The sequence below is a fragment of the Priestia sp. Y58 genome (assembly GCF_029522095.1).
Lineage (GTDB): Bacteria > Bacillota > Bacilli > Bacillales > Bacillaceae_H > Priestia > Priestia megaterium_E.
This window is the reverse complement of record NZ_JAKWFL010000001.1, coordinates 1,034,535-1,090,656: the sequence shown is the minus strand read 5'-3', so window position 1 is coordinate 1,090,656 and position 56,122 is coordinate 1,034,535. Positions and strand designations below refer to the sequence as shown.

Annotated in this window: 63 protein-coding genes, 2 riboswitches and 1 other annotated feature (2 of these 66 only partly in view); of the genes, 42 read left to right on the top strand and 21 right to left on the bottom strand. The window is 38.5% G+C overall.

All coding sequences use genetic code 11. The annotated features are described in order from the left end of the window. The 4 genes from MMB68_RS05715 to MMB68_RS05700 all read left to right on the top strand — a co-directional run. Positions 1-53 carry the final stretch of an o-succinylbenzoate--CoA ligase gene (locus MMB68_RS05715; RefSeq protein WP_221784729.1) on the top strand. 1,411 nt of this gene lie to the left of the window's left edge, so the window shows 53 of its 1,464 coding nt (coding positions 1,412-1,464); its start codon lies beyond the left edge, outside the window; the stop codon is at positions 51-53. A gap of 3 nt (positions 54-56) precedes the next feature. Further along, complete coding sequence (gene menC, locus MMB68_RS05710) at positions 57-1,160, top strand: o-succinylbenzoate synthase (protein ID WP_221784728.1); 1,104 nt, start codon at positions 57-59, stop codon at positions 1,158-1,160. A gap of 279 nt (positions 1,161-1,439) precedes the next feature. Beyond that, positions 1,440-1,625, top strand: a riboswitch (cobalamin riboswitch). 134 nt (positions 1,626-1,759) lie between these two features. Then, complete coding sequence (locus tag MMB68_RS05705; protein ID WP_016765778.1) at positions 1,760-4,003, top strand: ribonucleoside-diphosphate reductase subunit alpha; 2,244 nt, start codon at positions 1,760-1,762, stop codon at positions 4,001-4,003. 16 nt (positions 4,004-4,019) lie between these two features. Continuing rightward, a complete protein-coding gene (locus MMB68_RS05700; RefSeq protein WP_013059560.1) occupies positions 4,020-5,063 on the top strand; it encodes a ribonucleotide-diphosphate reductase subunit beta in 1,044 nt (347 codons plus the stop codon). A gap of 29 nt (positions 5,064-5,092) precedes the next feature. Here the strand turns inward: MMB68_RS05700 and MMB68_RS05695 are convergent, their stop codons facing one another. Together MMB68_RS05695 and MMB68_RS05690 are read right to left on the bottom strand one after the other, a co-directional pair. Then, positions 5,093-5,296 (bottom strand): hypothetical protein, encoded by a 204-nt coding sequence (locus tag MMB68_RS05695; RefSeq protein ID WP_013059559.1) that lies wholly within the window; start codon positions 5,294-5,296, stop codon positions 5,093-5,095. Between the two features lie 66 nt (positions 5,297-5,362). Continuing rightward, positions 5,363-5,521 (bottom strand): DUF1540 domain-containing protein, encoded by a 159-nt coding sequence (locus MMB68_RS05690; protein ID WP_013059558.1) that lies wholly within the window; start codon positions 5,519-5,521, stop codon positions 5,363-5,365. A 207-nt stretch (positions 5,522-5,728) separates the two neighbouring features. On the opposite strand from MMB68_RS05690, the gene MMB68_RS05685 reads away from it, so the two are divergent. From MMB68_RS05685 to MMB68_RS05675, 3 genes are read left to right on the top strand one after another with little or no spacing between them, the layout of a single operon-like run. Next, positions 5,729-6,010, top strand: coding sequence for a DUF2325 domain-containing protein (locus MMB68_RS05685; protein WP_013059557.1), 282 nt, complete (start codon positions 5,729-5,731; stop codon positions 6,008-6,010). A 54-nt stretch (positions 6,011-6,064) separates the two neighbouring features. Then, complete coding sequence (locus MMB68_RS05680) at positions 6,065-6,820, top strand: hypothetical protein (protein WP_260506762.1); 756 nt, start codon at positions 6,065-6,067, stop codon at positions 6,818-6,820. 15 nt (positions 6,821-6,835) lie between these two features. Next, positions 6,836-7,294: a flavodoxin gene (locus MMB68_RS05675; protein WP_221784727.1), complete on the top strand. Its 459-nt coding sequence runs from the start codon at positions 6,836-6,838 to the stop codon at positions 7,292-7,294. 29 nt (positions 7,295-7,323) lie between these two features. Here the strand turns inward: MMB68_RS05675 and MMB68_RS05670 are convergent, their stop codons facing one another. Further along, entirely contained in the window at positions 7,324-8,361 is a 1,038-nt protein-coding gene (locus tag MMB68_RS05670) for a cytochrome d ubiquinol oxidase subunit II (RefSeq protein WP_217026759.1), read from the bottom strand. Positions 8,362-8,376: 15 nt separating this feature from the next. Further along, complete coding sequence (locus MMB68_RS05665) at positions 8,377-9,711, bottom strand: cytochrome ubiquinol oxidase subunit I (protein WP_221784726.1); 1,335 nt, start codon at positions 9,709-9,711, stop codon at positions 8,377-8,379. Positions 9,712-9,863: 152 nt separating this feature from the next. Here MMB68_RS05665 and MMB68_RS05660 point away from each other — a divergent pair, with 152 nt between their 5' ends. After that, complete coding sequence (locus tag MMB68_RS05660; protein WP_221784725.1) at positions 9,864-10,109, top strand: type B 50S ribosomal protein L31; 246 nt, start codon at positions 9,864-9,866, stop codon at positions 10,107-10,109. A 29-nt stretch (positions 10,110-10,138) separates the two neighbouring features. Here MMB68_RS05660 and MMB68_RS05655 read toward each other — a convergent pair whose 3' ends face one another. After that, positions 10,139-11,098 (bottom strand): metal ABC transporter substrate-binding protein, encoded by a 960-nt coding sequence (locus MMB68_RS05655; protein ID WP_221779468.1) that lies wholly within the window; start codon positions 11,096-11,098, stop codon positions 10,139-10,141. Between the two features lie 83 nt (positions 11,099-11,181). Next, the gene (locus MMB68_RS05650) at positions 11,182-12,369 is read right to left on the bottom strand and encodes a GTP-binding protein (RefSeq protein WP_221784724.1); all 1,188 of its coding nucleotides are present in this window, start codon (positions 12,367-12,369) and stop codon (positions 11,182-11,184) included. Positions 12,370-12,488: 119 nt separating this feature from the next. On the opposite strand from MMB68_RS05650, the gene MMB68_RS05645 reads away from it, so the two are divergent. Next, positions 12,489-13,061, top strand: a complete 573-nt coding sequence (locus MMB68_RS05645) for a beta-class carbonic anhydrase (RefSeq protein ID WP_221784723.1) — start codon at positions 12,489-12,491, stop codon at positions 13,059-13,061. Between the two features lie 3 nt (positions 13,062-13,064). Here MMB68_RS05645 and yidD read toward each other — a convergent pair whose 3' ends face one another. Then, positions 13,065-13,292 (bottom strand): membrane protein insertion efficiency factor YidD, encoded by a 228-nt coding sequence (gene yidD, locus MMB68_RS05640; protein ID WP_013059548.1) that lies wholly within the window; start codon positions 13,290-13,292, stop codon positions 13,065-13,067. Between the two features lie 150 nt (positions 13,293-13,442). Here yidD and MMB68_RS05635 point away from each other — a divergent pair, with 150 nt between their 5' ends. From MMB68_RS05635 to ytkD, 5 genes are all read left to right on the top strand, one after another. After that, positions 13,443-13,916: an S-ribosylhomocysteine lyase gene (locus MMB68_RS05635; RefSeq protein ID WP_013059547.1), complete on the top strand. Its 474-nt coding sequence runs from the start codon at positions 13,443-13,445 to the stop codon at positions 13,914-13,916. A gap of 163 nt (positions 13,917-14,079) precedes the next feature. Next, on the top strand, positions 14,080-14,520 hold the full coding sequence (locus MMB68_RS05630) for a Dps family protein (RefSeq protein ID WP_013059546.1): 441 nt from the start codon (positions 14,080-14,082) through the stop codon (positions 14,518-14,520). Positions 14,521-14,601: 81 nt separating this feature from the next. Next, positions 14,602-15,027 (top strand): phage holin family protein, encoded by a 426-nt coding sequence (locus MMB68_RS05625; RefSeq protein ID WP_014457957.1) that lies wholly within the window; start codon positions 14,602-14,604, stop codon positions 15,025-15,027. Positions 15,028-15,101: 74 nt separating this feature from the next. Further along, complete coding sequence (locus MMB68_RS05620) at positions 15,102-15,422, top strand: hypothetical protein (RefSeq protein WP_028410467.1); 321 nt, start codon at positions 15,102-15,104, stop codon at positions 15,420-15,422. Positions 15,423-15,526: 104 nt separating this feature from the next. Continuing rightward, positions 15,527-15,997 (top strand): RNA deprotection pyrophosphohydrolase, encoded by a 471-nt coding sequence (ytkD, locus tag MMB68_RS05615; protein WP_221784753.1) that lies wholly within the window; start codon positions 15,527-15,529, stop codon positions 15,995-15,997. 46 nt (positions 15,998-16,043) lie between these two features. On the opposite strand, the gene MMB68_RS05610 is transcribed toward ytkD, so the two are convergent. From MMB68_RS05610 to MMB68_RS05600, 3 genes are read right to left on the bottom strand one after another with little or no spacing between them, the layout of a single operon-like run. After that, positions 16,044-16,850, bottom strand: coding sequence for an ABC transporter permease (locus tag MMB68_RS05610; RefSeq protein WP_192995517.1), 807 nt, complete (start codon positions 16,848-16,850; stop codon positions 16,044-16,046). Beyond that, positions 16,837-17,607 carry an ABC transporter ATP-binding protein gene (locus tag MMB68_RS05605; protein WP_025750714.1) on the bottom strand — a complete coding sequence of 257 codons (771 nt, stop codon included), beginning with the start codon at positions 17,605-17,607 and terminating at the stop codon, positions 16,837-16,839. Before MMB68_RS05605 ends, MMB68_RS05610 begins: the two co-directional genes overlap by 14 nt. A 1-nt stretch (position 17,608) precedes the next feature. Further along, on the bottom strand, positions 17,609-18,607 hold the full coding sequence (locus MMB68_RS05600; RefSeq protein ID WP_221784721.1) for an ABC transporter substrate-binding protein: 999 nt from the start codon (positions 18,605-18,607) through the stop codon (positions 17,609-17,611). 172 nt (positions 18,608-18,779) lie between these two features. Here MMB68_RS05600 and MMB68_RS05595 point away from each other — a divergent pair, with 172 nt between their 5' ends. Together MMB68_RS05595 and MMB68_RS05590 are read left to right on the top strand one after the other, a co-directional pair. Continuing rightward, positions 18,780-19,562 (top strand): alpha/beta hydrolase family protein, encoded by a 783-nt coding sequence (locus MMB68_RS05595; protein WP_221784720.1) that lies wholly within the window; start codon positions 18,780-18,782, stop codon positions 19,560-19,562. A 54-nt stretch (positions 19,563-19,616) separates the two neighbouring features. Beyond that, positions 19,617-19,859, top strand: coding sequence for a DUF2584 domain-containing protein (locus tag MMB68_RS05590; protein WP_013085261.1), 243 nt, complete (start codon positions 19,617-19,619; stop codon positions 19,857-19,859). 34 nt (positions 19,860-19,893) lie between these two features. Here MMB68_RS05590 and pckA read toward each other — a convergent pair whose 3' ends face one another. Further along, positions 19,894-21,483, bottom strand: coding sequence for a phosphoenolpyruvate carboxykinase (ATP) (gene pckA, locus MMB68_RS05585; protein ID WP_221812661.1), 1,590 nt, complete (start codon positions 21,481-21,483; stop codon positions 19,894-19,896). 374 nt (positions 21,484-21,857) lie between these two features. Next, positions 21,858-21,975, top strand: a riboswitch (SAM riboswitch). Between the two features lie 132 nt (positions 21,976-22,107). Between pckA and metK the strand changes: the two genes are divergently transcribed. Next, entirely contained in the window at positions 22,108-23,310 is a 1,203-nt protein-coding gene (gene metK, locus MMB68_RS05580; RefSeq protein ID WP_013059536.1) for a methionine adenosyltransferase, read from the top strand. A 31-nt stretch (positions 23,311-23,341) separates the two neighbouring features. Here the strand turns inward: metK and MMB68_RS05575 are convergent, their stop codons facing one another. From MMB68_RS05575 to MMB68_RS05565, 3 genes are all read right to left on the bottom strand, one after another. Next, positions 23,342-24,487, bottom strand: coding sequence for a glycosyltransferase family 4 protein (locus tag MMB68_RS05575; protein ID WP_221784718.1), 1,146 nt, complete (start codon positions 24,485-24,487; stop codon positions 23,342-23,344). A 17-nt stretch (positions 24,488-24,504) separates the two neighbouring features. Then, complete coding sequence (locus MMB68_RS05570; protein WP_221784717.1) at positions 24,505-25,029, bottom strand: phosphatase PAP2 family protein; 525 nt, start codon at positions 25,027-25,029, stop codon at positions 24,505-24,507. Positions 25,030-25,220: 191 nt separating this feature from the next. Beyond that, positions 25,221-25,748, bottom strand: coding sequence for a gamma carbonic anhydrase (locus MMB68_RS05565; RefSeq protein WP_014457969.1), 528 nt, complete (start codon positions 25,746-25,748; stop codon positions 25,221-25,223). A gap of 107 nt (positions 25,749-25,855) precedes the next feature. Between MMB68_RS05565 and MMB68_RS05560 the strand changes: the two genes are divergently transcribed. Together MMB68_RS05560 and MMB68_RS05555 are read left to right on the top strand one after the other, a co-directional pair. Next, the gene (locus MMB68_RS05560) at positions 25,856-26,632 is read left to right on the top strand and encodes an alpha/beta fold hydrolase (RefSeq protein ID WP_013059532.1); all 777 of its coding nucleotides are present in this window, start codon (positions 25,856-25,858) and stop codon (positions 26,630-26,632) included. 31 nt (positions 26,633-26,663) lie between these two features. Next, positions 26,664-27,722 carry a tetraprenyl-beta-curcumene synthase family protein gene (locus MMB68_RS05555; RefSeq protein ID WP_057233135.1) on the top strand — a complete coding sequence of 353 codons (1,059 nt, stop codon included), beginning with the start codon at positions 26,664-26,666 and terminating at the stop codon, positions 27,720-27,722. 12 nt (positions 27,723-27,734) lie between these two features. On the opposite strand, the gene mnmM is transcribed toward MMB68_RS05555, so the two are convergent. Both mnmM and mnmL read right to left on the bottom strand, forming a co-directional pair. Further along, the gene (mnmM, locus tag MMB68_RS05550) at positions 27,735-28,304 is read right to left on the bottom strand and encodes a tRNA 5-(aminomethyl)-2-thiouridylate-methyltransferase MnmM (protein WP_221784716.1); all 570 of its coding nucleotides are present in this window, start codon (positions 28,302-28,304) and stop codon (positions 27,735-27,737) included. Further along, a complete protein-coding gene (gene mnmL / locus MMB68_RS05545; RefSeq protein ID WP_221784715.1) occupies positions 28,301-29,263 on the bottom strand; it encodes a tRNA modification radical SAM protein MnmL/YtqA in 963 nt (320 codons plus the stop codon). Before mnmL ends, mnmM begins: the two co-directional genes overlap by 4 nt. Positions 29,264-29,432: 169 nt before the next feature. On the opposite strand from mnmL, the gene MMB68_RS05540 reads away from it, so the two are divergent. From MMB68_RS05540 to MMB68_RS05505, 8 genes are all read left to right on the top strand, one after another. After that, positions 29,433-29,696 (top strand): YtzC family protein, encoded by a 264-nt coding sequence (locus MMB68_RS05540; protein WP_013059528.1) that lies wholly within the window; start codon positions 29,433-29,435, stop codon positions 29,694-29,696. Between the two features lie 12 nt (positions 29,697-29,708). Continuing rightward, the gene (locus tag MMB68_RS05535) at positions 29,709-29,864 is read left to right on the top strand and encodes a hypothetical protein (protein WP_013059527.1); all 156 of its coding nucleotides are present in this window, start codon (positions 29,709-29,711) and stop codon (positions 29,862-29,864) included. Positions 29,865-30,022: 158 nt separating this feature from the next. Beyond that, on the top strand, positions 30,023-31,210 hold the full coding sequence (locus MMB68_RS05530) for an MDR family MFS transporter (RefSeq protein ID WP_029319939.1): 1,188 nt from the start codon (positions 30,023-30,025) through the stop codon (positions 31,208-31,210). A 156-nt stretch (positions 31,211-31,366) separates the two neighbouring features. Next, positions 31,367-32,689 (top strand): GntP family permease, encoded by a 1,323-nt coding sequence (locus MMB68_RS05525; RefSeq protein WP_014457974.1) that lies wholly within the window; start codon positions 31,367-31,369, stop codon positions 32,687-32,689. Between the two features lie 64 nt (positions 32,690-32,753). Further along, complete coding sequence (locus MMB68_RS05520) at positions 32,754-32,945, top strand: hypothetical protein (RefSeq protein ID WP_221784756.1); 192 nt, start codon at positions 32,754-32,756, stop codon at positions 32,943-32,945. A 243-nt stretch (positions 32,946-33,188) separates the two neighbouring features. Beyond that, positions 33,189-33,407 (top strand) — a binding site (T-box leader). A 64-nt stretch (positions 33,408-33,471) separates the two neighbouring features. Then, the gene (gene leuS / locus MMB68_RS05515) at positions 33,472-35,886 is read left to right on the top strand and encodes a leucine--tRNA ligase (protein ID WP_221784714.1); all 2,415 of its coding nucleotides are present in this window, start codon (positions 33,472-33,474) and stop codon (positions 35,884-35,886) included. A gap of 239 nt (positions 35,887-36,125) precedes the next feature. Beyond that, positions 36,126-36,437, top strand: coding sequence for a rhodanese-like domain-containing protein (locus tag MMB68_RS05510; protein WP_014457977.1), 312 nt, complete (start codon positions 36,126-36,128; stop codon positions 36,435-36,437). Positions 36,438-36,648: 211 nt separating this feature from the next. Next, positions 36,649-36,828 carry a sporulation protein Cse60 gene (locus MMB68_RS05505; RefSeq protein ID WP_013059521.1) on the top strand — a complete coding sequence of 60 codons (180 nt, stop codon included), beginning with the start codon at positions 36,649-36,651 and terminating at the stop codon, positions 36,826-36,828. Between the two features lie 4 nt (positions 36,829-36,832). Here MMB68_RS05505 and MMB68_RS05500 read toward each other — a convergent pair whose 3' ends face one another. Continuing rightward, complete coding sequence (locus MMB68_RS05500) at positions 36,833-38,104, bottom strand: BaiN/RdsA family NAD(P)/FAD-dependent oxidoreductase (RefSeq protein WP_221784713.1); 1,272 nt, start codon at positions 38,102-38,104, stop codon at positions 36,833-36,835. 211 nt (positions 38,105-38,315) lie between these two features. Here MMB68_RS05500 and MMB68_RS05495 point away from each other — a divergent pair, with 211 nt between their 5' ends. Together MMB68_RS05495 and MMB68_RS05490 are read left to right on the top strand one after the other, a co-directional pair. Continuing rightward, positions 38,316-39,959, top strand: coding sequence for a putative polysaccharide biosynthesis protein (locus MMB68_RS05495; RefSeq protein ID WP_014457980.1), 1,644 nt, complete (start codon positions 38,316-38,318; stop codon positions 39,957-39,959). Positions 39,960-40,009: 50 nt separating this feature from the next. After that, complete coding sequence (locus MMB68_RS05490; protein WP_221784712.1) at positions 40,010-40,726, top strand: pseudouridine synthase; 717 nt, start codon at positions 40,010-40,012, stop codon at positions 40,724-40,726. 222 nt (positions 40,727-40,948) lie between these two features. Here MMB68_RS05490 and MMB68_RS05485 read toward each other — a convergent pair whose 3' ends face one another. Next, positions 40,949-41,170, bottom strand: a complete 222-nt coding sequence (locus tag MMB68_RS05485) for a DeoR family transcriptional regulator (protein ID WP_013059517.1) — start codon at positions 41,168-41,170, stop codon at positions 40,949-40,951. A 408-nt stretch (positions 41,171-41,578) separates the two neighbouring features. Between MMB68_RS05485 and pepV the strand changes: the two genes are divergently transcribed. Next, the gene (pepV, locus tag MMB68_RS05480; protein WP_221784711.1) at positions 41,579-42,982 is read left to right on the top strand and encodes a dipeptidase PepV; all 1,404 of its coding nucleotides are present in this window, start codon (positions 41,579-41,581) and stop codon (positions 42,980-42,982) included. A 31-nt stretch (positions 42,983-43,013) separates the two neighbouring features. Here pepV and cysK read toward each other — a convergent pair whose 3' ends face one another. Further along, entirely contained in the window at positions 43,014-43,946 is a 933-nt protein-coding gene (cysK, locus tag MMB68_RS05475; protein WP_221784710.1) for a cysteine synthase A, read from the bottom strand. Positions 43,947-44,136: 190 nt separating this feature from the next. Between cysK and thpR the strand changes: the two genes are divergently transcribed. The 4 genes from thpR (at position 44,137) to MMB68_RS05455 (ending at position 48,970) form a co-directional block, all read left to right on the top strand. Then, on the top strand, positions 44,137-44,691 hold the full coding sequence (gene thpR / locus MMB68_RS05470) for an RNA 2',3'-cyclic phosphodiesterase (RefSeq protein ID WP_221784709.1): 555 nt from the start codon (positions 44,137-44,139) through the stop codon (positions 44,689-44,691). Positions 44,692-44,826: 135 nt separating this feature from the next. Then, positions 44,827-45,750, top strand: a complete 924-nt coding sequence (locus MMB68_RS05465; protein ID WP_221784708.1) for a hypothetical protein — start codon at positions 44,827-44,829, stop codon at positions 45,748-45,750. Positions 45,751-45,842: 92 nt separating this feature from the next. Continuing rightward, positions 45,843-47,984 carry a type I pullulanase gene (gene pulA, locus MMB68_RS05460; RefSeq protein WP_221784707.1) on the top strand — a complete coding sequence of 714 codons (2,142 nt, stop codon included), beginning with the start codon at positions 45,843-45,845 and terminating at the stop codon, positions 47,982-47,984. A gap of 191 nt (positions 47,985-48,175) precedes the next feature. After that, positions 48,176-48,970 carry a phosphotransferase family protein gene (locus MMB68_RS05455; protein ID WP_028410490.1) on the top strand — a complete coding sequence of 265 codons (795 nt, stop codon included), beginning with the start codon at positions 48,176-48,178 and terminating at the stop codon, positions 48,968-48,970. A gap of 6 nt (positions 48,971-48,976) precedes the next feature. Here the strand turns inward: MMB68_RS05455 and MMB68_RS05450 are convergent, their stop codons facing one another. Next, complete coding sequence (locus MMB68_RS05450; protein ID WP_013059510.1) at positions 48,977-49,255, bottom strand: YtzH-like family protein; 279 nt, start codon at positions 49,253-49,255, stop codon at positions 48,977-48,979. Positions 49,256-49,382: 127 nt separating this feature from the next. Between MMB68_RS05450 and trmB the strand changes: the two genes are divergently transcribed. After that, positions 49,383-50,033, top strand: coding sequence for a tRNA (guanosine(46)-N7)-methyltransferase TrmB (gene trmB / locus MMB68_RS05445; RefSeq protein ID WP_221784706.1), 651 nt, complete (start codon positions 49,383-49,385; stop codon positions 50,031-50,033). A gap of 75 nt (positions 50,034-50,108) precedes the next feature. After that, a complete protein-coding gene (locus MMB68_RS05440; RefSeq protein WP_153253773.1) occupies positions 50,109-50,966 on the top strand; it encodes a YtnP family quorum-quenching lactonase in 858 nt (285 codons plus the stop codon). Here MMB68_RS05440 and MMB68_RS05435 read toward each other — a convergent pair. Further along, positions 50,935-51,246, bottom strand: coding sequence for a PepSY domain-containing protein (locus MMB68_RS05435; protein WP_221784705.1), 312 nt, complete (start codon positions 51,244-51,246; stop codon positions 50,935-50,937). The two genes, MMB68_RS05440 and MMB68_RS05435, sit on opposite strands and share 32 nt — an antisense overlap. 152 nt (positions 51,247-51,398) lie before the next feature. Between MMB68_RS05435 and MMB68_RS05430 the strand changes: the two genes are divergently transcribed. The 6 genes from MMB68_RS05430 to MMB68_RS05405 all read left to right on the top strand — a co-directional run. Next, positions 51,399-52,472, top strand: a complete 1,074-nt coding sequence (locus tag MMB68_RS05430; RefSeq protein ID WP_221784704.1) for a M42 family metallopeptidase — start codon at positions 51,399-51,401, stop codon at positions 52,470-52,472. Positions 52,473-52,530: 58 nt separating this feature from the next. Continuing rightward, positions 52,531-53,055 (top strand): DUF84 family protein, encoded by a 525-nt coding sequence (locus MMB68_RS05425; RefSeq protein ID WP_277548340.1) that lies wholly within the window; start codon positions 52,531-52,533, stop codon positions 53,053-53,055. Between the two features lie 153 nt (positions 53,056-53,208). Next, positions 53,209-53,526, top strand: coding sequence for a thioredoxin family protein (locus MMB68_RS05420; RefSeq protein WP_013059504.1), 318 nt, complete (start codon positions 53,209-53,211; stop codon positions 53,524-53,526). A 76-nt stretch (positions 53,527-53,602) separates the two neighbouring features. Then, positions 53,603-54,415, top strand: a complete 813-nt coding sequence (locus MMB68_RS05415; RefSeq protein WP_221784702.1) for a DUF1444 domain-containing protein — start codon at positions 53,603-53,605, stop codon at positions 54,413-54,415. A gap of 2 nt (positions 54,416-54,417) precedes the next feature. Further along, entirely contained in the window at positions 54,418-55,023 is a 606-nt protein-coding gene (gene ytpR / locus MMB68_RS05410; protein ID WP_013085234.1) for a YtpR family tRNA-binding protein, read from the top strand. A gap of 429 nt (positions 55,024-55,452) precedes the next feature. Next, positions 55,453-56,122, top strand: partial view of a DNA translocase FtsK gene (locus tag MMB68_RS05405; RefSeq protein ID WP_221784701.1) — the 5' portion only. 2,432 nt of this gene lie beyond the right edge of the window; only the first 670 of its 3,102 coding nucleotides appear in the window; its start codon is at positions 55,453-55,455; the stop codon falls past the right edge of the window.

Below are 56,122 nucleotides of genomic sequence, written 5' to 3'. Positions count from 1 at the left end.
CTAATAAAATCATACGCCGGAAGCTATCATCTTTCATACAGAAAGGGAGCTAATCGATGATTATAAAAAAAGTACATCTTTATAAAATTGACATGAAGCTTCTTTCTCCTTTTTCAACAAGCTATGGTACAGTGCAGGATCGAGAATTGATTTTGCTTGAAGTAGAAGATGAACAAGGATTGACAGGGTGGGGAGAAGTAGTTGCTTTTTCATCTCCTTGGTATACGGAAGAAACGATTCAGACATGTTTTCATATGTTAGACGATTTTTTAATTCCCTCGCTTCTTAATCAGCAGCTTCAAAAACCAGAGGATGTTCAAAAGTTATTCAAACCTCTAAAGCGAAATAACATGGCTAAAGCAGCTTTAGACTGTGCTGTATGGGATTTGTATGCAAAGCGGCATAACAAACCGTTATCTGAAGTAATTGGAGGAGTAAGGTCTGCTGTAGAAGCTGGAGTGGTAGTTGGCTTAAATGATATTTCCATAATGAAAGAACAAATAAAGACTTACATGAAAGATGGTTATAAGCGCTTTAAAGTGAAAATTAAGCCGGGTGCTGACTATGAGCTACTGAAACAAATTCGAGATGAATTTCCAAGCATTCCTCTTATGGCTGATGCCAATTCAGCCTATACGTTAAGCGATAGTGATTTATTGAAGAAACTAGATGAATTGAATTTAATGATGATCGAACAGCCGTTAAGTTCTGATGATATCCTTGATCATCGATTGTTACAAAAGCAAATGCAGACGCCAATTTGCTTAGATGAAAGTATTGTGAGCTATGAAGATGCACGTCATGCAATTGAACAAAGAAGCTGTAAGATTATCAATGTGAAAATCGGTCGAGTTGGCGGAATGTCCGTAGCAAAGCAAATTCATGATTTGTGCGCCCAGCATGGTGTAAGACTTTGGGTTGGCGGAATGTTAGAAGCCGGGATTTCAAGAGCTCATAACATCGCCCTTGCGACATTGCCTTCTTTCACGATACCAGGTGATATTTCTGCGTCATCTCGCTATTGGGAAAAAGATATTATTAAGCCCGAAGTAGAGGTAGAAGCCGGAGTAATAAAGGTGAAGGGAAAACCGGGGATAGGATACGATATTGATAAAAAGTTTATCAAAACAATCACAGCATTTGAAAAAGAATACCAATAATTAAAAACCGTTTTTTTATGAAAAACGGTTTTTTTATTGGTGTTGTCAATGTTTAGTAGAAAAATAGGACAAATTTTTTAAAAAGAGCACATTGTTCCATCAAGCGTGTCAAAACATGTTATGATGGAATAGTTTGATGAAAAAAGTCGAAGAGTTTTACCGTAAAAAACAAAATTATTTTTGAAAATAGGTTGATAGTTTTCTAAGTTGTCCTATATAATGTGTTTATAACATAACACAATATGTTGTTCTGAAATCGATAATAAAATACTATATTTTGTGTTTTCCAGTGAAAAAGGTGTCTGATAAAAAGACTTAAAAGGGAATTTGGTGAAAATCCAAAGCTGTCCCCGCAACTGTGAATGCTGATGAAATAAGGAGATCCACTGTGAGTAAACATCATGGGAAGGCCTTAAAGTAAAAAGAAGCATAAGTCAGGAGACCTGCCTTTTTTATGTCGTTTTATCTTCTTCGGGAGGTGAGAGGGTAGAGCGAGGATTGAGAAAAGACTTAGTGTCTTCTTCTATCTTCGTTCTATTCGCTCACCGAGGTACGGTGAGCGATTTTTTTATTTTGAAGTGAAGAGAGGAGCCATATTTATGGTGAATACATTAAAGCCTACAATTCTACATGAATTAACTGCATATATTGAACGATTAAAAAAAGAATTTACGCAGCTTGATTTTTCTTTGTATGAGGAAAAGGTTATTCAAACTGTTACAGTAAAGGAAAATATGACGGACGAAAAGGTTGCAAACGTCCTAATTCTAGCAGCCTTAGAGCGTATTTCAATGGAAGAACCAGATTGGACGTACGTAGCGGCAGACGTCTACTTAAACGAACTATATCGAAAAGCAGCGGACAACCGAGGTTATGATAAAAAAGAGAAGTACGGTTCGTTTTATCAGCTTATTCAAGAACTAACAAAAATCGGCATTTATAATAAACAGCTATTAAAAACATATACAGAAGAAGAAATTAATGAAATTGCTTCAGTCATTATTCCTGAACGCGATCGTTTATTTACATACATTGGATTGTTGACATTAGCAGATCGCTATTTAGCGACATCACATGATAAGCGCGTATACGAATTACCGCAAGAACGTTTTCTTATCATTGCTATGACGCTGATGTCTCAAGAAAAGAAAGAAAATCGAACAGCATTAGTAAAAGAAGCGTACTGGGCGCTTTCTAGTCTATATATGACGGTTGCCACACCAACGCTTTCAAACGCAGGAAAGAGCTACGGACAGCTATCTAGCTGCTTTATTGATACGATTGATGACAGCTTACGCGGTATTTATGATAGCAATACAGATTTGGCCACGCTTAGTAAAAATGGAGGCGGAATTGGTGTCTACCTCGGTCATATTAGAAGCCGAGGAAGTGATATAAAAGGTTTTAAAGGCGTATCATCAGGAACAATTCCATGGATGAAACAGCTAAATAATACGGCTGTAAGTGTCGATCAGCTAGGTCAACGACAAGGAGCTATTGCCGTATATTTAGACGTATGGCATAAAGACATCTTTTCATTCTTAGACGCGCGTTTGAACAACGGTGACGAACGCCAGCGCACGCATGATTTATTCACTGGCGTATGTTTGCCAGATTTGTTTATGGAAAAAGTAGAAGCACGTGAAGACTGGCACTTATTCGATCCTCACGAGGTTCGTACGCTGATGGGCTATTCGTTAGAAGATTTTTATGATGAAGAAGAAGGCAGCGGTTCGTTCCGCACTCGTTACGCTGAGTGTGTAAATAATGAACAGCTTTCAAGAGAAACAGTACCTGCTATTGAAATCTTCAAGCGCATTATGCTTTCACAGCTTGAAACGGGAACGCCTTATATGTTCTATCGTGATACGGTTAACCGAGCTAATCAAAACCGCCACGAGGGCATGATCTACTGCAGCAACTTATGTACAGAAATTACGCAAAACCAAAGCACAACGGTCGTAACAGAGGAAATTACGGAAGACGGAAAAATTATTATTACAAAGAATCCGGGCGATTTTGTTGTATGTAATCTTTCGTCTATCAACTTAGCGAGAGCCGTAACTGAAGATGTGCTTGAACGTTTAATTCCAATTCAAGTACGCATGCTTGATAACGTTATTGAGTTAAATGATTTGCCGGTACTTCAAGCAAAACTAACGAACCAAAAGTACCGCGCAGTAGGGCTTGGCACATTTGGTTGGAACCATTTGCTTGCCTTAAAGAAAATAGCATGGGAAACAGATGAAGCGGTAGCATACTGCGATGAATTGTATGAGCAAATTGCTTACTTAACCGTACAGGCAAGCATGAACTTAGCTAAAGAAAAAGGCGCATATCCATTATTTAAAGGCTCAGATTTTGAGTCAGGCGCTTATTTTGAAACACGTAAATACACAAGCGAAGCGTGGAGCGAACTGCGTAACGAAGTTCAAAGCAATGGGATAAGAAATGGATACTTAATGGCTGTAGCACCTAATTCATCAACATCTATTATCGCGGGTTCTACTGCAAGTATTGATCCGATTTTCCGTAAGTTTTATTCAGAGGAAAAGAAAAACTATAAAATCCCGGTGACGGCACCAGATTTATCGCCAGCAACAAACTGGTATTATAAGTCCGTTTATTTAATTGATCAGCATTGGAGCATTAAGCAAAACGCCAAGCGACAGCGCCATATTGATCAATCCATTTCATTCAACTTATATGTGCAAAATGATATCCGAGCAAAAGAGCTGCTGGATCTTCATATGACGGCATGGAAAGAAAAGTTAAAAACGACCTACTACGTACGTTCAACATCAAGTGAAGTCATTGAAGAATGTGAAAGCTGTCATAGTTAAAAGGAGTGAATAATTAATGACAAGCATGTTAAAACGAGAATTAATGAACGAAACAGCTCCGAACCGTTCGACAGGAATCATTAACGGCAAGAGCTCAAATATTCTAAACTGGGATGACGTCCGATTTTCATGGGCGTTCCCTAAATACAAGCGTATGCTAGCTAACTTCTGGACGCCGTTTGAAATTAATATGGGTCAAGATATTAAGCAGTTCCCTCAGTTAACGGCTGACGAACAAGAGAGCTTTTTAAAAATCATCGGCCTGCTGGCGCTACTGGACAGTATTCAATCAGATTATGCTAGCAAAGTAGCTGATTATGTAACCGATTCTTCGATTAATGCTCTAATGATTATTTTAGCGCAGCAAGAAGTGGTTCATAATCATTCGTATTCATATGTTTTATCAAGTCTTGTACCAAAAGGAAAACAAGATGAAGTATTTGAATACTGGCGCACAGACGAAAAGCTTCGCGCTAGAAATGACTTTATTACAAACGGATATAAAGCATTTAGCGAAGAAGCAACGGTTGAAAACTTTTTGAAGTCTATGGTATATGATGTTATTTTAGAAGGCCTTTTCTTCTATAGCGGATTTGCGTTCTTCTATAATCTTGCGAGAAATCAAAAGATGGTGGCGACATCTACTATGATTAACTATATCAATCGTGATGAACAGCTTCACGTTGGGTTATTCGAAAAGATTTTCAAGGAAGTACTAAATGAAAATCCAGCTTATCGTACGGAGGAGCTAGAAACGTTTGTAGTTGAAACGTTCCAAGAGGCAGCTCGTCTTGAAATTGAATGGGCGGAATCTGTTATCGGAGAGAAATTCGACGGCATCACGATGAAAGAACTGCAGCAGTATATTGAATACATGGCTAATAAACGCTGTAATCAGTTAGGGTTCGGTCGAGCTGCTTTCCCAGAAGCACCGATTGAAAATCCCCTTCGTTGGATTATTGCTTACCAAGAGGTAGATTTAGGGAAAACGGATTTCTTTGAACAGAAATCACGACAATATACAAAAGCATCAGATGCGAATGGATTTGATGATCTATAAACACAAAAGCTGACTAATTTTCTTATTGATTAGTCAGCTTTTTTTAAGTGAATAAGTCCAAGTTCTAACGCACGTGTAGTAATTAAGTCATCAATTTCTTCTGGAATGTTTTCAAGTGTTCCCCATTTGTATGTCCATAAATGAGTGAACGATTGTACATAGATTGGAAAGGTTTGTTCATTTGCTTTTATTGCTTCTTCTTTAAAAAAATGAATCAATTGCTCAGTTTTCATACTAGTCTCCTTTTTTATGATCTTGAAGAGAGAAAAAAGACAACCCAGAGGCTGTCCTTTTGCGGGTTACGCTTCAGTTGGCTTGAACGTTTTACAGTCTGTTTCATAACTGCTTGCTGCATGTTTTCCGCTATGACTTACCACGTAAATTTCTTCTGCGCTGCAGTGATTTCCATTTTTCCAAAAGTGACAGTTATTTACTTCACAAAGAATGTTTTGTTCCAACGTTAACCCTCCTTTGTATGTGATAGCTATAGTATGGTCAAAATTCAACTAACTTATAAGAAAGGTGGTAGACTTTCATTTTAATTGAGAATTTTTATCAATTAAACATTGACAAAGAGAATCATTCTCAATTAAACTGTGTATATAGTAAAGAATACAGGTTGTTGTCAAATCATTAAATGAATAATTAATTGGGAGGGAACAAACATGTCATCAGTTATGGTTGTAGGAGGAGACAGGTTAAAGCATATTACAGATCGTTTAGCGGGAGAAGGGTTTAATGAAGTCATTCATTTAGATGGCCGTAAAAGCAATATGGTGAAGCGAGAAATACCCGAACATATTGGGTTTGTATTAGTTATTACGGATTTTATTAATCACAATATGGCAAAAGTCATTAAAGAGAAAGCAAAAAAACAAAAAAAACCGATTTATTTCGTCAAACATTCATGGAGTGCTATTCGTAAAGTGATTGAGCAAATTTCATGATTTAATTTTTAATCTTTATTGAGAATGAATTTCAATTAGGGTGGTGAGACATAGGTGGAATCGATAAAAGTGCACATAAAGACACTTTCTAACGACCACATCGAACAATTTATTCGATGTCCGTACAAATTTTATCAGCAGCAGCTTCTTTTGAAAAAAACATCTATAGATTGGAAACAGCTTGTTCAAGTAACTGTTCATCAAATCATTAAAACATACTATAGCAAGCCAGTTGAGTATCGCTCGAACCTCTATGTTTTACAGCTTATTGAAAAATATTGGCGCCTAAAGCCACATATGTTTTCATCACCTATTCACTATTACGATGCGTTAGCTAAAGTAAGCGATTATTTACTAAGGTTTTTAGGAGAGAAAGCACATGTGGAACTACCGCTTTTTGTGTTTGAGAAATACAGCGTTTATGTAGAAGAAATTCAAAGCAACCTTTCTCTAACAATTGATTTTGCTACATGGACAGAGAAGTCTTATGCGCTAACAAAATTCATTCTAGATGACCATGAAGAAGTGAAGAACGCAATGAAAGACTTTATAATCGTTTTTTCGAAACAAGCTTTTAAAAAGGTTCCTGAACAAATTCGTTTTTATTCATTATTAACTGGAGAAACAACAACTTATCATATTGCCCCACACGATTATCAAAAAGCCATACTTCAACTACATATTGTCAAAAGTGTGTTAATGGAACCAAAACATTTTCAAAAGAATTATGCATCCAGTGAGTGTGAAAACTGTCCTCTTCAACGAGAATGTTCTGAAGAAGGGGATGTGCGGCCAACACTGCTGGTGTAAAGGAGCGTTATTTACATGAAGAAAATCTTATTAGCTTATGCGAGTATGTCAGGTAACACAGAAGCGATAGCCGATTTGATCGAAGAAGAATTAGTCAAGCATGGATTGCATGTGAAACGAGCAGAAGTATATGACATTGATGCTTCTGATCTTGTGTCCGCAGAAGCTATTATCTTTGGAGCTTATACGTGGGGAGATGGAGAGCTGCCAGATGATTTTTTAGATCTTTATGATGAAATGGATGATATAGATCTCAGTCAAAAGCAGATGGCTGTATTTGGTTCAGGTGATTCATCATATGATGTTTTTTGCGGAGCAGTTGATTTAATTGAAGAAAAAATAAAGGAACGCAACGGAAATATAGCCGTTCCCGGTTTGAAAATCGAGCTCTCTCCCTTTGGAGAAGATGTAGAGAAATGTAAGGTATTTGCTAAAGATTTTGCTGAAATAGTAGCAAAATCTGCTGCTTTATAAGAAAACCCGGTCAAGTGCTGACCGGGTTTTTAATATGGCTTCTTTTTGCTGTATTCTTTATTATCTTTCATAAATAGACGCCAGAAATAAAAGAATCCAGGAAATAAAATCGCAAAGCCAACAATATACACAATAAATAACGAATGGAACGCATCGGGATGTGTAAATCCATTCTCAATCGTTACGTTTGGATACACGACATACGGTAAATGACTTCGTCCGTATACGTAACTTGCTAAGAAATATTGAAGGACGATTGATACCACGGCTAAACGAGGCATTCCTTTTCCTTTTTGAGAAGGCAGCAGCAGAGCAATACCAGCTATTACAAATAGACCTACAGATCCGTAAAGAAGAGGCTTAAACTGCATCATTTTATCATATAACCAACTGGCTTCTGATTGCATTGTAATCATAATAAAGATAGCCATTAGCAGTGAAAGAGGTCCTGTGATGAGCGCATCGCGCCGATAGACCGCATAAGCTTCCATTTCGTCAGATGACTTCGAGTAATCTGCTAATAAAAGAGACGAAAGAAACAGGGAAGAGGTAATGGCAAAACCAATAAATGAATAGACGTGCGGACTTGAAAACACTCTTGCTAAATTTAATCGCTGCGTTCCGTCAATTACATCAATAAATCCACCTTGACTTACTGGCAGTACGGCGATTAAAAAAGCAGGAATTAATACGCCAGATATACCGGATACATAAACCAACGCTCTCCGATATTTGAAGCTGCTAGCATAGTGTGAAAACACTAAAAATCCGCTTCGAATAGATAAGAGAAGTAAAATGATACTTCCCGGTACTAGTAGCACTGTTCCAAGCGTAAATGTAGCTCGAGGAAAAAAGCTAAACAGCGCAACAACAATCGCAACGATAAATACATTGGTTACTTCCCAAGTAGGCGATAGATATCTGTTTGCTACATCTGTAGCATTTGTTTTCGTACGGTTAATATATACCATCGACCAAAAACCAGCTCCAAAGTCCATCGTTCCCATTACGGCATAGATAAAAATGAAGCCCCATATTACAGTAATTGCTAGTAATGAATCACCCATATTCTCACATCCTTTTTAATCTGCTTGCGCAGCAAGCTCTTTAGAAAGCGGATTTCTTCTGAAATAAAACACCAGTACAAGGGCGACTGCGGCCACAAGTACGATATAAACAAGCAAAAATAAAAAAAATAGAATATGCAAATTAGCAGAAGTAGTAACCGCTTCCGATGTACGCATAATGCGGTAAATGACCCACGGCTGTCTTCCTGTACATGCAAAAATCCATCCGAATTCAATGCCCATGATGGCAAGAGGACCGGTTGCGACAAATGCCCACATGAAAATTTTCGGGAAGCTTTTCTTCTTTAAAAACTTGTACCAAACAACGCCCACTAGCGCCACTAAAATTAAAATCGATCCGATAATGACCATACCGTTAAACAAGGTGTGCACAAAAAGCGGCGGCCAATAATCCCTAGGGAAGTCATTGAGTCCAGTAATCACTGTATTAAAGCTATTACCCGACAAGAAGCTGAGCATCCACGGAAACTCAATTCCATACTTGACTCGCTGTTCTTTTTCATCTGTAAATCCGCCTAAAGCTAATGGCGCATGATCTTGCGTTTCAAATAGACCTTCAGCTGCTGCAAGTTTTTCGGGTTGATATTCGTATACTTTTTGCATCGATTCATGTCCATTCAAAGCTGTTACAAAAGAAAAAATCCCGCCAATTACTAATCCCATCATCAACGCTTTATGATGAAATTTATATTCTCTTGGATTATGTTTTCGCGCACGAAGCATTTTAAAGGCAGCGACTGAAGCAATGACAAAGCCTCCGGTTGTATAAGCAGAAACGGCTACGTGACCGGACGTTACAAAGAAACTCGGATTAAAGAAAGCTGCCCAAGGATCTACGCTTGCAATTTCGCCATTTAAAATTCGAAAGCCAGCAGGTGTTCCTTCAAATGCGTGCACGTTTGTAATTAAAACGGCAGAGGCAAGAGCTCCTATTGCTACTAAAATTAGACTGATAATCCTCATTTTTCGAGAAATACGGTCCGCTGCGTATACGTAAATAGAGAGAAAAAGAGCCTCAATAAAGAAAGCATAAATTTCAATTTGAAAAGGAAGAGCCATCACTTTTCCTACGATTTCCATAAAACCCGGCCAAAGCAACGCTAGTTGTACACCAGCAATCGTTCCCGTAGGAATAGCGACTCCAAGCAGGACAGCAGCTCCTTTTGTCCAGCGCTGTGCCATAAGTTCATAATCTTTATCTTTTGTTTTGTAGTAAAGAATTTCAGCCAATAAAATCATGAGAGGAATGCCGACGCCAAGAGTGGCAAAGATGATATGTACTCCCATGTTCAGACCAAACATTGAACGTGCAGTAACTAAATGATCCATTCATTTTTCAACCTTTCCAGTAAAGTATTGATAAACCTTATTGTCCACTTTTTACCACGCTTTATGCATCAGAATTGGTAAAACATATATCTTGAAAATAGTAATCATTACGATTATAATAAGTATATATTGATTTAAAGGAGAGATATTTAATGAAAACAAATATTCATCCAGACTATCGTAAAGTTGTATTTATGGATACAAATAGCGGAACATCATTTTTATCAGGATCTACAAAACAATCAAATGAGACCGTTCAATGGGAAGATGGCAACACATATCCGTTTTTAAAAGTTGAAATCAGTTCGGATACACATCCATTTTATACAGGAAAACAAAAATTTGCTGATAAAGGCGGCCGTGTAGAACGCTTTAAGCAAAAATATAAATTACAATAAAAAAACTAGCCGGGAGGCTAGTTTTTTTATTAATATAATGCTTTTTTCAGCGTATCAATGTTGTGTTGCATAATGGAGAAATAATCTTCTTTATTTTTAACATCGTTTTTCGTTAATGACTCTAAGTTATGAAGGGTTAAAGCTTGAGCTCCCACTTCATTTTTTACAAGCGTAGACACTTTAGGCTTTAAATTTTGGTCAAAGATAAAGTATTTGATATGGTCTTTTTTTGCTTGTTTTACGATGTTTTCTAATTGTTTTTGAGACGGCTCATTTGTAGGAGATAAACCAGCTACGCTAATTTGCTTTAAGCCGTATCGTTTTTCCCAGTAGCCATAGGCTGCATGTGATACTAAAATTTCTTTATGAGGTGCGTCGCCAATCGTTGTTTTTAGCTCTTGGTCTACATCTTCAAGCTGAGTCTTTAACGCTTGGAAGTTCTTTTCAAACTCTGCTTTTTTATCTGGTTTTAATTCAATAAGTTCATTCTTAATATTTTCTGCTAATTGAATAGCTAAAACAGGATCAAGCCAAACGTGAGGGTCTGTATCTCCGTGGTTATGCTCTTCTTCATGTGCATGTTCGTCTTCGTGGGCATGCTCATCTTCAGAACTCTTTGCTAGTTCAATTCCTTTTGCAGCTTCTACTAAAGCGACATCTTCATTCTTTAGCGTAGACTGTGCTTTATCTGCAAAGCCTTCAAGCCCAATTCCTGAGTAAACGAATGCGTCCGCGTTTGCGATTTTGACCATTGTTTTTGTGGTAGGTTCAAATGAGTGAGCATCTACACCGGTTGGTAAAATGCTTTTAGCTTCTACATATTTTCCACCGATTTTTTCAGTGAAGTCCTGTAAAGGGTAAATTGTTGTGTAAACTTCTAATTTTTTATTTTTATTATCAGATGCGTTATTTGCACTGCTTGAACTGCATCCTGCAAGAGCTGTTCCAATTCCTAATGCAAGCACCATTAAAAGTGGTTTGAATTTCATTATGTTGCTCCTTCCGTTCGTATCGTAACCATTTATGACCTATGTTATTATATCGTAATTATTACGATTTGAAAACTAAAAATTTACGCGCTTACTGTAAACTTAGGAAGGGGATCTTTGAGAGTAGCCCAATCTTGATTCATTTCCTCATTTGTCAGCAGGCAGTGGTCTAAAGTTTCAATTATTTCAGCTTTGTTCATATCAATACCAATGAATACAAGCTCGTTAATACGGTCTCCAAATTGTTCATCCCATTTCGCTCGTAATTCAGGTTCTTCCTTTAAGGTTTGTTCCCTTTCTTCCGGTGCGTAAGTTGCTACCCATTCACCCGCGCCTTGAATCATAATGGACGTACCCGCTTGAGAAAGAAGTCCTGCCATATTATTACGTGAAGCAAGCCAGAAAAATCCTTTTGCACGTACAATATCAACCGGCCAATTCTCTAACCATTTCATAAAACGTTCAGGATGAAGGGGACGATTCCTTCTATATACAAAAGAAGAAATACCGAACTCTTCTGTTTCAGGCGTATGGTGTTCTTCATTTAATTCTTTAATCCACCCGGCTCCTTGACTAGCTTTTTCAAAGTCGAATAAGTCGGTATGAAGTATGGATTCAAGTTTTACCTCACTATTAATTGTTTGGATAACAGTGGCCTCTGAGTTTAATTTGTGAAGAACAGCCTGTAGCTCATCTGCATCATCTTTTGTTAACAAATCAACTTTGTTTAATAAAATGACGTTTGCAAATTCAATTTGATCGATTAATAAATCAACCACTTCTCTTTTATCGTTTTCATCCGTTCCTTCTTTGCGGTCTAATAAGCTTTCGCCGGATGAAAAATCTTCCCAAAAGCGATTAGCATCTACTACAGTGACCATCGTATCTAATGAACACTTCTGAGTTAAATCGATGGCAAGGTCTTCATCAATATAAGTAAATGTTTGAGCAACAGGGATAGGTTCGCTGATTCCGGAAGATTCAATGACAATATAATCAATATCATCATTGTCAGCGAGGCGTTCTACCTCTTTCATTAAATCATCTCGAAGCGTACAGCAAATACAGCCATTTTGCATTTCAACAAGTTTTTCTTCTGTTCGAGAAAATCCGCCTTGTTTAACTAAGTCTGCATCAATATTTACTTCGCTCATGTCATTGACAATGACCGCGACCTTTAAACCTTCTTTATTTTTTAAAATATGGTTCAAAAGAGTTGTTTTACCTGAACCAAGGTATCCGCTTAAAACGGTAACGGGAATTTTTTTCACTGTTATAACCTACTTTCTTGTTTGTAAATAATAATGATTACGATTTAACACTTTTCATCTTATAGGAAAAAGTATTATAATACAAGAAAGAATTTTTTTTATGAAGGAGAAGACAGCAGATGAGCTTATTACAAGATGTTTTAGAATTCAACCAAAAATTTGTAGAAGAAAAGAAGTATGAACTTTACGAAACAAGCAAATTCCCTAATAAAAAAATGGTTATTTTATCGTGTATGGACACAAGATTGGTAGAATTACTTCCACACGCTTTAAATCTGCGTAACGGAGACGTGAAAATTGTTAAAAACGCAGGAGCGCTTGTTTCACATCCATTTGGAAGTATTATGCGAAGCATTTTAGTAGCTGTGTACGAGCTTCAAGCAGATGAGGTATGTGTAATTGGTCACCATGACTGCGGAGCAGGTAAACTTCAGGCGGAACCTTTTTTAGAGAAAGTAAGAGCAAAAGGCATCTCAGATGAAGTGATTAATACCATTGAATATTCTATGGACTTGAAACAATGGTTAACGGGTTTTGATTCAGTAGAAGAGACTGTTCAGCATAGTGTAGAGACAATCCGTAATCATCCTCTATTTTCAAAAGATACTCCTGTACATGGACTAGTTATTGATCCAAATACAGGAAAGCTAGATGTTGTTGTAAATGGGTATGAAGCAATCGAAAACAACTAAAGCTTAGTGTGATTTTTTCTCAGGTACTTCATCGATGCCACCCGGATGGAACGGGTGGCATTTTAAAATGCGTTTTACAGTCAAATAAGATCCCTTTACGGCACCGAAGCGTTTAATGGATTCAACTCCGTACTGGGAGCAAGTAGGGTAAAACCGGCACCTTGCCGGAAGAAAAGGTGAAATTCCTTTTTGATATCCTTTTATAAGTAAAAGCAAAAGCTTTGCAATCATTTATTATCACGTTCTTTCTTTCGTGTTTGCTCATACTATAAGGGATAGAAGGAATAAAAAGCAACTAAAAGAAATAAAGGTTATTAAATGGATGAAATATATCGGAATTGCATGTTATGATAGGTGAAAGAAGAAAAAAGGAGTGGTATTATGCCATCAGTAGAAAGTTTTGAGCTAGATCATAATGCGGTTAAAGCACCTTACGTAAGACACTGCGGTGTTCACAAAGTGGGAAGCGACGGCGTTGTAAATAAATTTGATATTCGTTTTTGCCAGCCAAACAAACAAGCAATGAAGCCCGACGTTATTCATACATTAGAGCATTTATTAGCTTTTAACATTCGTACTCATGTAGAAAAATATGATCACTTTGATATTATTGATATTTCGCCTATGGGATGTCAAACTGGGTACTACTTAGTAGTGAGCGGCGAGCCAACTGTGCGTGAAATTATTGACTTGTTAGACGATACGTTAAAAGATGCAATTAACATTACTGAAATTCCAGCAGCAAACGAAAAGCAGTGCGGTCAAGCGAAACTTCACGATTTAGAAGGAGCAAAACGCTTGATGAAGTTCTGGCTAGAACAGGACAAAGAAGATTTAGAAAAAGTATTTGGCTAAAAATAAGCAGTCCGCTGGGCTGCTTATTTTATTTGAAAAAAGATGAAGAAGTTTCTCTGAGTCTAAAGAAAGGGAAATGTCTCTTTTTATGAAAAAAATGTTTTAATCAACTAAAAAAGGGTACAACTATATTATACAAAGAGTTCACAAAGGAGCGAAAAACATGGCAGCAAACGTAAATGAAATCGTTAATAAACAAGTAGCGAATTTTAGTGTAATGTACATAAAACTTCATAACTTTCACTGGTACGTAAAAGGTGAACAATTCTTCACTCTTCACGAAAAGTTTGAAGAGCTGTATACGGAAACAGCTACCATTATTGATGACCTTGCAGAACGCCTTTTAGCATTAGAAGGAAAACCTGTGGCAACAATGAAAGAATCGTTAGAACTTTCTTCTATTAAAGAAGCTGATGGAAGCGAAACGGCTAAAGACATGGTTGCTTCTTTAGTAAGCGATTTTGATACGCTAACTGCTGAATTAAAAGAAGGAATGGACGCAGCCGGTGAAGCGGGCGATGAAACAACAGGAGACATGCTGCTAGCCATTCATCAAAGCTTAGAAAAGCATACGTGGATGTTAAAATCATTCCTAGGAAAATAATTAAAACCTGCGAGTAATCGCAGGTTTTTTTATGATAAGATGGACGAACACTTTTCTTTCACCGGCATATACTGTAGGGATATGACTGCTGAAAGGGTGAAAAAAGTGGATATGCAGAAGCTTTCTGTCTTGATAATTTCAAGTTTAGGTTCACTGGCTTTTTTTTTATTTGGAGAGTGGGACTATTTACTAATGGCTTTAGTAGCATTAGTGGCAATGGATTACTTGACAGGCACGATTGCAGCTTTTATAAATAAACGTTTATCTAGCAAAGTAGGTTTTAAAGGAATTGCCAAAAAGATTTTTATTTTTGCCATGATTGCTGTAGCGAACTTTATCGATTCTGTATTTTGGGAAAACGGTCATATTATTCGAGATGGAGCTATTTTGTTCTATATTTTAAACGAAATGATTTCAATTACAGAAAACGCAAGAATTGTAGGGGTTCCGATTCCAGAGCCGTTAAAAAAAGCAATAGCGATTTTAAAAGACCGCTTTAAATCTTAGAGTGTATAAAAAAAGAATAAGATACAAATAAGAAAGATAAGTTGGCACTAGAAAGAAGGAGCTGAATATCTTTCATGACAAAAAAATATTATGTATCTCTGAGTTCAGGGGAAATCAATCAGTCAAATACTGCTTCAGATTGGAATTATGCGATTGAAGCAACAGATGAAGAAGTGGAGCAGCTGAGAACCTATTTAGATCAGCGCGCTTCAAGCGATTGGTCAAGCTTTTGGCGATCACATATTCCGTATCTGGAGTATCATCATGATTCTCAAAATGATATGTACGATAAAACAACAGTTGACATATATGCCATGCTTTATAAGCTGGGAGACGATGAAACAAAATCACATATCAAACAGATGAATATTTTATCTTCAGATAGAATGGAATAAGGGGTAAAAAGCAAATAAAAAAAGTACGAGCATACTTTTCTTATCAGGTATGTCCGTAATGTATGATAAAATAAGGGAAAAATCAAATGGAGTTTGAGTCGACCATGTACACATTTAAGGATGCATATCATAATCAAGTATTTTTATCATTTGAAAAAAATCCATTCTCGAAAACTCCACGTCATGTTTGGGTCGTATGCAGGTATGAAAATCAATGGTTGCTAACTAATCACTCAAAACGAGGTTTAGAATTTCCCGGAGGAAAGCTAGAAGGCAATGAAGTACCAGAAGAAGCAGCGGTTCGAGAAGTATTTGAAGAAACAGGCGGAGAAGTCTCTTCTTTGACTTATATTGGTCAGTACAAAGTAGTAAGTAAAGGAAAGACCATTATTAAAAATATTTATTTTGCTACTATTGGAAATGTAATTAAAAAAGAAGACTACATGGAAACAGATGGTCCCGTAATGATTGATGAACTACCTTCGGGCATTCAAAAAGATGATGCATACAGCTTCATCATGAAAGATAATGTTTTACAATATGTAATGAAATATGTAAAGAGAACATTTTTGTAAAAGCATCGTATCAATAAAAATCCCCCCGTTTGTACGGGGGGATTTTTTATGAGCGTCGGATCAATTTCTTTTCTAAATAAGCAACGCCTTGGTACATAATCGTAGCGAAAATGGCAATTAATAATAAGCTGAGAAGAACAAGAGTAAAGTTGAAGACTTGGAAACCATAAATAATCATATATCCAAGCCCTTTCGAAGAAACTAAAAATTCTCCTACGATGACGCCTACCCAAGATAAGCCGACATTTACTTTAAATGTGGAAATAATGGCAGGCATGGAAGCTGGAAGAATAGCTTCTTTAAAACAGCGGGTTTTCGTTGCCCCGAAGCTTTTTAGTAATTTAATATAGTTTGGATCAACTTCTTTAAAGGCTGTGTAAACGACGATGGATGTAATGATAACGGATATAATCGCTCCCATCGTTAAAATTGAGAAAAATCCTGGCCCGATTGCTACAATTAAAATAGGGCCCAGCGCTACTTTAGGCATGGCGTTTAAGATAACGAGGTAAGGATCTAATATATGTGCAAGCCTAGTTGAATACCAAAGGGCCGTTGCAAGTAAAATACCTAGTAATGTGCCTAGAATGAAGCCAAGAACCGTTTCAAATAATGTAAAACCAATATGTTCTGCAAGCGAGCCGTCGGCAAGTTTAATTAGAAATAAATGCCATACTTTAGTAGGAGAACTGAAAATTAAAGGGTCAATCCACTTTAAACGAGAAGCCAGTTCCCAGAAGCTAAAAAAGGCTAAGAACATGACCAGCTGCACGCTCAGTACTAATCGTTTTTCGCCCCGAACCTTGCGAAGGTAGCTTTCGTGAAGAGTATCTAGGGAGCTAGTGGGTTTCAAGTTGATCAAGCTCCTTCCATATGTCCATAAATAAATCGTTATAGACAGGATGCTGTCGTGCTTCAAACGGAGAAAGGGTTCGTAAAATAGAAGGAACCGTGAATGTTTTTGCGATTTTTCCCGGCTTGGCTGAGAATAAAAAGATTCGGCTGCTCATAGCAATGGCTTCGCCGATATCGTGCGTGACCAAAACAGCCGTTTTTTGATAAGTCATCAGCGTTTTGGAGACAAGTTCTTCAAGCTTGAGTTTTGTTTGAAAATCAAGTGCTGAAAAAGGTTCATCCAAGAGTAAAATAGCGGGGTCAATGGCAAGTGTTCGGACTAAAGCGACGCGTTGTCTCATGCCTCCGGATAACTGGTGTGGATATAGGTCATCTACGCCTTGTAGACCAATTTCTTTTAGGAGTAACAGTGCTTTACTCTCTGTTTTATCTGTTAGCTGTCCGCGAATTTCAAGACCAAGTAAAATATTTTCTTTAATGGTTTTCCACGGAAACAAATAATCTTGTTGAAGCATATAACCGATGTTTGGGACTGATGTTCCGATATTTTCACCGTCTATTGTGACAGAGCCGGACGTTGGTTCAATCAAGCCTGCAATAATCGATAGAAGCGTCGTTTTTCCACATCCGCTTGGGCCGAGAAAGGAAACAAATTCTCCTTCTTCAATAGACAAATTAATATGTTCAAGTGCAGTGGTAGCAGACTTTGTCGTAAGATACATATGCTGAACATCTTGAATGTGAAGTTTTGTCATATTACTCACTCATTGCATCTTTTGCGAATTTTGTGTTGACTAGCTTGTTGTGATCGATGTGTCTTGGAAGTTCTCCAGATTCATCCATTATTTTTTGTAAATGATCCCACTCTTTTTGATCTAATAAAGGGTTGGTTGCAAAAGATTTTTGGGATTTATAGCGGTCAATTACGGTTTTTAGCGTGTCTTTAGGTGTATCTTCAAAATACGGTGCAACCACTTCAGCAATTTCATCTGTGCTATGTGTATTCACCCATTTTTGTGCTTTGTAAATAGCTCGAGTAAATTTAGCTGCTGCTTCAGGGTTATCTTTTAAATAGCTTTCTTTGGCCATAAATGTTGTATAAGGAACTGTTCCTGATTCTTTTCCGAAGGAAGCAACGATATGTCCTTTTCCTTGTTTCTCTAAAATACTAGCCGTTGGCTCAAATAATTGAACGTAATCTCCAGTACCAGAAGCAAAAGCATTCGCAACGTTAGCAAAATCAATGTTTTGAACGAGTTTTACATCTTTTTTAGGATCAATATTATGCTGTTTCAACACATATTCCCCTACCATTTGCGGCATGCCGCCTTTACGTTGACCAAGAAACGTTTTGCCTTTAAGCTGATCCCATGAGAATTGATCGACTTTTTTACGCGCTACTAGAAATGTTCCGTCTGTTTGGGTTAGCTGCGCAAAGTTGATGACGGGATCACTAGAGCCCTGTGCATATACGTAGATCGAAGTTTCAGAGCCGACTAAGGCGACGTCGATGCCGTCAGATAAAAGTGACGTCATTGTCTTATCTCCGCCCCACGTTGTTTTTAAATCTACCTTTAGTCCTTCTTCTTCAAAAAAGCCTTTTGAAATAGCGACGTACTGGGGAGCATAAAAGATAGAGCGAGTTACTTCACCAACGCGCACCGTCTGTACAGATGTTGTTTTGCTGCAGCTAATTAGTGGGATGAGTAAAATCATAATAGCAAGCAAAGAAAAAAGCCATTTGATTGGTTTCATAAAGCAAACCTCCTTAAAAGAATAAAATATTTTATGATAATGTATGTAAGAAAGTAGAAGAAGGTGAGTGCCTACATAACCATGTGGAAAATCAAAGAAGTATTAGCCAACGATTGAAAGTCCACCGTGGCGGGAAAAAGTATACCAGTCGTATAAAGAATGGAGGAAAAAAATGAAAGATGGAACAATTCTTCATAAACAGCGTTTCCCATCATCAAACCCTCGCGTGGCGCTGTGGGTGATTACATATGCATGTCAAGGGCTTAAGATTAAAGGAATGCTCGCAGAGCCAAAAGAAAAAGGAATGTATGACGGCTTTTTATACTTGAGAGGAGGTATTAAGAACGTAGGAACGGTTCGTCCTGCTCGACTCATTCAATTTGCTTCTCAAGGTTTTATTGTGATGGCTCCGTTCTATAGGGGAAATCAAGGAGGCGAAGGAAACGAAGATTTTGCAGGAGATGATCGTTACGATGCTTTTGCTGCTTACGATTTATTGAAACAGCTCCCTAACGTCAACCGTGACCGCATTCATATTTTTGGGTTTTCAAGAGGGGGAGTGATGGCTTTACTCACAGCCATTGAAAAAAACGACAGCCGCTCTCTTGTGTTATGGGGAGGCGTCACGGATATGGTGCTGACATATGAAGAAAGAGAAGATTTAAGAAGAATGATGAAGCGGGTGATTGGAGGAACGCCTTCTAAATATCCTGAAAGATACGAATGGAGGACACCTTTGCACCGTGCTCATCTCGTCGAGCCGCCGGTCTTGCTTATTCATGGTTTAGAAGATAAAAACGTGTCGATTGATCATTCCTATCAGCTCGAATCTAAACTAAAGAAGTCCAATAAAAAAGTTACCAGCTGGTACTTCGAAAACTTTCCACATGCTTTTCCACCAAAAGAAAACCGAGAAACGGTGAAGAAGTTAACGAAGTGGATGAAAGCGCAATAAAAGATATGCTACGATAGAGAAAACAAGTAGAATAACAGTGAGGAGTGAGAAAAAATGGGGATGCCGCTAGAATTAAATACAATGATTGTGACAAAAGGCAACGAAAAGCGTGTAACGGATAACATTTTTCAAATTGAGAAAAAAGGATATCGCTTGTATCCGTTAGATATTCCATTAAACATTCACAAAACGAAAACTGGAGAATGTATTGGAACTGCTGTTGTGCGTAAGGTAGAAATGGAACAGGAAAAAACCATTGTCACATATGAACTGACAAAATTACACTCGACTAATTAAAAAACCGATCGTCTCTAAGACGATCGGTTTTTTATTAGACTCTAGGTCCGCCTAATGTTGAAATATCAGATGCTACATCATTAAAACGCTTGAAATTAGCTTTGAATTTAGCAGCAAGCTCAGTTGCTTTTTGATTATAAGCTGTTGCATCGTTCCATGCTTTAGAAGGCTGAAGCACTTCATCAGGAACTCCCGGAACATGAGTTGGAATCGATAAACCAAAAATAGCATCTGTTACTGTTTCGGTATTAGCTAGTTCTCCTTCAAGGGCTGCTTGAACCATAGATCGAGTGTAACTTAACTTCATTCGTTCGCCCACGCCGTATTCACCGCCGGTCCATCCAGTATTTACAAGGTAGACATTTACATTATGTTCATCGATTTTCTTTCCTAGCATTTCTGCATAAGTTGTTGGAGCAAGAGGTAAGAAAGGCTCACCAAAGCATGTAGAGAAAGTAGCCTGTGGCGATGTTACGCCGCGCTCTGTTCCAGCTAACTTACTAGTGTATCCGCTCAGAAAATGGTACATCGCTTGTTCTTTTGTAAGCTTGCTGATTGGAGGCAAGACGCCGAAGGCATCAGCAGTTAAAAAGACAATAGCTGTAGGGTGCCCAGCAACGCTTGGCAATACCGTATTATCAATAGAGTCAATTGAATAAGCGGCACGAGTATTCTCTGTTAAACTATTATCATTGTAATCTGCTACTTTCGTATTTTGATTTAACACTACATTTTCCAGTACGGCGCCGAAGCGAATTGCATTGAAAATTTGCGGTTCTTTTTCTTCGGAAAGCTGAATGCACTTCGCGTAGCATCCTCCTTCAATATTAAATACACCAGAGCTTGACCAACCGTGCTCGTCATCTCCGATTAAACGACGGTTTGCATCAGCAGAAAGCGTTGTTTTACCCGTTCCAGATAAACCAAAGAATAATGCAACGTCACCTTCTTCTCCTACGTTAGCAGAACAGTGCATGGATAGAATATTGTTTTGAGGAAGCAAGAAGTTCATCACTGAGAAAATAGATTTTTTCATTTCACCAGCGTATTCAGTTCCTCCAATTAGCACAATACGTCGCTCTAACGAAAGAATAATGAAGGTTTCAGAATTTGTCCCGTCTGTTTCAGGATCAGCTTTGAACGTTGGAGCTGCTACAATTGTAAACGGCTTCACATCATCATTTGTTTTTTGTTCGGCTGAAGGGCGAATGAATAACTGCTGAGCGAATAGGTTGTGCCATGCAAATTCATTAACTACTTGAATTGGTAACTGATACTTTTTATCAGCTCCAGCATATCCATTAAAAACAAAAAGTTCATCCTGCTTCTTTAAGTGGGTTAAGACTTTTTTGTATAGCGCATCGAATCGCTGAGCAGAAATTGGCTGATTGACAGGTCCCCATTCAACCGTTTTTGAAGACACAGCATCGCTTACAATAAATTTATCTAAAGGAGAGCGACCTGTATATTTCCCAGTTTCGACTGACACAGCACCTGTAGAAGTCAGCGTTCCTTCGCGTCGAGCTAGAATTTTTTCAACAAGTTGTGGAACAGATAATTGGTGTTTTGTTGTTTTTAATTGAAGCAAACCATTTAATTCGATAGACATATCAACAGTACTCATGTGCACTACCTTCCTTTTTTAGCTATTATTTATTCATTAATGTTTGAAATTTATAATTAGTATAACACATTTATTTAATTATTCTATACTATTTAACTAAAAATGTTTGTGTATTATAAAAAAATGTACGTTATACCTATTTTAGACACATGTATATGTGCTAGAAGCGAAAAAAGTGAAGCTATTTTAAGTGAAAGCCTCATTTTGATCTGTCTTATTAACCAAACTTAGTAATAATTCTTAATAAGATGTACTATTTCAGAATTTGAGTATGTTACATTAAAACCGATTCAAACATAAAGAGATGATTTCCATTTGAATGTTGTTGACAGTGAAGCGCTTTTTCATGTATTATATGTCCTTGAACGGATACTCTCTTATCCCGAGCTGGTGGAGGGACAGGCCCTATGAAACCCAGCAACCATCGTCATTTTTTTGTGTAGACGATAAGGTGCTAACCTGATGCAAGGGCACAACCTTGATCGATAAGAGTGAAAGGCTTATGTAGAATTTGATACCTTTCCTCGATACAAGGAAAGGTTTTTTTATATTTTTTAACGTGTAATGAAAATAAGGGAATGAGTACCGTATCACAATGTATCGTATTTATAAGGAGGAAAACTGATGTCAACACAACGTCGTCTGTTCACGTCAGAATCTGTTACAGAGGGACATCCCGATAAAATTTGTGACCAAATTTCTGACTCAATTCTTGATGCTATCCTAGCAAAGGATCCAAATGCTCGTGTTGCTTGTGAAACAAGCGTAACAACTGGTTTAGTTTTAGTAAGTGGTGAAATTACAACTTCTACTTACGTGGATATTCCTAAAACAGTTCGTGAAACAATTAAAGGAATTGGCTATACTCGTGCAAAATACGGATTTGATGCTGAAACTTGTGCAGTATTAACATCTATCGACGAGCAGTCAGCTGATATCGCTGCTGGTGTAGACCAGGCGTTAGAAGCACGTGAAGGTCAAATGTCAGATGAAGAAATCGAAGCAATCGGAGCTGGAGACCAAGGGTTAATGTTTGGTTATGCATGTAACGAAACAAAAGAATTAATGCCTCTTCCAATTTCATTAGCTCATAAACTTGCTCGCCGTCTAACAGAAGTACGTAAAGAAGAAATTCTTCCTTACCTTCGCCCGGATGGTAAAACACAAGTAACAGTTGAATATGATGAAAACAACAAACCTGTTCGCATCGATACAATTGTTATTTCAACTCAGCATCACCCAGAAGTAACGTTAGAGCAAATTCAACGTAACTTAAAAGAATATGTTATTAATCCAGTTGTTCCCAACGAGTTAATTGATGAAAATACAAAGTATTTCATTAACCCAACAGGACGTTTCGTAATCGGCGGTCCTCAAGGAGATGCTGGTTTAACTGGTCGTAAAATTATCGTTGATACTTACGGCGGATATGCTCGTCACGGCGGCGGTGCATTCTCTGGTAAGGACGCAACAAAAGTAGACCGTTCAGCAGCTTATGCAGCTCGTTATGTTGCGAAAAACATTGTAGCAGCTGATCTTGCTGATAAATGTGAAGTACAACTAGCATATGCAATTGGTGTTGCACAGCCAGTATCTATTTCAATTGATACATTCGGTACAGGAAAAGTTTCTGAAGAAGTACTAGTAGACGTAGTACGCAAAAACTTTGATCTACGTCCAGCAGGCATCATTAAAATGCTTGATTTACGTCGCCCAATTTATAAGCAAACAGCAGCTTACGGCCACTTTGGTCGTACGGATGTGGAGCTTCCTTGGGAGTTCACAGACAAAGCGGAAGCATTAAAAACTCAAGCTTTAGCTAAATAATAAAAAAATCTCCGTGAAAACGGAGATTTTTTTATGCCCATTGAATACCTGCAGCAGATTTTTCTACGACACCTTCATATTCTGAAAGCAAATGCTGAAAAATGGCGTCCCATGATTGAGTAAGAGCATATTGTCTCGCTGCATGCCCAAAGTGAAGCCGCTGATGCAAATCATCGAGTAAATCTGTAATAGCCGAACTGAATTCTTCTAAGGAGTGAGGTTTGCAAAGGTAGCCGTTTCGCCCGTGCTGAACCATCTGTTTAACTCCTCCTGCATTTGCTGCCACTACAGGAGTTCCAGAAGCAAGAGACTCCAGCACAACATTTCCGAAGGTTTCTGTTTCTGAAGGAAAAACAAACAAATCAGATGATGAATAGATATGAGCAAGTTGCTTACCTTCAAGGAAGCCTGTAAATGTCATATGCTCAGATGCTTGCTGCTGCATTTGTTCTTTTAAAGGGCCGTCTCCCACAATAACCCAGTGAATTTGATGGCGGATATGATCGGGCAGAGATCGTGCAATTTTTATTAAAAAATCAGCGTTCTTTTCTTTAGCTAATCTTCCTACATACGTTAAAATGTAGGGCTTTTTAATATTATATTTAATACGAATATCAAAGCGGTCATAGTGGGGATGAAATAATCTATGATTTACTCCTCGCGCCCAAATAGCTACGTTGTGAAACCCTTGCTCTTCTAGCTGCTGTTTGGTCACTTCAGAGGGAGCGAATATTTTTTGTACAGGTTTATAAAACCATTTCATATATTTTTGCAGTGGTACACGCATTTTTTCAAGTTCATAGTGAGATAAATAATCATCAAAATTGGTATGATAAGAGCCGACAAGAGGAACACCTAATCTTTTCCCGTAATAGGAGCCGCAAAGCCCCATTGTAAAAGGAGTGGCCAAATGAATAATAGAAGGATTGAATTCCTGCAGCTGCTTTTTAATTTTTAGAACGTTTGGCAATGAAAAGCGGCTGTTTGGATAAAGAAAAAACGGCATGCTGGGCGAACGGTGAACATACGTTGAAAATGACTGATCATGAGCAAATTCTGGAGCAAATACCTGGATGGGAATTTGCTTTGATTTGACGTACTGAGTAAATTGATAAAGTGTTTTAGCAGCTCCGTTAACTTCTGGAGCAAATGTATCCGTAAATAAAGCAATTCTCATTAGTACTCCTCCTATCATTAAGTTAAAAATATGTTCAGTGAAACAGCACCTGAAAAGATGCCCAGTATCAGGCCCACCATGACATCCGTCGGATAGTGCAGACCGAGATAAATTCTTGAAATTCCTACCGTTACTGCAAGAGGCAAAAGAACAGCAGCGAAGGCTGGATAAACAATCATAAGAGGGGTAACCAACGAAAAAATAGCTGTTGTATGCCCAGATGGAAATGAATGATCTTTTAATGGATTTTCTAATACTTTTGTATGTTTTAATTGAATATAAGGTCGTTTTCTCGGATATAGTTTTTTAGCAATGGCCACAGGAATATGACTAACGGCTAGAGAAAACCCACAAGCGTAAGCGACGGATGAAGGATGCAGAAATAGCAGCAAGCACGCTATCACAATGGTAAACGTGGCTCCTCCGGCGTGAGTTAGTAAACGTAAAAATCTATTTAAGTGCTTTCGATCAAAATGTTGGTTTACGCTTTTGAATAATCGGCATTCGGCATCGTATACATACTGAATTAACTTGGCTTTCATAGAGTCGCTCCCTTTTCAATAAATACGTCTTTATTATTCAGTTTAATCTTTAATTGTGGAGGCAGTACTAAAACGATGTAAATTAATATGGAAATTTCTTTACAATTGTGGAGAGAATAGAACATGATTGGAGAGTTTGTGGAGATACTAAAGAAATTCCCTCAGTATGACTTTCTGAGGGAACGTTTCCTTTATAATGAAGAATCAGATTTCTTAATAGACTTATAATACTGCCCTTTTTCTACGTATTCTGTGCGAATGCGCTGCATATCTTTTAAATCCTCTTCTGTCAGAGTGCGGATCACTTTAGCAGGTCGGCCGAGTGCGAGAGTATTAGGCGGTATTTTTTTACCGGGAGGCACTAAGCTTCCAGCACCGATAAAAGCACCTTCACCAATTTCCGCACCGTCTAAAATAATAGAACCCATGCCAATGAGCGCGCGTTTGCGGATGATGGAGCTATGTAAAATAACTTGATGTCCTACTGTTACATCATCCTCAATAAGCAAAGGAGCATTTGGGCTTTGATGGAGTGTTGATTGATCTTGTATATTTACTCGTTTACCAATAATCGTAGGTGAAACATCTCCTCTAATAACAGTGTTAAACCAAATGCTGCTTTCTTCACCGATGGTGACGTCTCCAGTAATCGTTACATAGTCTGCGATGAAGCAACTGGGTGCAATGGTAGGCATTTTTTCTTTATACGGATAAATCATCAAATCATCTCCCTTTATTAGTTGAAAAAAAGTAGTAAATCTTCTAATGTAAGTGTACAAAGGTTTTTTAAGCAGGTAAACAAAAAAAGGAAGAAGGAGTAACTCAAATGCATAAATGGGAAGCAGTAAATCCAAAAGGCGTTATTGTCATGGTCCATGGAGCAGCGGAGCATCACGGACGCTATCGCTGGCTGATTGAGATGTGGCGTTCGGTTGGAATGCACGTAATTATGGGAGACCTTCCTGGCCAAGGCTTAACAACAAGAAGAAGAGGACATATCCTATCCTTTGATGAATATGTGTATGAAGTGGAAGAATGGGTACGTGAAGCGCAAAAATATGATTTGCCTATTTTTCTGTTAGGCCACAGTATGGGAGGACTGGCGGTTATTCGTACGCTCCAGACAAAAAACCTCCCTATATGGGGTGCGATTCTCTCCTCTCCTTGTCTAGGATTAAAAGAGCAAGTACCGGCTTATTTAGATATGCTATCTAAAGGGTTGAATAAAGTCATGCCGAACAAACTTTTTGATTTGGGTCTCACTGTTGAAAAAGCAACAAGAAACCAAGAAGTTCGAGATGAAGATGAAAACGACTCACTGTATGTTACAAAAGTTTCTGTAAGATGGTACCGGGAATTGATCCAAGCTGTCAACTTAGCTTTTAAAGATATCGATCGTTTGCCTGATGTCCCGCTTCTTGTGATGCAGGCAGGAGAAGATAAAATTATTGAAAAGCTGATTGTTAGGCAGTGGTTTGATGAAATAGAGCTAAGTGAAAAAATCTACAAAGAATGGTCTCAGCTGTATCACGAAATCTTTAATGAGCCTGAAAGAGAATACGTTTTTACATATGCGAAAAGTTTTGTTGATCTTCACATTTAATAAGTGCGGTAAGAAATTGAGGTGAAAATAAATGAAGATTCCGTCTCATCCTATTTCCTTAATGAGAAAAATTTATCGAGAAGTGTTTCCTGTCGTTCATCATGAGCTTAATCATTGGCGCGAACGAGCAAAAGAGATTCCTAATAAAGAATTGCGTACTCAAGCATTGGCAAGTATCGATACAAAAACTTTTCATTGTGAAGGAGGCGGTATCCTATCGATTTTAGCGAAAGAAAACATGATTGAATGCGTGAAATTTATTGTTGCCTATCAAACAATCAGCGATTACTTAGATAACTTATGTGACCGCAGCAACTCGCTTGATCCTAAAGATTTTGCCGCCTTACATGAATCGATGCCAGATGCGTTGACCCCTCATGCACCTCTTGGGGATTACTATCGTTTTCGAACGGATAAAGACGACGGAGGATACTTAGCCGGACTTGTCCAGACTTGTCAGCAGTCCTTGCGAAAAGCTTGTAATTACCATATAGTCTCTTCACATTTATTAGAACTAGCTAATTATTATTGTGATTTGCAAATACATAAGCATGTTGAAATCAAGGAAAGAGTTCCACGATTAGAGAATTGGTTCGATGCTCACCGGCACAGTGTTCCTGAAATGGAGTGGTATGAATTTTCAGCGTGCTCTGGTTCAACGTTAGGAATTTTTTGTTTAGTTGCTTATAGCTTTCAAGAAGAGATGACCGAAGAAATGACGCAGAAAATAAAAGCAGGATATTTTCCTTATATTCAAGGCTTACATATTTTACTCGATTATTTAATTGACCAAGAAGAAGATAAAGCAGGAGGAGATTTGAACTTTTGTTTTTATTATCCTCATTATCAGCAAATGATGGATCGCTTTTTGCATTTTGTCGTAAAAGCGGACGAATATGCTAAAAAACTGCCGGATTATCACTTTCACTGCTTTATCTATAAAGGACTCTTGGGCGTTTATTTGTCGGATCAAAAAGTGAGGGCACAAAAACATGTTCATGTGAATGCACGTAGGTTAATAAAAGCGGGGGGAGCTCTCAGCTACTTTTTCTATATCAACGGACGCTTGTACCGAATGTTAAAAAGATAAGCCATATGCGGCTTATCTTTTTTCAATAGCAATGATGAAGGGAGGGTTGTTTTGCTGATTCATGAAACGATATTGTAAAACGTGAACGTCTTTTTGATCAAGATTCTGGACATACGTTAGTAAATCGTCTCTTTCTTGTTTCCCCTGTTCGTGTCCGTGATAAATAACGAGCACAATCACTCCTTCAGGTGCTAGCAAATCAAGTAACTGCTCAATTGCAGAGATTGTTGTTTCAGAAGTGGTGACGATGTCTTTATCTCCACCTGGTAAATAACCTAAATTAAAGACAGCTCCTGTGACTCGTCCATTAATAGAGTGGGGAAGCATGTTTATATTGCTATGGCTTTCTTGGATAAGCGTGACTCGTTTTTCTACATGATGTTCTGTCAATCGCTGCTGAGTTGCTTGAATGGCTTGGGGCTGAATGTCAAATCCATATACATGACCTGTATCTCCGACTAAGTTAGCTAAGAATAATGTATCATGTCCATTTCCTGCTGTAGCATCAATCGCGACATCTCCTTCCGCCACAGCATTAGTGAGCAACGTGCGGGCAAAAGGCAGGATACGTTCTATTTTCATCTTTCCATCAACTCTTTTTCGTAATATTTTCCTTGATAGCTTTGGCGACGTTCGAGCTCTTGATCAATGGCATTTAACACGCTCCACTTATTCACGCTCCACATCGGTCCAACCATGAGGTCTATCGGTCCATCGCCTGTAATACGATGAACAATCATCTCAGGAGGAATTACTTCAAGCTGATCGCATACAAGTTTTACGTATTCTTCAAATGAAAGAAATTCAACAAGGCCCTTTTCATACTGTTTGACCATAGGAGTTCCTTTTAGCAAATGAAGCAGATGAATCTTAATTCCTTGAACGTCTAATTTTGCTACTTCTCGTACCGTTTCCATCATCATATTAGGTGTTTCTAAAGGCAAGCCATCAATGATATGAGAACAAACGCGGATACCGTGTTTTCGAAGATTTGCTACGCCATCTACATAGCATTGATGATCGTGTGCCCGGTTGATAAGCAGTGAAGTTCGTTCATGAACAGTTTGCAGTCCAAGCTCTACCCATAGATAAGTTCGTTCATTTAATTCAGACAAGTACTCCACCACATCGTCGGGGAGACAGTCAGGGCGCGTGGCGATAGAAAGCCCAACAACTCCGGGAAGCTTTAAGACAGCTTCATATTTTTCACGAAGCTCCTCGACAGGAGCATGAGTATTAGTAAATGCTTGAAAGTAAGCAACGTATTTTCCGTCTTTCCATTTATGATGCATTTTTTCACGGATTTCATTAAATTGTGTCACAAGGTCATCCGCTCTGTTTCCGGCAAAATCCCCCGAACCGGCAGCACTGCAAAACGTACAGCCGCCGTGAGCTACCGTGCCGTCTCTGTTTGGACAATCAAATCCTCCATCTAAGGCTACTTTAAATACCTTATGGCCAAAGTGGTTACGTAAGTGGTAATTCCAGGTATGATAACGTTTGTTTTCAGATTTATACGGAAATGGGTTTGTCTGATTCAAATCAGCAACCTCCTTTTTACATGCAATATACATCAACAAATTGTATCAAAAACGTGAAAAAGTGCCAAACAAATTTAAGGATGCTTATATTTAACAGGTTCTTCTTGTCGTAAAGGGAAGTAAAGTTGCGCAAAATAAGACAGAAATGAACGAATAGGAGGAATAGAGAATGACAACTCGTCAAGCAGTGGATCAACTTATGCAACAGTGTGAAGATGCTATTCGCTTTGGACAAGGTCAGTTGCAGGAAGGCATGAAGCAAGAACATTATAACGACACTGAATATACAAAAGCACAGGAAAAATTAGAAAATGCTTATAAAGAAATTGAAGAGTTTTCTCACAGTGCAAATGCACAGCAAAGAGAGCAGCTATATCGCATGCGCCTGCAAGTTCAGCAGCTGCAAAATAAATTGATCACAACTCAGCATTAAGGAGAGGATTTTATGGCAACGCGTTCAAATCAAAATAATCCGGAACAAAAAACAAAAAACGGGATCAACAGTAATGACATTGAGCTAGGAAAAGATTTTGATCCGGTAAAAGAATTAAAAGCACGAAACAGCAAGCGTGCCCAGCCGGTTCGTTCGAAGCAAAAGTAAGCGGTAAAAAGGTGATTTTGCATGATATTGTCATGTGAAATCACCTTTTTAAATAGTCAGCGAATTTCAAATAAATTGTCTATATGTAAAAGCATTGCGAACCCTTTAAGAAAAGACTAGAATGTACGTTGGCATTCGAATAGATAGGGGGGAGATCAATGCCCAAATCACTTTGGTTTTTGATTATTGGTATGCTTGTAAACGTAACGGGAGCTTCATTTTTATGGCCTCTCAATACAATTTATATAAATGAACATTTAGGAAAGTCATTATCCGTCGCAGGAGTGGTTCTTATGCTGAATTCTGCTGCAAGCGTAGTAGGAAATTTGCTTGGAGGAACGCTTTTTGACAAAATAGGAGGATATAAATCCATTTTATCAGGAATTATTATTACTCTTATTGCATTAGTGGGACTCGTGTTTTTCCATGGTTGGCCTACATACGTTGTTCTCTTGGTTGTTGTAGGGTTTGGATCTGGTATTGTGTTTCCATCTATGTATGCAATGGCAGGGTCCGTTTGGCCACAAGGCGGAAGAAAAGCATTTAATGCGATGTACGTTGCTCAAAATGCAGGAGTAGCTATTGGCGCCGCGGTAGGGGGCATTGTAGCGTCTTATTCATTTACGTATATTTTCTTAGCTAATACAATTTTGTACGTTATTTTTCTGCTTATTGCTATTTTTTCATATCGTCATATTTCGGTTACCGTTGGACAAACGAATGTCCTTAATGAAGCAGGAAGCATTGGGCATAAAACGAAGCTGACTGCTCTTCTTATTTTATGTACGGGGTATGTCTTATGCTGGGTTGCGTATGTTCAGTGGCAAACAACGATTGCTACGCATACGCGTGAGCTGAATATACCTCTTTCTAGCTACAGTTTGCTTTGGACGATTAACGGGATTTTAATTGTAGTCGGTCAGCCTTTGATCGTACCCATCATTCAAAAAGTAGCAAAAACGTTAAAAGTACAGGTCCTAATTGGAACGGTTATTTTTGTGGCTTCTTTTGTTATCGTGGTGAATGCTACAACATTTCCGCAGTTCTTAACAGCAATGGTTGTGTTAACAATTGGAGAAATGTTCGTTTGGCCAGCCATTCCAGCTGTTGCAAGTCAGTTGGCTCCATCTGGAAAAGAGGGATTTTATCAAGGCGTAGTTAACAGCATGGCTACTGCAGGTAAAATGATTGGTCCTCTCTTTGGAGGCGTTATTTTCGATGCGTTTAATATGTCTACGCTGTGCTATTTATTAATTGGGCTATTGCTATTCAGCATGTGTACAACATGGATATACGATTATAAATTAAAAGAAAAACGTCAGCGTTCACTAACCATCTCTAAATAAATAGAGGTGGTTTTATTTTTGACTGCTGAATAAACGTAGGAATGTCTTCGGTATTCCTTTAATAATATAGTAAGGGTTGTGACAAGCAAAGAAAGGAGTATATACCTGTAAATATGTAAGCGTTTTCTAATTATATGACTTCATGGGGGGCTAAACATGCTTAGTATGATTGGATTAATTGGAGGGTTATTGCTGCTCATTGTACTAACGATGAGAGGCATGAATTTATTTATAGCAGGTCCGCTCAGTGCTTTAGTTGTTGCGTTAACAAGCGGAATGCCTTTATTTCCACAGCTGGTGAAAGAAGGAGAAGCAAATTTTGTTGGAAATTACATGTCTGGTTTCACAGGATTTATTGCTTCTTGGTATTTAATGTTTCTATTGGGCGCCGTCTTTGGAAAAGTAATGGAAGACAGCGGGGCCGCTGATAGTGTTTCTCGCTGGATTGTCAGTAAACTAGGAATGAAAAGAGCAGTGTTGGCGATTGTACTTGCCTGTGCGGTCTTAACATACGGAGGAGTCAGTCTGTTTGTAGTAGCATTCTCTGTCTATCCAATGGCTTTAAGCTTATTCAAACAGGCTGATTTGCCGAGGCGATTTATCCCTGCTGCTTTAGCATTCGGTTCCGTTACGTTTACGATGACCTCGGCTGGATCGCCTGAAATCCAAAACTGGATTCCAATTGAATATTTGAAGACTAGTCCGTATGCAGGATGGGAAGTTAGTTTAGTTGTAGCGGTAGTGATGGCTGTATTCGGCTACTGGTGGTTAAAGCGCTTGATTTCAAAAGCAGTTAAAAATGGAGAGCGTTTTGTATCACGCGAGAAAGATCCAGCAGTAACGGAAAATCAGTCTCTTCCTAATCCGTTATTAAGTTTGCTTCCCCTTGTGGTCGTGCTCATTATTTCTTTTGCACTTCATAAGCCACTTCAGCAATCTGCGTTGATTGTCGCACTTTTAAGTGGTATCATTGTCACTTATATTGTGAACCGAAAGCATTTTAAAGGATTTTGGAATGCAGCTTCAGAAGGAACCTTGGGTGCGTTAATTGCGATTGGGAATACAGCCGCTGTAGTAGGTTTTGGAGGGGTTGCTAAGGCTGTTCCCGCGTTTGGAGTAGCTGTAGATGCCATGACGCATATTCCAGGAAGTCCGTTAATTGGGGGAGCTATTGCGGTGAGTGTTATCGCGGGGATGACAGGTTCGGCTTCAGGAGGTCAGGCGATTGCACTGCCAATTTTAGCCCCTCACTATCTAGATGCTGGTGTAAATCCAGAAGCTCTCCATCGCGTAGTAGCTATTTCCTCTGGAGTATTAGATTCATTGCCTCATAATGGTTATGTCGTCACCACAATTAATTCTATTTGCGGAGAAACTCATAAAGATGCGTATGGATCAGTTGCAGCTATGACGGTAATTGTTCCGCTTGTTGGTCTTGTACTTGCGATTATCCTGTTTTCTTTTGGATTTGGCATTTAATAATAGCCGCTAAAGAAAGTAGAGACTGGAATAAAAGTATTTTAGGTGAAGGAAGATCCGAACGATGAATCGTTCGGATTTTTTTATGTTTATGGTGAACGTAGGTTTCATTTGTTTAGGTGCTTCGAGCAGTGGAGTGGAGGGCAAGACAAAGACTCCTGAAATAGGTGAGACCCCGCATGAGTGTATGCAACGAGGAGGCTCATTGGCTGCCCGCGGAAAGAGAAGTCTTGCACGGAAATCAACAGCGGTGTAACCAAGAGATTCATACTAGCGCATTTATCCTATTTGTTCGTCTTTAAATTGGATTGATTTAGTTATGTCTCACTGTCTTTTTTGTTTGGCCGTGGATGTATGTTTTTGGGAGAAGTTGTTCATATATAAGAATGAAAGAGAAGATTTAGCAACAAAGCAGTGCTGCAGTGCAGAAACTTTTACAAAATCCGTTGAACAACTTGCAGTTTACGAACATATTATTTACAATACAAGGTAGTATGATGTAAAAACTATGATAAGGAATAGTAATGAACGAAGCGAGCTAAGAGAGCTGACGGGTGGTGCGAGTCAGCAAACGAGCGTTCATGAACTCACCTTGGAGTTGTAAATGTGAAGGAAAGTAACATTTACCGTCTATCCGCGTTAAGGAAAATGAGTGAGTACATAATTGTGCTAATTTGGGTGGTACCGCGGGAAGTTTATTCAACCTCTCGTCCCTTTGTTTGAGGGATGAGGGGTTTTTTAGTTTAATTAAATACAGCTGGAGCGTACAAGGAGGATTATGTATGGCTTTTAATCATGAAAAGATCGAACAAAAATGGCAAAAAGTTTGGGAAGAAAATAAAACATTTAGAACAACAGAAGATGAAGGAAAGCGTAAGTTTTACGCATTAGATATGTTCCCTTATCCATCTGGGGCGGGTTTACACGTTGGGCATCCAGAAGGTTATACAGCAACGGACATTTTATCTCGTATGAAGCGTATGCAAGGATACAATGTACTTCATCCAATGGGATGGGATGCATTCGGACTACCTGCTGAGCAGTATGCATTAGATACAGGAAACGATCCGGCTGAGTTCACTGAACTTAACATTAATAATTTCCGTCGTCAAATCAAATCGCTAGGTTTCTCTTACGATTGGGAGCGTGAAATTAATACAACTGATCCTAACTACTATAAATGGACGCAGTGGATTTTCTTACAGCTATATAAAAAAGGCTTAGCTTATGTGGATGAAGTAGCTGTTAACTGGTGTCCTGCGTTGGGAACAGTACTTGCAAACGAAGAAGTTATTGACGGCAAAAGTGAGCGCGGTGGGCATCCGGTTGAGCGTCGTCCAATGAAGCAGTGGATGCTTAAAATCACAGCTTATGCAGATCGTTTACTAGAAGATTTAGATGATCTTGATTGGCCAGAAAGTATTAAAGAAATGCAGCGAAACTGGATCGGACGCTCTGAAGGAGCTCACGTTCACTTCACAATTGATGGATATGACGAAACATTTACTGTGTTCACAACGCGTCCTGATACGCTATTTGGGGCAACGTATGCCGTTTTAGCACCTGAACATCCGTTTGTGGATAAAATTACGACAGCCGAACAAAAAGAAGCGGTAGAAGCGTATTTAGATCAAATTAAAAGCAAAAGCGATTTAGAACGTACAGACTTAGCTAAAGACAAAACAGGCGTATTTACCGGTGCTTATGCAATTAACCCTGTAAACGGCGAGAGAATGCCAATTTGGATTGCTGACTATGTTCTAATGAGCTATGGTACAGGTGCAATTATGGCTGTTCCCGCTCATGATGAGCGTGATTATGAGTTTGCTGTTAAATTTGAACTGCCGATTAAAGAAGTAGTAGCGGGTGGAGACGTTTCGAAAGAAGCTTATACAGGCGACGGCGAGCACGTTAATTCAGAATTCTTAAATGGTCTAGATAAAGAAGAAGCAATTTCAAATATGATTCAGTGGCTTCAAGCAAATGAAAAAGGTGAAAAACAAGTAACATACCGTCTGCGTGACTGGTTATTCAGCCGTCAGCGCTACTGGGGTGAACCGATTCCTGTTATTCATTGGGAAGATGGCACAACAACTGCAGTTCCTGAAGATCAGCTTCCGCTTGTTTTACCAAAAACAACTGAAATCAAGCCGTCAGGTACAGGTGAATCTCCATTAGCAAACATTGATGACTGGGTGAACGTTGTAGATCCGGAAACGGGCAAAAAAGGGCGCCGCGAAACAAATACAATGCCTCAATGGGCAGGCAGCTGCTGGTATTACTTACGCTACATTGATCCGACAAACAGTGAAGCGTTAGCAGATGCAGACAAATTAAAAGAATGGTTGCCGGTTGATATTTATATAGGTGGAGCTGAACACGCTGTTCTTCATCTATTGTATGCTCGTTTCTGGCATAAGTTTTTATATGATATCGGCGTAGTTCCAACAAAAGAGCCGTTCCAAAAACTGTTTAACCAAGGTATGATTCTTGGAGAAAACAATGAAAAAATGAGTAAGTCAAAAGGTAACGTTGTAAATCCAGACGAAATCGTAGAAAGCCACGGTGCAGATACGCTTCGCCTTTACGAAATGTTCATGGGACCTTTAGATGCATCAATTGCTTGGTCAACAAAAGGGCTTGATGGTGCACGCCGTTTCTTAGATCGTGTATGGCGCTTACTTGTTGACGATAACGGTGAATTAAGCAGCAAGGTTCAAGAAAGCAATGACACTACACTCGAACGCGTATATCACCAAACGGTGAAAAAAGTAACGGAAGATTACGAAGGCCTTCGTTTTAATACAGGTATCTCTCAACTTATGGTATTCATCAACGACGCATACAAAGTTGACGTGCTGCCAAAGCAATACGTAGAAGGATTTGTGAAGCTATTAGCACCAATTTGTCCTCATACGACTGAGGAATTATGGAGCAAACTAGGTCACGAAGATACAATTTCATATGAGGCTTGGCCTGCGTTTGATGAAGCGAAACTTGTAGATGATGAAGTGGAAATTGTCGTTCAAATTAACGGTAAAGTACGTGCAAAATTAAACGTACCTGCTGAAGCATCTCGTGAAGAGCTTCAAGATATTGCAATGGCTAATGAAGATGTTCAAGAGTTCATTGAAGGTAAGACAGTGCGCAAAGTGATTGCTGTGCCTGGTAAATTAGTAAACATCGTAGCTAATTAAGTATTGATGTAGAACAGACCCCCTGACTAAAGAGAAGTCAGGGGGTCTGTTCTAGACCTAAGCGTCTGATGTCCCCCTTTCAGGGTTGACATCAGGCCCTTAGTTAAACCTTTAACTACGATTGGAAAAGCTTAGGTAGGCTGCTGCTTAAGCTTTTCTTATTTAGTGGCATAAAGGTATTTGAATTTGCTACAATAGCGATAGCAAGCTGAATGAAAGAATAGAGAGGAATGACGAAGATGGAAGAAGTAAAAGTGATTACGCCTGAAGAGCTTCAAAAACGCGTTGAAAATGGAGAAGAGCTTCATTTAGTTGATGTGCGCGAAGATGAGGAAGTAGCAGAAGGAATGATTCCAACTGCTAAACACATTCGCATGAATGATATTCCAACTAATGTGGATTATTTCGATAAAGACAAAGAATATATTTTCATTTGCCGTTCTGGACGCCGTAGTGAAAACGTATGTTACTACCTTCAAGAACAAGGTTATAAAGTAACAAATATGGTTGGCGGTATGTTAGAGTGGGAAGGAAAAACGGTTAATAAATAAGAAAAAGCGCCTTTGACAGGCGCTTTTTTTTTGAATTAAACTTCTACCATCCGACTAAAATGATAGTAGCAAAACAAATGATGACTAAATCTATAAAAGTCTTCATAAAAATAGAGGTAGGAAGAAGTTGAAAATCAGTACGAAAGCCATCATTGAGAGAAGCAGTCCATTCTGATTGAAGCAAATTTGATAGGACAAGGTGGTAGAAGCTGTGATACAAGTGAAAATGTTTGATAAAGAGCATGAAAAAGATTTAGAATTTGCGGTGAATCGATTTTTACGGAAATTAGAGGATGAAGACGTCGTTGATATTAAGTATCAAGTGACAGTGGATGTTGATCGTGATGAGCAGGTGTACTGTTTTTCAGCCATGGTTATGTATAAAGCCTAGCATATTATGCTAGGCTTGTTGCAAATTCTCCTGCATTACTGCCAGCCAAACGGCCTGTTACAAGGGCAGAAGTGATATTGTATCCTCCAGTATATCCGTGGATATCAAGAATTTCCCCGCAGAAGTAAAGACCTTGCATAAATTTCGAAGACATTTCCTTTGGGTGAATTTCTTTAACGGATACGCCGCCTCCCGTGACGAATGCTTTTTCTAGAGAAAGCGTGCCGTTTACAGCAAATTCAAATCGTTTGCACATTCTCGAGAACTCTCTCAGTTTCTCATGCTGAAGCTGTCCCGCTAGAGCTTGGCTATCAATGTCTGCTTGCTCAAGTAAAAATAATAGATAGCGTTCAGATACAAAACCTTTTAAGACATTTTTAATCGCTTTTTTCGGCTCTTCTTTTGTCATTTCGGCTAATTTTTGGAAAATATCTTCTTCGTTTTGGCTAGGAAATAAATCAAGAGACATTTGAACAGTGTTGCTTTTTTGTTTCTTTAACTCTTTAACAACATATTGGCTGCAGCGAAGAGCGGCAGGGCCAGAGATGCCAAAGTGAGTGAAAATCATATCCATTTGATGAGTAATGACAGGCTTGCCTTTTTTATTAAGCACGCTTAGTCCTACACTGCGAAGCGATAGACCTTGAAGCGTCTTGGTTTTAATAAAGTGTTCGCTAGATGTAATAGGAACTTCTGTGGGATAAAGCTCCGTAATTTTATGACCTGCATCTTTTGCCCATTGATAGCCGTCTCCTGTTGAACCCGTATGAGGCACTGATTTTCCGCCTACTGCAATCACAACGCTTTTCGTTTGGATTGCTTCTCCATTTTGAAGCACTACTTCTTTCACCGTGTTATTCTCATAGTTTACGCGTTTAACGGCTGTGTTTGTGCGAATTGTCACACGAAGACGGTGAAGTTCGCTAATTAATGCATCAACAACAGATTGCGCTTTATTGCTGACCGGAAACATACGCCCGTGATCTTCTTCTTTTAATTTAATTCCAAGGCCTTCAAAATAAGAGATGATATCTTCGTTATTAAAAACAGAAAACGCACTGTATAAAAAGCGTCCGTTTCCTGGAATGTGTTTAATAAGTTCATCAATCGGAAGGCGGTTTGTTACGTTACAGCGTCCGCCTCCAGAAATGGCCAGCTTTCGTCCAAGTTTATTGCCTTTATCAATTAATAATACGTTTGCACCTGACTCACCAGCTGCAATCGATGCCATCAAACCAGAAGGTCCTCCTCCGATTACGACTACATCATATATCATACTTTCACCAACCTGTCTATTCTTAAAAAATTTTAGTTTGTTCACTGACAAATCTCTCAACATTGGATAAAATGGGCTATAGTCTTTGTTTTTTTAGTTTGTTGACGAGTGCGAGTGAGTATAAGACCTTTCTTAGTGTATACTGTCACTTGCTTCTTTTCAATTCTATCATTATTATCAGTATGTAACATTAAGTATCGGAGGCAAACGTATGTCTGATTCAAAATTGTTAAGAGGGACCTTTGTGCTGACGCTTGGCACCTATGTATCCCGAATCTTGGGAATGATTTATTTATTTCCATTTGCGATCCTTGTTGGAACCGTAGGGGGAGCACTGTTTGGTTACGGATATAACCAATATGCTATTTATTTAAGTATTGCTACAGCCGGTATGCCAATGGCCGTATCGAAATTTGTATCAAAATATAATGCACTCGGTGATTACTATACGAGTAGAAGAATGTACCGGGCCGGCATGAAATTAATGCTTGTCACAGGAATACTTGCATTTTTACTTTTATATTCGTTAGCTCCTGTTATGTCTAGAATTACACTGGGAGGTTCTGATTTAAATAACTCCTTAGAAGATGTAGTAATGGTTATGCGAATGGTTAGTGTTGCGTTAATTGTAGTACCGATGATGAGTTTAATGCGGGGATTTTTCCAAGGTCACCAGTCTATGGGGCCAACAGCCGTTTCACAGGTAGTTGAACAGCTTGTGCGGGTTGTCTTTTTATTGGCATCTACCTATATCGTCATCAAAGTTGTCCATGGAAGTCTTGCACTAGCCGTTGGATTTGCTACGATGGGGGCTTTTGTAGGAGCTCTTGCTGGACTGGCCGTATTAATTTGGTACTGGAAAAAACGAAAGCCACATCTCGATAAAATGGTGAATGAGCAGACGGTAACGCCGACGCGTATTTCTACCGTATCCATCTTTAAAGAGCTGCTTACGTATTCATTGCCATATGTCTTTGTCAGCTTAGCTATTCCGCTTTATCAGTATGTGGATCAATTCACATTTAACCGTGCGATGGTAGCGGCTGGACAAAAAGAAATAGCAGAGTCAATGAACGGAATTGTTCAGTCTTATGTTCCAAAGCTTGTGATGATTCCTGTTTCATTAGCTACTGCGTTCGGTTTGACTCTTGTACCAACGATTACACGTTCCTTTGTGAATAAAGATTATAACGTACTGCAAAAGCAAATTGATCAAACATATCAAACGATTATGTTTCTTGTGCTGCCAGCATCTGTAGGATTAATGGCTTTGGCTGGCCCAGCGTATACGTTTTTCTTTGGAACAGATGCATCGGATGCGGGTGGAAATGTCTTGCTTTACTATGCACCAGTAGCCTTATTGTTCTCATTTTTCACGGTTAATGGAGCTATTTTACAAGGAATCAACAAACAAAAATATGCTGTTTTAAGTCTATTATTTGGATTGATTGTGAAAATTGTCGTGAACGTTCCATTTATTCTTATGTTCCACGAGATTGGTTCAGTTTTAGCGACAGCACTAGGCTATATCGTATCTCTTGTTTATATGTTTGCGCTTATTCAAAAACACGCAAAATACAACTACAGTGAGTTTATAAAACGCTCTGTGCTTATTCTCATTTTTGTTGCGATTATGGGAATCAGCGTAAAAATTGTCGCAGCAGTGATTGGTCTGTTTACAGAGCCAGGACGATTCTCTGCCACTGTTATTACGATTATAGGAGCAGCAGTAGGCGGCCTTATTTACTTTATTATTACCTATCGTTCAAGCCTGCTTGAAAAAGTAATGGGAGCGAGGGTAACAGGTGCAATTGAACGAAAGATACTGCGCCGAAATAAACAGCGCAGTGCATAAGAAGATGACTCGTTAGAGTCATCTTCTTTTCAAAAAAAGGAGGATATTACATGCGTTTGGATAAATTGCTTTCTACCATTGGGTACGGAAGCCGAAAAGAAGTTAAAGGTCTTTTAAAGACTGGAGCTGTTAAGGTAGACGGTACAGCGGTTAAAGATGCTAAGGTACATGTTAATCCAGATGAACAAGAAATAACTGTGCATGGCGAAGCCGTTTCTTACCGAGAATTTGTTTACTTTATGCTGCATAAGCCGCAAGGTGTCATATCAGCGACGGAAGATTCTCTTCATGAAACAGTTTTGGACTTACTTGAACTTGACGATGCTGTGTATAATCCATTTCCGGTAGGGCGTTTAGATAAAGATACAGAAGGGCTCTTGCTGCTGACAAATGACGGTCAGCTTGCACATCAGCTGCTATCTCCTAAAAAGCACGTTCCTAAAACGTATTTTGCAAAAATTAATGCACCGGTGACTGAAGAAGATGCTGAAGCATTTAGACAGGGTGTCACTCTTGATGATGGATACGTAACAAAATCAGCAGAGTTAAAGGTACTAACAAGCGGTGTGGAATCAGAAATTGAATTAACGATCGTTGAAGGGAAATTTCATCAAGTGAAGCGTATGTTTGAAGCAAGAGGAAAAAAAGTAACGTATTTAAAACGTTTATCTATGGGAGCTTTGCTATTAGACGAGTCGTTAGATTTAGGAGAATACAGGGAGTTAACGGAAGAAGAACTAGCTTTATTACAAAAATCAAATGCCTAAGAAGAGGCGAAAGAAAAAGGAACCTAAGTCTAAAATGGTTCCTTTTTTTGTCCACTTTATTAGACAAGTGAAACATTTCACGTTAAAGCACTTAAACGAGTACCAACTCTGCTTGACGTGCAAATGGAGCGGGGGACTATGCACTCGTCCAAGTCTTGACTTTCTACTGCGTAGAATTTTATCTCTATATATAAATCACTTACTACCCTTGAAATAAACTTACTAGGATGACATCTTGACCTTCTTTTGCGTAGTCGTCCATGTACCGCGACTTGGGCTGCGAACTAAATCATTATATGCTAACACATTCAAGTCACGCTGAATGGTTCTTGGTGTAATACCAAATTCGTCTACGAGCTCTTGCGTTGTAACTGTTCCATTTTTACAAATGAACATATAGACCGATTTGATACGAGTTAGCATTCGATTAGTTGAAGGTTTCAAAAAACCACTTCCTTATTCGTTTTTCGTAAGGCACAACTTCTTTATAACTCTGAGATGTCAAGCACTATTTCAGTCCTTATCCTTATTGTACACAAAATCGACAGAAAAATAAAAGAGAAAACGCAAATTAACACAATATTTACAAAAAATGATATAAATATGTAATCCTTTCGTAACATCTCCTTCCTCTATTTGCACATTTTTTATAGTATATGTAAACAATAAACAAATAGAATCCGTTTTTATCGATTGTGCCTACAAATTATTTCCCGGAATTTTGACTCTGTAAACCTTTGATATGAAAGGAAAGAGACAATTATTTCTTTCTATATAAAGGTATGATAAAGTTAAAATTACCAATAGTAATGATAGATACAATCTGTAAAAGCAGGAAAAGGAGACAAACAGATGACGGCAATTAATTGGAAAGAGGAAGTGCAAAAAAGAGAAGCTGAAATTCTAGCTGAGACGCAGCGTTTTTTGCAAATTAAAAGTGTTTTGACAAGCACAGAAAAAAAAGAAGAGCCATTCGGACCTGGAGTTGCTCAAGCGCTTCACTTTCTTTTAAACAAAGGAAAAAATGACGGGTTTTCCGTCAAGAACGTAGACGGATATGCAGGTCATATTGAAGCGGGAGAAGGAAAAGACCTTCTTGGCATTTTGTGTCACGTAGACGTCGTTCCTGAAGGAGACGGGTGGTCGGTTGATCCATACGGCGGTGAAATAAAAGACGGGAAAATTTTTGCTAGAGGAGCAATCGATGACAAAGGCCCGACGATGGCTGCTTATTATGCGATGAAAATTGTGAAAGATTTAGGGCTTCCTCTATCTAAACGGGTTCGAATGATCATTGGAACGGATGAAGAAAGTGACTGGAGATGTGTGGACCACTACTTCAACCATGAAGAGATGCCAACTATGGGGTTTGCGCCCGATGCGGATTTTCCTATCATTTTTGCTGAAAAAGGCATTACAGACGTAGAAATTCGCCAGCAGCCAATTGAAGGAACAAAGGGAAGCGTTCAGCTTACATCATTTGTCTCTGGGCGACGCTACAATATGGTTCCTGATCTTGCAACAGCTGTTCTTGAATTCCATATTGAAACGGATATTAAAAATAAATATGATCAATTTTTAAAAGATCAGTCTTTAAAAGGTTCAATAACAGAAAAGAGCGATGTATACACACTTACTTTAGAAGGCGTTTCAGCACATGGCAGTGTGCCTGATAAAGGGAAAAATGCTGGACTTACACTTCTTCGCTTTTTACACACATTAGAACTTGATGAACAAGCTAATCAGTTTGTAGGTTATGCAAATGCGTATTTAGTCCAAGATGCACTAGGCGAAAAAATGGGCTTAAATCGCAAAGATGAGGTCACGGGTGATTTAACGATAAATGTTGGAATCATGTCTTACAATCAAGAAGAAGCGGGGCACTTTGGTTTAAATATTCGCTATCCTGTATCAGCTCATATTGACGATATTATTGATACGATTAAAGAAAAAAGTGAATCTTATCAAATGACCATCAAACATTTTACAGATTCTAAACCACATCACGTCGATCAAAAACATGAGCTTATTCAAACGCTTCAAAAGGTTTACCAAGAACAAACAAATGAAGAACCTACACTCATTTCAATTGGAGGAGGAACATATGCCAGAGCATTAGAAGCAGGCGTGGCATTTGGCCCTCTTTTCCCAGGCCGTGAAGAAGTAGCGCACGAAAAAGACGAGTACATGGTAATTGAAGATTTACTTCGCGCAACAGCTATCTATGCACAGGCTATTTACGAATTAGCTAAATAAAAAAGCGAACGCCTTTGCGTTCGCTTTTTTATTATTCAAATGAGAACAGGTCGCTTGATAAATAACGTTCACCTGTATCGCAAGCGATACATACGACCACTTGATCAGGAGATAATTTTTTGGCTACCTCGATAGCAGCATAGCACGCAGCGCCAGATGAAGGACCGACTAAAATTCCTTCTTCAGAAGCCAAGCGTCGCGTAATATCGTAGGCTTGTTCATCATTAATTTTTAAAATTTCGTCGTAAACATCCACATTAAGCGTATCAGGGATAAATCCAGGGCTTGTTCCTACAAGCTTGTGCTTACCAGGTCTTCCTCCAGATAATACAGGAGACCCAGCTGGTTCCACAACATGAACGGTCATATTTGGGTAGTTTTCTCTTAGGACTTCACCAGTTCCTGTAATCGTTCCGCCTGTTCCAGCAGTAGCAACAAAAGCAGATAGGTCTTTGCCTAACTCGTTCATTGCCTCGATAATTTCCTTAGCAGTCGTTTTTCGATGAGCGTCAGGGTTTGCATTATTTTCAAACTGCATGGGCATAAATGCATTTGGAATTTCTTTTGTAAGCTCTTCTGCCTTGCGAATTGCTCCAGGCATTTTCTCATCACCCGGTGTTAGAACAACTTCAGCACCATATGCTTTTAACAAGTTAATTCGTTCTTGAGTCATGGTATCTGGCATGACTAAAATAGAACGATAACCTCTTGCCGCTGCATTCATAGCTAAGCCAATACCTGTATTTCCGCTCGTTGGTTCAATAATAGTAGAATTTTCATTGAGCAAGCCTGCTTTTTCAGCTTCCACGATCATATTAAAAGCAGCACGGTCTTTTACACTACGACTTGGATTAAAAAACTCTAGTTTTAAGTAAACGGATGCTCCATCTGCAGGTTGAAGACGATTCAACTTAACAAGAGGTGTCTCGCCAATCAAATCAGCCATATTGTTAACAACTTTCATTTTTCTCATCCTTTTCTTATAAAAATTCTCTGTATTATTTCTATGATAACACAAATTCTTATTTTTTAAGCACATGACAAATTTTCAGAAAAACCTCTCTATTTTATCCGGAAAAACCTTTAAAATAGATCTAGCTCTTTTTGAACATAACCAATTGGGGAAAGATAATAAAAAGAGAAGGAGCGATTTGATGAAAGGTGATAAACATTATTTTATTGGAATCGATGTGCCTGTATCTATTGCACATCAGGCAGAAAATTGGGCAAAGGAATTAATACCCTTTCCTTTCAAACAATGGACATACCCTGACGATTATCATATAACGCTACAATTTTTAGGGTTTTTAGATGACAAAAAGGAAAAGCTGATTACCCGCTTAAAAGAAGTAGCCTCCCGTCATTCAAGTTTTTCACTGCAGACAGGTCAGTACGATGTGTTCGGTGCGTATAACAAGCCTAGAGTGCTTTATGTAAGCCTTAGGCCAAGTGATAAGCTTATGAATCTGCAAAGGGATATACAGGCCGTATGGGAAGATCTAAGCGGCTTATACGAAAAACGTCCTTATCGTCCTCATATTACGATTGCAAAGAAGTGGGGAGGGGAAGCCGGACTTTTGGAAGAACAGTTAAAGCAAACGTCGATTGAAGAACAGTTTCAAGTAAGTTCGTTTGCCCTTTTTGAAGTTCATCCTGCCAGCAAACCTAAGTATAAAAAAATACTATCTTTTTCCTTGCAGTCACAGTAGCATATGAACATACAAGCAAGGAGAGAGGTTATTTAAAAATCACTCTTATCAAAGGAAAGAAAACGCCGATGATAATAGAGAAATCATCGGCGAACAAAGTTTTAGAGGAATTTTAATTAGGGGATTGATGTAAACGTGGCGCAGCTACTTAAGGTGCAAGATTATATTTCCCGTTATGAAAAAGACGTTTATCACTACACGTCTCAGTTTAATCACTTAAAAAAGCATAATTGGAAGAAAGTAAAGCAATTATTTGAAGAAGGGCTATTACATGAGCCGCCTGTAAAAAAAGAAACAAAAGCTCAACGTTCATTTTTGCAAAAAGCAAAAGAGCGGTTTACAAGAAAAAAAGAAACGTGTGAAGTGGAAGAAGCGTTCTCTAGCGATAGCGTGGAAAATCAAGAGCTATTGAGGTTTACAACTCTTCCACAAACAGCGGAAGACTTGAAAATATTGTTTTTAGAAAATGTATTTGATCTTCAAATGAAATGGGCTACATCCACTTTATTTGAGTTCTCACAAGCAGATCGTAAATATTACCATGATGAAGCTCTCCGTTATTTTATTCAGCGCTTTCCTGATACGTGTCTCGTGATGTACAAGCCTGTTTTCATGATTAATAAAGCTCCGGTAGAAGGAGATATCATTATTGTTACTCCAACGGAAACCCTCTGTATTTGTTTAATAGAAACATATAAAAGCGCTGTTTTTCAGTATTCAAAAGAAAATTTTTGGACAGAGTTAAGAGGAAGAGATCAAAAAAAGATATTAAATCCTTTAATTGGGTTAAATCGAACGGAGCAAATTGTCCGAAGCATCTATCGTACTCACGATATTGAACATAACGTAAAGAAAATATTACTGAGCAGAAATGGATACATTGATTACGCTGCGGAGCCTTATCAGGTTGAATTTGTAGATGCTAGAAAGTACGAAGAGTGGTTTTATGAACTTCGGAAATCTAAAGCCCCTTTAAAGTTTAAACAGATGAAAGCAGCTCAAGTATTGCTCGAACACAGCCAGAGTATTTATTTTGACCGAGAATTCGAAGGTGAATAATACGAACATTCACGCTATGAAAGTGCTTTCGTTTTTGCGTTTGCTACATATAATGCTACTAAAGAGGTAATTGGCATAAGGAGGAGAAAAGGATGACTGGTGATAATAAGTTTCAAGCTTATTTAGATCAAATAGATCGTATTACTCTTTTAGTTCCAACTTCTTATCATGAAGGTCAAATTGATTTTTTTGTGATTAAAAGTACACAAATGCATGAGACCATCTCTATTGAAAACGTACATGAATTAGAAGGTTTTATCAAATATGAAGGCAAGGTTGAAGGTAGCATAGAAATTGGACAGTCGTACGTTATCTGTGATAATTACGGGGAGAAAGTTCCGCTCCAGGTAGGGGCTGTTATACGAACCAAAGAGTTTGATGAGAGATTTTATTATAATCAAAATGATTTGGGTGCAGCATTTTATTCAGATTATATTATGATAAAAATTTGGGCCCCGACTGCATCAGCAGTGGTTTTAAAATTAATACATGCAAACAGCGGGAAAGAAGAACTGTACGTCATGGCTCGTCAAAGAAAAGGGGTATGGGAAAAAGAACTTCCCTTAGATAAAGAAGGGTATTATTATCGATTTTTAATAGATGTAAACGGCCGGACAAATGAAGCGGTGGATCCTTATGCCGTTGCAGCTACAGCAAATAGTGAATACGGAGTTCTGATAAATCTTCATACAGACTATGTTCATCTCCATGAAAAGCCGCCTTTCCTTCAGCCAACGGATGCCGTTATTTACGAAATGCACGTTCGCGACTTCTCTATTCATCCTTCAAGCGGGATAGAAAAAAAAGGCACGTACCTAGCTGTTACTGAATCAAGCGGGCAGCCAGGCAAAACAACAGGTCTTCATTATTTAAAAGAGCTAGGAGTGACTCACCTTGAATTTCTTCCTATTAACGACTTTGGCGGAGTAGATGAATTAAATCCTCATGCTTCTTATAATTGGGGGTATAATCCATTGTTGTTTAATGTACCAGAAGGAAGCTACTCCGCTGACCCTTCAAATCCCGCCACTCGTATTGCTGAGGTGAAACAATTAATATCAACACTTCATCAACAGGGATTCCGTGTTATTATAGATGTAGTTTATAATCACGTATTTGTACGAGAAGAATCACCTTTTGAAAAAATTGTTCCGGGCTATTACTTTCGACATGATGAGTTTGGGATGCCTTCGAACGGGACGGGAGTAGGAAATGATTTTGCTTCTGAACGGAAAATGGCGCAAAAGTTTATTATCGATTCAGTATTATTTTGGATAAAAGAGTACGACGTTGATGGGTTTCGCTTTGACCTCATGGGAATTTTAGATATAGAAACGATGAACATCATTCGTGAAAAAATAAATGAAATTGATTCTACTATTTTGGTGTTTGGCGAAGGCTGGGATTTAAATACTCCTCTCCCCTACAATCAAAAAGCAATTATGGCGAATGCCCGCCAAACGCCTCAAATCGGCTATTTTAATGATCGCTTTCGAGATTCTGTAAAAGGAAGCACGTTTGATGTATATGAAAAAGGTTTTATCAGCGGAAATATTCATCAAAAAGAGACCGTGCAATCTGTAATAGCGGGGAGCATTCTGGATAAAGAAGACAGCCGGGCTTTATTTATAAATCCAGCACAATCAGTTAATTACGTTGAATCACATGATAATCATACGCTGTGGGATAAGTTAACGAATTCAAACGGAGACGAAGACGAAGACACTCGTAGAAGTCGTCACCGCCTTGCTACTGCTATTGTACTTCTTTCGCAAGGCATACCGTTTCTTCATAGTGGTCAAGAGTTTTACCGCACTAAACAAGGCGTAGAGAACAGCTACAATTCACCCGATGATATTAATGCACTTGATTGGAATCGACGAATCGAATTTTCTCCTGATGTGAATTGGGTTCAAGAGCTGATTTGTATTCGCAAACAGCACGGTGCATTTCGCTTGGGAGATGCTTCAGTGATTAGGCAGCATGTCTCTTTCCTAAACACGCCGCAATCCATTATTGGCTATTGCTTATCAAACGTATTGGCTTACGGTCCGTGGAAGAATATTATCGTGTTTTTTAATCAAGGCCTAATGGAAGAAAAAGTAGTTTTGCCAGGAGGACCATGGAAAGTAGCACTTGATCATTGTAAAGTATATAAAAATGGGTATCCTATTATAGAGGATAATGCTATAAACGTTTCAAAGCTTAGCGTTCTTATTTTATTTCAAACGTAATTATTGTCTTCAACCACTTGACGAAAAAAGTGTGATGGAGATAATATTTATAAAGGATGGCTATTGATACATATCCTCAATAGCCGTCTTTTTTATTTACTAAGAAAATAACGTCATGATGTCTTAATAGATTGCTTTATTGAGTGAAATTTTTAAACGAAATGTGTGTGTTGAAATTGAAGGTGAATTGGTTGGAAGATATATTAGGAAGCGAATGGGAAATTACTCCTGCTGGCGGAGCGACAGGAGAAGCTTATTTTGCAAAATTTCAAGACCGAAAGCTTTTTTTAAAGCGTAATTCATCACCTTTTTTAGCAGTATTGTCAGCTGAAGGAATTGTACCGAAGCTCGTGTGGACAAGACGAATGGAAAATGGAGATGTGATCACAGCTCAGCACTGGCTAGATGGTCGAGAATTAAAACCAAAAGATATGAATTCGAGTCGAGTGACAGAATTGCTTAGTAAAATTCATCATTCAAACGAGTTATTAGATATGTTGAAAAGGTTGGGGAAAACACCGCTTCTTCCCGAAGACGTGCTAGCCGATATTGTAGAGAATGTGGACGAGCGACTTCAAAAAGAAAGTATTGTAGAGCAGGGAATCAGTTATTTACAAGCAGAGCTTCCGTCCGTTCAGACAGATAAATATGTTGTATGTCACTGTGATGTGAACCACAATAACTGGATGCTTGGAGAGAATACGCAGCTATATTTAATCGACTGGGACGGAGCGATGATTGCAGATCCTGCTATTGATTTAGGTTTACTGCTTTATTGGTACATCAATCCATCTCAGTGGGAAGAATGGCTTGAGCATTACGGGGTTGAACTAACCGAGAACTTGAAAAAGAGAATGAAGTGGTATGTGATAAGTCAAACCATTTTATTCATTGAATGGCATCGTTCGAAAAATGAACATTCTGAAATGAATTACTGGCTTGAATATCTTCGGATGTTGCTCGTCAACGACATTCAAGCACAGTAGCAAAGATTATGACAAGGTAGATAGTTCTTGGACCCATTGTGATAAATTTTGTTGATTGGTTTGAATATGTTCGTCTAAATGAGCAGCACTTTTTGCATCTTGCGTGTATTTATACACGTTTTGTAGTGTTGCTTGTACGTCCGTGCTAGCATATCCTTTAGCTAACATTGATTGAATTAAACGTTCAACCTGTTCACATTCCGCAACCGTTCCGCAGCAATCACTTTGATGATTAGATAAAATATCTTTTAATATATTCATTTGGTGTTCGGCATTTAAAGGCATTAAGCATCATCCTTTCTCGTATGATGCTCTTATTTTTTTCTATCTAAACACAATTATGCATGTGAATGTCGGTTGTTTCGAATAACCGACATTTTCAATGCGTCAAAATACTTTAAAGAGGTGCAACATGAGATTACGAAACAAACCTTGGGCAAAAGATAAAATAGCTGAAAATCCCCAATGCGTGGTTCCAAACCCAGCAGAGTATAAAGGGAACTGGAAAGAGGTTTTTGGAAACGAAAATCCTCTTCATATTGAAGTAGGAACAGGAAAAGGCCAATTTTTAGTAGGGATGGCTAAACAAAATCCGCATATCAACTATATTGGAATTGAAATGTATGAAAGTGTCATCTTAAGTGCTCTAGAACGATTGATTGAAGAAGAGCTTCCAAATTTAAAGCTATTGAATGTAGATGCTAACCATCTTAGCGAGTTTTTTGCAAAAAATGACGTGGATCGCGTTTATCTCAATTTTTCTGATCCATGGCCGAAAAAGAGACATGCCAAGCGCCGTTTAACATACAAAACGTTCTTGAGCATGTATGAAAACCTGCTGGTTGATGGTGGAGAAATTCACTTTAAAACGGATAATCAAGGGCTATTTGAATATTCATTGACAAGCTTTTCAGAATATGGGCTTCTTCTTAAATACGTGAGCTTAGATTTGCATAAAAGCGATTTTGAAGGCAATGTTATGACGGAATATGAAGAGAAATTTTCACAAAAAGGCAGCCGCATTTACCGCTGTGAAGTAAAATACCTGAACGAAAAAGACTGAGTTCCTCAGTCTTTTTTTGTTCAAAAAGAGAAGGAAATAGTGATAAAATAAAAAGGAATATAATGGAGGTGTAAAATGGAAACGTTAACAATAGGTGAATTAAAAGTGACATGGCTTCGTGGAGGGAATAATCATTTAGACGGAGGAGCAATGTTTGGTGTTGTTCCAAAAGAGCTTTGGACAAAAAAATATCCTATCTCAGAAGGAAATCGAATTCCAATGAGGACTGATCCTTTGCTCGTTCAAACTGAAAAACACCTCATGTTAATCGATGCAGGCATAGGGAAGGGTATGTTGGATGAGAAAAAAAAGCGTCATTTTGGTGTAACAGAAGAATCATTTATTGCTGAAGATTTACAAAAGTTAGGGTTCACATGTGAAGATATTACTCATGTCATTATGACGCATCTTCACTTTGATCATGTGTCAGGATTAACAAAATGTACCAACGGACATTTTTCCTCTGCTTTTCCAAATGCAAGAATCTTTGTTAGTGAAATCGAGTGGAATGAAATGAGAAATCCTAATATACGTTCTAAAAATACGTATTGGAAACAAAATTGGGAATTTATTCAGCATCAAGTAATAACATTTAGTGACAAAGATGAAATTGTGCCTGGAGTGACGGTTCATCATACCGGCGGTCACAGCGATGGTCATGCTGTAGTTGTATTAAAAGGAAACAATGACATCTTAGTGCACATGGGCGATCTTTTGCCAACACATGCACATCAAAATGTCTTATGGGTAATGGCATATGATGATTATCCAATGACTTCGATTGAACAAAAGCAGCAGTGGCTAGCTTATGCCTATGAGCATCAAGCTTGGCTAAGTTTTTATCATGATGCTTTTTATCGAGCTGTAAAATGGGATAATAAAGGAGAAATAGTTGACGAAATTAAACGGATGCATTCAGCGTCAATTCAATAATAGCACCGCTTTTTTTATCAATGAAAAACTCGTAATATTCCTGTTTTGCATCACGTGTTCTGATAATTCCACCTGTATAACCATAAAAAGAGAGACCATGTTTTTGAATGACTTTAGTCGTTGTTTCAATCCATGAGCCGTCGATTGCCCCATTTTGTTTAAAAGCGCTTTTAACAATCGTAAGGGCTTCCGATGAGGAAATTGACGACTTTCTTTTTTGAATAATATAAGCGCTTGCAAATCCGACTGCAGCTCCTGCTATTAGTTGAGTCCATTTCACGTTATTCACCTGCTTTTTAAGGATATGTTTTCATCATTATATCAAATTGTCGAATGCTTTGTTAAGTTGAGTCATAGAAGAGAAGGACGGAACTAGCAACTATTTCCGGTTTTCGATACAATAAAGAAAATGATACATAAAGGAGAGTATATATGAACAATGAAACGCTATCTCTATTTAAAACATTAACGGAGTTACCAGGTGCCGCTGGAAACGAACATCAAGTACGTTCATTTATGCGCTCGCAAATTGAACCCCTTGTAGATGAAGTCATTCAAGATGGGTTAGGAAGTTTATTTGGCGTTCGCTATAATGAAGAAAAAGGTCCTAAAGTAATGGTAGCAGGACATATGGACGAAGTAGGATTTATGGTTACGTCTGTAACAGATAAAGGAATGCTTCGTTTTCAAACTCTAGGAGGATGGTGGAGTCAAGTACTGCTAGCTCAACGCGTCCATGTTGTTACAAAAAAAGGTCCTATCACCGGCGTAATTGCTTCTATCCCTCCCCATTTATTAGACGAATCACAGCGCAACAAGCCAATGGCTATTAAAAATATGATGATTGATGTGGGCGCAGATAGCAAGCAGGAAGTAGCAGAAATGGGCATTCGTCCTGGCGATCAAATTGTACCGATTTGTCCGTTTACGCCAATGGCAAATGAAAAGAAAATACTGGCGAAAGCATGGGATAATCGCTATGGGTGCGGACTTGCGATGGAATTATTAAAAGAAGTAAAAAATGAAAAATTGCCAAATATTTTATATTCTGGAGCTACTGTTCAAGAAGAAGTAGGACTTCGCGGTGCTCAATCAGCTGCGAATATGATTAAACCGGATTTGTTTTATGCACTAGATGCTAGTCCTGCTAACGATACATCAGGCGATAAAAATGCATTTGGACAATTAGGAAAAGGCGTATTACTTCGTATCTTTGACCGTACGATGGTCACACATAGGGGAATGAGAGAATTTATTTTAGATACAGCTGAGACAAACAGCATCCCTTATCAATACTTTGTTTCTCCGGGAGGTACGGATGCAGGGCGCGTTCATACTTCTAATAATGGAGTTCCTTCTGCGGTCATCGGCGTATGTTCACGTTATATTCATACTCATGCGTCTATGATTCATGTAGATGACTATGCAGCCGCAAAAGAATTACTAGTCAAACTTGTACGTTCTACAGACCAAACAACGCTCGATACGATTAAGCAAAACGGATAAAAAAGAACAAAGCAGCTGCTTTTGCGGTTGCTTTGTTTCATAATGACAGGAGAAAAAAATGAAAATTGCAATCGGAACGAAAAATCCAACAAAAGTAAATGCAGTAAAAAAAGTATTTGGAGATACTTTTACATATGTAGAGGTAGCCGTGCAGTCCGGGGTGTCGCCACAGCCTTTTTCTGATGAAGAAACCATCCAAGGAGCGATTAACCGCGCGCGTGCTGCTGTCAAAGAGACAGGTGCTGATATCGGCATTGGGCTTGAAGGAGGGGTGCAGGAAACACCTTATGGCTTATTCCTTTGCAATTGGGGAAGTCTTGTTACCTCTAAAGACCTTGAACCGATTTTAGCTGGAGGGGCTCGTATTCGGCTTCCTGAAGCGGTAGCCGGTATGCTTCGTGATGATAAAAAAGAATTAGCCGAAGCTATGGAAGTGTATACAAACCAAAAGAATATTCGAAAAAAAGAAGGAGCAATCGGTATTTTTACCAATGGAAATTTAGATCGGACCGCTATGTTTTATCAGGTGGTTTTAATGCTAAAAGGACAGCTAGATTTTAGGACAAATCAAGCTGTTCAATAGGAAATTTCTTTGTAACCCTTTATAATAGAAAAGCATCAGTGTATGATAGTTGCAACAACTCATATACTATGTTTTGATGTAGAAGGATTAAATAATGTATAGGGCTTTAGCCGTTTAAATACGAAAGTAAAAGAAAAAGTGGAGGAAAGAAAAATGGAAAAAATGCAAACAATTGAACAATACAAAGAAATCATTAAAGAAGGAAAACATATCATGATGTTTTCAGCAGACTGGTGCCCAGATTGCCGAGTAATCGAGCCTGTGCTTCCAGAAATTGAGGCGAATCATAGCGAGTATACATTTCACTATGTCGACCGCGACGACTTTATCGATCTTTGTGCAGAATTAAGCATCTTTGGAATTCCAAGCTTTGTTGGTTACAGCAACGGAGAAGAGACAGGGCGCTTTGTCAGCAAAGACCGTAAAACAAAAGAAGAAATTGAAGAGTTTATTAACGGCTTAAATGCATAAATCAAGTGAAGACTGATAGCGATCTACAGCTATCAGTCTTCCTTCATACATAAAAATGAGAAAAGGAGGCGTAAATATGGCGAAAATGAATAGTCAAAAGATGAGAAAACTATTAGAAGAGCGATTAACGGGTGCGGATTGGTCATTTTTATTTGATCGTGAAAAAGATACGCTGCGCGTTGAACATCAGGAAACGAAAAAAGGTGTAACCATTTCTTTACCTGGGCTAATTGCAAAATGGGAAGAAAAAAAGGAAGCGGCTCTAGATGAAATGGTATATTATATAAAAGAAGCTCTTCGTGTTATGAACGATGAACAGCAGGTAACGGGAAAAGAAAAGCGCATTTATCCAGTTATTCGCTCAACGTCTTTTCCAGATAAATCGAATGAAGACGTGCCGTTGATTTATGATGAACATACAGCTGAAACACGCATTTATTATGCGCTTGATTTAGGCAATACATATCGTCTATTAGATGAGAAACTAATTCGTAAGGAAAATTTAGATCTATCCGCAGTGCGGGAAATAGCTAAATTTAATCTTCGCTCTTTGCCGATTTCACATAAAAAAGATACGGTAGCAGGCAATGACTTTTATTTTGTAAATCAGAACGATGGATACGATGCAAGCCGAATTCTTAACGAGACATTTTTGCAAGATTTTGCTTCTAGTGTTTCGGGCACAATGGCTATAGCAGTACCCCATCAAGATGTGCTGATTCTAGCTGATATCCAAAACGAAACGGGTTATGATATTCTTGCGCAAATGACCATGAGCTTTTTTGCAAGTGGACGTGTACCCATCACAGCTCTTTCATTTTTATACGAAAACGGTGAGCTAGAACCTATTTTTATTCTAGGAAAAAATCGCAGTAAAGGACGGGACTAATTATGAATCTTTTTTATAATAAAGAAGGTATCGGCGATACGTTAATCGTCAAGCTAGAAGATATCGCAATTGAAAATCGCACGTTTGAAACAAAAGGCGACGTTGTGCGTATCTTTGATCAAAAATCAAATACAACAGCTGGCTATAACATCTTTCATGCTTCTTCTAAGTTAAAAGTAGAGGGAAATGGTTCTCTTGAATTAACAGAAGAAATGGTGGAAGAAGTAAATCGTGTACTTAGCGAAAGCGGTTTTGAAGGTAAACTTGAAGTGGATTTATCTCCTAAATTTGTAGTGGGATATGTTCAAGAGAAAGAAAAGCATCCAAATGCAGATAAGCTGAACATCTGTAAAGTAGATGTTGGCACAGAAACACTTCAAATTGTGTGTGGAGCACCAAATGTAGACGCAGGTCAAAAAGTCGTGGTAGCAAAAGTAGGAGCGGTTATGCCAAGCGGTATGATCATTAAAGATGCAGAGCTCCGCGGTGTACCTTCTTCAGGTATGATTTGCTCTGCTAAAGAGCTGGCGCTTCCGAACGCTCCTCAAGAAAAAGGGATTTTAGTACTTGAAGACAAATATGAAGTAGGTCAACCTTTTCAAGCATAAAAGCAGAGTGCCATACTGATTTATAGGGCAAAAGCAGGATGTTTTTTTACACCTATATTTCAAAGCGTTACAGTTGCTGAAAAGCAATTGTCAATTCTTAAAAAGGTTTGATAAAATTAAAAGCCACTAGTATATACTAGTGGCTTTTTTCGCGTTTAATTATGAGTGCTAACTAGACGCGAAAAAATATTTTTGCAAAGAGGAATTTTACTGTATAAATAAGGGAAGCAAAATAGTAGATTTTATAGTAAGAGTTCAAGCATACGTGATAGAATGATAAATGAAAAGATAGTATATATATCCATCTCAGAGAATACTTTGAGGCCAAAGGTAAATAAAGGATACATGGATAGCTTTTTGTAGATATCGCAGCACTGCGATATAAGAGGCTAAACGAAGTAAGATAGTCTGATAGAAAGAGTGATAAAAATGGGTTTTGTACGAAAAGTAATGGATTATTTACTAGGATACGAAGTGAAAGAAATCGTTGTAGACGAACATGGAAATACAACGGAAGAATACCCTTTAAATAGAGAAAAAACAATTCCTAAAAAGAAGGCTCCTAAGCCGAAACAAATGCAGTCAGTTCATCAAAAGCCAGTGATGAAAGCAGCGCCAAAACCTGCTGTTCCACACTCGGCCAGAACGCAAAAGCGGAGTTACAGTGAAGAGCAGCAAGATGTTCATACAAAAGTAGCTTATCAATATCCAAAAGGAACATTTCGTTTTCCTTTAATTGATGATACGGGAGAAGCAAAAAAGGCAGCAGCTCCTAAAAATGAACCAAGGCCTGTAGCAAAAAAGGCACCGGCTTCGTTTTATCAAGAGCCTGTTCGCAAGTCGGCGCTAACGCAGCCTAAGTCAGTATCTCAGCCGTTAAAAACGGTATCTGAAAAGAAAGAAGCGGTTCCGCAAGTAAGAAAACGTCCGTTTCGTCCGACTGAAATTCCTTCACCTGTTTATGGGTTTAATAAGCGGCCTTCTAATGTTGTACAAAAAGGAAGTGAGGAAGTAGTAGAATATGAGCTTCCGAGTACACAGTTATCAAAAGCAGCGTTTGAAGATGAAATTTACCGACGAGCGATGAATACAGCTGTTG

Excerpts from the sequence above, each read along its gene's own strand:
- MMB68_RS05575 (WP_221784718.1), bottom strand. The coding sequence starts at position 24,487 with ATGAGAATTGCTTTATTTACGGATACATTTGCTCCAGAAGTTAACGGA.
- thpR (WP_221784709.1), top strand. The coding sequence starts at position 44,137 with ATGAAAGGTGATAAACATTATTTTATTGGAATCGATGTGCCTGTATCT.
- MMB68_RS05675 (WP_221784727.1), top strand. The coding sequence starts at position 6,836 with ATGAAGAAAATCTTATTAGCTTATGCGAGTATGTCAGGTAACACAGAA.
- MMB68_RS05635 (WP_013059547.1), top strand. The coding sequence starts at position 13,443 with ATGCCATCAGTAGAAAGTTTTGAGCTAGATCATAATGCGGTTAAAGCA.
- MMB68_RS05670 (WP_217026759.1), bottom strand. The coding sequence starts at position 8,361 with ATGGGTGATTCATTACTAGCAATTACTGTAATATGGGGCTTCATTTTT.
- MMB68_RS05430 (WP_221784704.1), top strand. The coding sequence starts at position 51,399 with ATGAACAATGAAACGCTATCTCTATTTAAAACATTAACGGAGTTACCA.
- MMB68_RS05605 (WP_025750714.1), bottom strand. The coding sequence starts at position 17,607 with ATGACAAAACTTCACATTCAAGATGTTCAGCATATGTATCTTACGACA.
- MMB68_RS05570 (WP_221784717.1), bottom strand. The coding sequence starts at position 25,029 with ATGAAAGCCAAGTTAATTCAGTATGTATACGATGCCGAATGCCGATTA.
- MMB68_RS05565 (WP_014457969.1), bottom strand. The coding sequence starts at position 25,748 with ATGATTTATCCGTATAAAGAAAAAATGCCTACCATTGCACCCAGTTGC.
- MMB68_RS05695 (WP_013059559.1), bottom strand. The coding sequence starts at position 5,296 with ATGAAAACTGAGCAATTGATTCATTTTTTTAAAGAAGAAGCAATAAAA.
- MMB68_RS05520 (WP_221784756.1), top strand. The coding sequence starts at position 32,754 with ATGAATCGTTCGGATTTTTTTATGTTTATGGTGAACGTAGGTTTCATT.
- MMB68_RS05555 (WP_057233135.1), top strand. The coding sequence starts at position 26,664 with ATGAAGATTCCGTCTCATCCTATTTCCTTAATGAGAAAAATTTATCGA.
- ytpR (WP_013085234.1), top strand. The coding sequence starts at position 54,418 with ATGAATCTTTTTTATAATAAAGAAGGTATCGGCGATACGTTAATCGTC.
- ytkD (WP_221784753.1), top strand. The coding sequence starts at position 15,527 with ATGTACACATTTAAGGATGCATATCATAATCAAGTATTTTTATCATTT.
- mnmM (WP_221784716.1), bottom strand. The coding sequence starts at position 28,304 with ATGAAAATAGAACGTATCCTGCCTTTTGCCCGCACGTTGCTCACTAAT.
- MMB68_RS05625 (WP_014457957.1), top strand. The coding sequence starts at position 14,602 with ATGACTGCTGAAAGGGTGAAAAAAGTGGATATGCAGAAGCTTTCTGTC.
- MMB68_RS05590 (WP_013085261.1), top strand. The coding sequence starts at position 19,617 with ATGGGGATGCCGCTAGAATTAAATACAATGATTGTGACAAAAGGCAAC.
- MMB68_RS05665 (WP_221784726.1), bottom strand. The coding sequence starts at position 9,711 with ATGGATCATTTAGTTACTGCACGTTCAATGTTTGGTCTGAACATGGGA.
- cysK (WP_221784710.1), bottom strand. The coding sequence starts at position 43,946 with ATGAAAGTTGTTAACAATATGGCTGATTTGATTGGCGAGACACCTCTT.
- MMB68_RS05600 (WP_221784721.1), bottom strand. The coding sequence starts at position 18,607 with ATGAAACCAATCAAATGGCTTTTTTCTTTGCTTGCTATTATGATTTTA.
- MMB68_RS05500 (WP_221784713.1), bottom strand. The coding sequence starts at position 38,104 with ATGATATATGATGTAGTCGTAATCGGAGGAGGACCTTCTGGTTTGATG.
- MMB68_RS05490 (WP_221784712.1), top strand. The coding sequence starts at position 40,010 with ATGCGTTTGGATAAATTGCTTTCTACCATTGGGTACGGAAGCCGAAAA.
- MMB68_RS05450 (WP_013059510.1), bottom strand. The coding sequence starts at position 49,255 with ATGCCTTTAAATGCCGAACACCAAATGAATATATTAAAAGATATTTTA.
- menC (WP_221784728.1), top strand. The coding sequence starts at position 57 with ATGATTATAAAAAAAGTACATCTTTATAAAATTGACATGAAGCTTCTT.
- MMB68_RS05535 (WP_013059527.1), top strand. The coding sequence starts at position 29,709 with ATGGCAACGCGTTCAAATCAAAATAATCCGGAACAAAAAACAAAAAAC.
- MMB68_RS05425 (WP_277548340.1), top strand. The coding sequence starts at position 52,531 with ATGAAAATTGCAATCGGAACGAAAAATCCAACAAAAGTAAATGCAGTA.
- MMB68_RS05495 (WP_014457980.1), top strand. The coding sequence starts at position 38,316 with ATGTCTGATTCAAAATTGTTAAGAGGGACCTTTGTGCTGACGCTTGGC.
- trmB (WP_221784706.1), top strand. The coding sequence starts at position 49,383 with ATGAGATTACGAAACAAACCTTGGGCAAAAGATAAAATAGCTGAAAAT.
- pckA (WP_221812661.1), bottom strand. The coding sequence starts at position 21,483 with ATGAGTACTGTTGATATGTCTATCGAATTAAATGGTTTGCTTCAATTA.
- MMB68_RS05655 (WP_221779468.1), bottom strand. The coding sequence starts at position 11,098 with ATGAAATTCAAACCACTTTTAATGGTGCTTGCATTAGGAATTGGAACA.
- pepV (WP_221784711.1), top strand. The coding sequence starts at position 41,579 with ATGACGGCAATTAATTGGAAAGAGGAAGTGCAAAAAAGAGAAGCTGAA.
- metK (WP_013059536.1), top strand. The coding sequence starts at position 22,108 with ATGTCAACACAACGTCGTCTGTTCACGTCAGAATCTGTTACAGAGGGA.
- MMB68_RS05660 (WP_221784725.1), top strand. The coding sequence starts at position 9,864 with ATGAAAACAAATATTCATCCAGACTATCGTAAAGTTGTATTTATGGAT.
- MMB68_RS05440 (WP_153253773.1), top strand. The coding sequence starts at position 50,109 with ATGGAAACGTTAACAATAGGTGAATTAAAAGTGACATGGCTTCGTGGA.
- MMB68_RS05540 (WP_013059528.1), top strand. The coding sequence starts at position 29,433 with ATGACAACTCGTCAAGCAGTGGATCAACTTATGCAACAGTGTGAAGAT.
- MMB68_RS05705 (WP_016765778.1), top strand. The coding sequence starts at position 1,760 with ATGGTGAATACATTAAAGCCTACAATTCTACATGAATTAACTGCATAT.
- MMB68_RS05530 (WP_029319939.1), top strand. The coding sequence starts at position 30,023 with ATGCCCAAATCACTTTGGTTTTTGATTATTGGTATGCTTGTAAACGTA.
- MMB68_RS05415 (WP_221784702.1), top strand. The coding sequence starts at position 53,603 with ATGGCGAAAATGAATAGTCAAAAGATGAGAAAACTATTAGAAGAGCGA.
- MMB68_RS05595 (WP_221784720.1), top strand. The coding sequence starts at position 18,780 with ATGAAAGATGGAACAATTCTTCATAAACAGCGTTTCCCATCATCAAAC.
- pulA (WP_221784707.1), top strand. The coding sequence starts at position 45,843 with ATGACTGGTGATAATAAGTTTCAAGCTTATTTAGATCAAATAGATCGT.
- leuS (WP_221784714.1), top strand. The coding sequence starts at position 33,472 with ATGGCTTTTAATCATGAAAAGATCGAACAAAAATGGCAAAAAGTTTGG.
- MMB68_RS05685 (WP_013059557.1), top strand. The coding sequence starts at position 5,729 with ATGTCATCAGTTATGGTTGTAGGAGGAGACAGGTTAAAGCATATTACA.
- MMB68_RS05700 (WP_013059560.1), top strand. The coding sequence starts at position 4,020 with ATGACAAGCATGTTAAAACGAGAATTAATGAACGAAACAGCTCCGAAC.
- MMB68_RS05560 (WP_013059532.1), top strand. The coding sequence starts at position 25,856 with ATGCATAAATGGGAAGCAGTAAATCCAAAAGGCGTTATTGTCATGGTC.
- MMB68_RS05630 (WP_013059546.1), top strand. The coding sequence starts at position 14,080 with ATGGCAGCAAACGTAAATGAAATCGTTAATAAACAAGTAGCGAATTTT.
- MMB68_RS05525 (WP_014457974.1), top strand. The coding sequence starts at position 31,367 with ATGCTTAGTATGATTGGATTAATTGGAGGGTTATTGCTGCTCATTGTA.
- MMB68_RS05645 (WP_221784723.1), top strand. The coding sequence starts at position 12,489 with ATGAGCTTATTACAAGATGTTTTAGAATTCAACCAAAAATTTGTAGAA.
- MMB68_RS05620 (WP_028410467.1), top strand. The coding sequence starts at position 15,102 with ATGACAAAAAAATATTATGTATCTCTGAGTTCAGGGGAAATCAATCAG.
- MMB68_RS05420 (WP_013059504.1), top strand. The coding sequence starts at position 53,209 with ATGGAAAAAATGCAAACAATTGAACAATACAAAGAAATCATTAAAGAA.
- MMB68_RS05510 (WP_014457977.1), top strand. The coding sequence starts at position 36,126 with ATGGAAGAAGTAAAAGTGATTACGCCTGAAGAGCTTCAAAAACGCGTT.
- yidD (WP_013059548.1), bottom strand. The coding sequence starts at position 13,292 with ATGATTGCAAAGCTTTTGCTTTTACTTATAAAAGGATATCAAAAAGGA.